Origin of the sequence: Chromobacterium sp. (assembly GCF_041912965.1) — a bacterium.
In the GTDB taxonomy this organism is placed as follows: domain Bacteria; phylum Pseudomonadota; class Gammaproteobacteria; order Burkholderiales; family Chromobacteriaceae; genus Chromobacterium; species Chromobacterium aquaticum.
In genome coordinates this window covers 1-55,935 of sequence record NZ_JAYSGF010000016.1, presented here as the reverse complement: position 1 = coordinate 55,935, position 55,935 = coordinate 1, and the positions used below count along the sequence as shown (strand labels likewise).

Genomic DNA, 55,935 nt, shown 5'->3' with positions numbered 1-55,935 from the left:
TGGTTGAATGTGGCGATCGCGAAGCTGCCAAGCCGGTAGCCGAAGCTCCGAAGCCGGTGCTGGTTTCCGAAAAAGAAAAAGTCACCCTGTCCGCTAAAGTACTGTTCGACTTCGACAAAGCCAAGCTGCGCGGCGATGCCAAGAACGAACTGGACCCGCTGGTTGAAAAGCTGAAAGCCAACGCTGGCAAAGGCTACCTGAAGTCTGTTGAAGTTGCTGGCTACACCGACTTCATGGGCTCCGCTGCCTACAACAACCGTCTGTCGCAAGAACGCGCTGACGCGGTTAAGAACTACTTCGTAGCCGCTGGCGTTCCGGCCGACAAAGTGTCCTCCGTTGGTCGTGGCTCCGCTGAAGCCAAGATGACCGCCGAGTGCAAGGCCAAATTCCCGAAATTCCAGAAGAAAGGTTCCAAGCAGAACCTGGCTATCAAGGAATGCATCGAGTCTGATCGTCGCGTTGAGCTGACCATCGACGCGGTTAAAGAATCGCTGGTTGAGAAGAAGTAATCTTACTCAAACAATCGGTTTGAAAAGCCCCGCTAATAGCGGGGCTTTTTATTTTGCTGCATGGCGGAAAAGCATTGGCCCGCCGCTGGAGTCCAATTGTGTTCCATGTCTGGACGCTTTCCATGGCGGGCAGATACAATCGAAGGTTTTCAGGACGCAATAAGACCAGCACATGCAGGTATTCTTTGGAGATCCGCAGCGTTACCGGCTGTCAGCCTGCGCCTTGACCATCGGTAATTTTGACGGCGTGCATCTTGGCCATCAGAAAATGCTGCAACGGCTGCGGCTGGAGGCCGATGCGCGCGGCTTGCCGACGGCCCTGTTGACCTTCGAGCCGCACCCACGCGAATTCTTCACGCGAGACAATCCTCCTGGGCGCTTGTCCACGCTGCGCGACAAGTTGGCGTTTCTGCAGCGGCTGGGCTTGGTCGACTATGTGTTTGTCTACCGCTTCAATCGCGGCTTCGCCGGCATGTCGGCGCCGGACTTCATCGACAAAGTGCTGGTGCGGGGTTTGCAGACCAAGTATTTGCTGATTGGCGACGATTTCCAGTTCGGCGCCAAGCGTCAGGGCAATTTCGAAATGCTGAGCTCCTGTAGCCACTTCGTTACAGAGGCGATGCCCACGGTGCTGGCCATGGGCGAGCGGGCATCCAGCACCCTGGTGCGCGAACGGCTGGCCGCCGGCGACCTAGGGGGCGCGGAACACTTGCTGGGCCGTGAGTACCAGATTTCCGGCCGTGTGGTGCATGGCAAGAAACTGGGGCGTACCATAGGCTTCCCCACCGCCAACATCCATTTGCCGCATCTGCGGCCGGCGCTGCAAGGCGTGTTCGTGGTGCAGGCGGAAACCGCCGATGGCGTGCTGGGGGGCGTGGCCAGCCTGGGGCTGAACCCGACGGTCAGCGACACGCCGGACTACAAGCTGGAAGTGCACCTGTTCGATTTCGCTGGCGATCTCTACGGCCAGCGGCTGACGGTGCGATTCTTGAAGAAACTGCGCGATGAGGCGCGGTATGATGATTTATCGGCGCTGATCGCTCAGATCGAAAAAGACGCGGCCAGCGCCAAGACCTATTTGACAAGTTTGCAGCGAGAGCAGGCATGAGCATCGATTATCGTAAAACCGTAAACCTGCTGGATACCCCCTTCGCCATGCGCGGGGATCTGGCCAAACGCGAACCGGCCTGGGTCAAGCGCTGGCAAGAGGAGAAGCGCTATGAAAAGCTGCGCAAGCTCTCCGCCGGCCGACCCAAATTCATCCTGCACGATGGCCCGCCGTACGCCAACAACGATATCCACCTGGGCCACGCGGTCAACAAGGTGCTGAAGGACATCATCGTCCGCTCCAAGACGCTGGCGGGTTTCGACGCGCCTTATGTGCCGGGCTGGGACTGTCATGGCCTGCCCATCGAGCTGATGGTGGAGAAGCTGCACGGCAAGGACATTCCCGCCGCCAAATTCCGCGAACTGTGCCGCGAATACGCGAAAGAGCAAGTGGCGCGTCAGAAGAAGGGCTTCATCCGCCTGGGCGTGTTGGGCGATTGGGACAATCCCTATCTGACCATGGATTTCAAGACCGAGGCCGACATCGTGCGCACCCTCGGCAAGATCTTCGAGAATGGCTATCTGAGCAAGGGCGAGAAGCCGGTGCACTGGTGCATCGAGTGCGGCTCCTCGCTGGCCGAGGCCGAAGTCGAATACGAAGACAAGGTATCGCCGGCGATCGACGTCGGTTTCAAGCTGGTGGACACGGCCAAGGCGGGTGAAATCTTCGGCGCGGACGCCTCCGGCGCGATGGCGGTGATCTGGACCACCACGCCGTGGACCCTGCCGGCCAACCAGGCCGTCGCCGTCGGCGCGGAACTGGTTTATCAATTGCTGGATACCCCCAAGGGCAAGCTGGTCCTGGCCAAGGACCTGGCCGAGGCAGCGATGAAACGCTATGGCGTTGAATCTTGCCAAGTATTGGGCGAGGCCAAGGGCCGGGCGCTGGAGTTGTTGCAGCTGCAACACCCGTTCTACGCGCGTCAGGTGCCGGTGATCCTGGGCGATCACGTCACCACCGACGCGGGTACTGGTCTGGTGCACACCGCGCCGGCGCATGGCCTGGAAGACTTCCAGGCCGGCCTGCATTACAAGTTGCCGGTGGCCAACCCGGTGGCCGACAACGGCTGCTACAAGTCCGGCACCGAGCTGTTCGCCGGCTTGCTGGTATGGGACGCCAATCCGCGCATCATCGAAACGCTGGAAGAGCACGGCGCGTTGGTGCACAAGGCCAAGCTGGAGCACAGCTACCCGCATTGCTGGCGCCACAAGACCCCAATCATCTTCCGCGCTACGCCGCAGTGGTTTATCGGCATGGACAAGGCCGGCCACGGCGGCGAGACCCTGCGCTCCATCAGCCAACGCGCGGTGGATGCCACCGAGTTCTTCCCGGCTTGGGGTCGCGCGCGTCTGGACGCGATGATCAAGAACAGCCCGGACTGGTGCGTGTCGCGCCAGCGTAATTGGGGCGTGCCGATGACCTTCTTCATCCACAAGGACAGCGGGGAATTGCATCCGCGCTCGGCGCAATTGCTGGAAGAAGTGGCGCTGCGCATCGAGCAGCAGGGCATCGAAGCCTGGTTCAGCCTGGATGCCAAGGAGTTGTTGGGCGAGGAGGCCGAGCACTACCGCAAGCTGTCCGATACTCTGGATGTGTGGTTCGACTCCGGCTCCACCCATTTCGCCGTGCTCAAGCAGCGCGCCGAACTGGCCTGGCCGGCGGACCTGTACCTGGAGGGCTCGGACCAGCACCGCGGCTGGTTCCAGTCCTCGCTGAAAACCGGTTGCGCCACCATAGGCCGCGCGCCGTACAAGCAGTTGCTGACCCACGGTTTCACCGTGGACGACAAGGGCTACAAGATGTCCAAGTCGCGCGGCAACGGCATTGCGCCGGAAGAGATCTGCGGCACCCTGGGCGCCGACATCCTGCGCCTGTGGGTGGCCAGCGCCGACTACTCCGGCGATATGTCGCTGTCGCAGGAAATCCTGAAGCGCACGACGGAAAGCTATCGCCGCTTGCGTAATACCATCCGCTTCCTGCTGTCCAATCTGTCGGACTTCGATCCGCTGGAACACACCGTGCCCTTGGCCAATATGGTGGAACTGGACCAGTACGCGCTGCTGCGCGCGCGCGAAGTGCAGGAAAAGGTGGTGGGCGAGTTGTACTCGCGTTATGCCTTCCATCACGTGGTGCAGGAAGTGGTGGGCTATTGCTCCGAGGACCTGGGCGCTTTCTACCTGGACGTGATCAAGGACCGGCTGTACACCACCAAGGCCGACAGCCACGCGCGCCGCAGCGCGCAGACCGCGCTGTACCATATCACCCGCAGCCTGCTGCTGATGGTGGCGCCCATCCTGTGCTTCACCGCCGACGAGGCGTGGAATGTGTTGGTGGACAGCGAGGAAGAATCGACCCTCTATCACATCTGGCACGAATTCCCGGCCCAGGCCGCCGAACGCGAAGCGGCCTTGGCCGCCAAGTGGCAGGCCATCCGCGAACTGCGCGCTCAAGTGAACAAGCAGATCGAAGAACTGCGCAGCGCCGAGCAACTGGGCTCCTCGTTGCAGGCGGAAATCGAGATTGAAGCCGACGACGTCTTGCTGCCGTGGCTGCACAGCCTGGGCGATGAACTCAAGTTCGTGCTGATTGTCTCTAAAGCCAGCGTCAAGCAAGGTGAACACACTCGCGTCAGCGTGGTGTCGTCCACGCAGCAGAAGTGCGAGCGCTGCTGGCACTACCGCGCCGACATCGGCAGTCATGCCGGCCATGGCGCGGTGTGCGGTCGTTGCGTGGATAACATCGACGGCAAGGGCGAGTTCCGCAAGTTCGCCTAAGTTTGGCGGGCCGTTAGCCATCGCTTGACGAGGCTGGGCCGGAGGCAGTGGAGCGCAAGCTCCGCGCTTCCGGCGCTTTGATATCTAGAGTGCGCGGCGCTTCGCTTAAGCGCAATGGAAGGTCTGATGGATTCTGCAATGACTATGCCCAAGGCTAGGCAATGGCCGAAGTGGTTTGCGCTGGCCGCGGTGATCGTGCTGCTGGATCAATTGTCCAAGATCTATTTCAACGGCAATTACCAGTACGGCGAAGTCCGGGAAGTCATTCCCGGCTTTTTCGGATTTACCTTGTTGTACAATCCGGGCGCGGCGTTCAGCTTCCTGCACGACGCTGGCGGCTGGCAGAAGTATCTGTTTTCCGGCCTGGCGTTCGCCGTGTCCGGCTGGCTGGGCTGGAACATCTTCAAGAACCGCTTCAGCGGGCTGATGAGCCTGGCCGCGGCCTTCATCATGGGCGGCGCGCTCGGCAATGTGATAGACCGCATCGTCCACGGCCATGTGATCGATTTCATCCAGGTGCACTACTACAGCAGCTGGTCGTACCCGGCTTTCAATCTGGCGGACTCCTTCATCTGCGTCGGAGCCGCCTTGATGGTGCTGGACAGTTTCAGAAAGCCGCGCGCCTGAGCGCCGCGGCTTGAGCAAGGATTTGTGATGACGAAGACCATCATGCTGGCCAATCCGCGCGGCTTCTGCGCCGGAGTGGACCGGGCCATCGCCATCGTCGAGCGGGCGATCGAACTCTACGGCGCGCCGATCTACGTGCGCCACGAAGTGGTGCATAACCGCTTCGTCGTCGAGAACCTGCGCGCCAAGGGCGCGGTGTTCATCGAAGAACTGAAGGACGTACCCAGCGGCAGCACCCTGGTGTATTCCGCCCATGGCGTGCCGCTGTCGGTGCGCGAGGAGGCCGCCGCTTTGGGCCTGCAGGTATTCGATGCCACCTGTCCCTTGGTGACCAAGGTGCATGTCGAAGTCAAGCGCATGCACAAGGCGGGCATGGAAATCATCATGATAGGCCATGCCGGCCATCCCGAGGTGGAAGGCACCATGGGCCAGGTGGATGGCAATATGTATCTGGTGGAAAACGTGGCCGATGTCGCCAAGCTGCGGGTGCGCAATCCGGCGGCGCTGTCCTATGTCAGCCAGACCACGCTGTCGGTGGACGAGACCCGCGACATCATCGCCGAACTGAAGGCGCGCTTTCCCGAGATCTCCAGCCCGAAGAAGGACGATATCTGCTACGCCACGCAAAACCGCCAGGACGCGGTGAAGGTGTTGGCCGACGAGTGCGACATCGTGGTGGTGGTGGGCTCGCCTAATAGCTCCAACTCCAATCGCCTGCGCGAAGTGGCCGCGCTCAAGGGCGTGGACGCCTATATGGTGGACAACGCCGGTCAGCTGGAGGAGGCGTGGTTCGCCGGCAAGCAGCGCGTTGGCGTCACCGCCGGCGCCAGCGCGCCGGAAGTGCTGGTGCAGGCGGTGATAGACCAGATCAAGGCGTTTGGCGCCGACAGCGTCAGCGAACTGGCTGGCGTGGAGGAGAGCACCGTGTTCGCGCTACCGCCGGCCTTGCGCGAAGACAAGCGCGCCTGAGTCCATCAAGTCCTGAGCCAAACCGCCCCGCGATTTCGTCGCGGGGCTTTTTCATGTCCGCGCGGCGACGATCCTGGGTTGCGGGCAGGGGTATTGAAAACCCCGGGACAGCCCTTATCTGATGCGCATCGTTGACCAACTTTCGACCAAGTCACCATGAGCGCATTGAAAGAAACCCTGGGTTTTCAGACCGAAGTCAAGCAGCTGCTGCAGCTGATGATCCACTCCTTGTACTCCAACAAGGAAATTTTCCTGCGTGAATTGATTTCCAACGCCTCCGATGCCGCCGACAAGCTGCGTTTCGAAGGCCTGGCCAAGCCGGAGCTGTTCGAGAACGAGCCGGAGCTGAAGATCACCATCGGCTACGACGCCGAGGCGCGCACGCTGACCATCGCCGACAACGGCATCGGCATGAGCCGCGACGAAGTCATCGCCAATATCGGTACCATCGCCAAGTCCGGCACCAAGGCCTTTTTCGAGCAACTGTCCGGCGACGCCAAGAAAGACGCCAATCTGATCGGCCAGTTCGGCGTCGGCTTCTACTCAGCCTTCATCGTGGCGGACAAGGTCACGCTGACCACCCGCCGCGCCGGCGATGCCGCCGCCACCCGCTGGGAATCCCATGGCGCCGGCGAATACACGCTGGAGCAAGTGGAAAAAGCCGGCCGCGGCACCGAGATCGTGCTGCACCTGAAAGAGGGCGAGGACGAGCTGCTGAACGACTGGAAGCTGAAAGGCATCGTCCGCAAGTACTCCGACCACATCTCCATCCCGATCGAGATGAAAAAGGGCAATAGCTACGGCGAAAACGGCGAAGTCATCGTCAGCGACGAAATGGAAGCGGTGAACTCCGCCTCCGCGCTGTGGACCCGCGGCAAGAGCGAGATCAGCGAAGAGCAGTACAAGGAGTTCTACAAACACGTCGCCCACGATTTCACCGACCCGCTGGCCTGGAGCCACGCTCGCGTCGAGGGACGCCAGGAATACACCGAGCTGCTCTACATCCCGTCGCGCGCGCCCTTCGATCTGTTCGACCGCGAGCGCAAGCAGGGCGTCAAGCTCTATGTGCGCCGCGTCTTCATCATGGAAGACACCGAGAAGCTGATGCCGCACTACCTGCGTTTCGTGCGCGGGGTGATTGACAGCAACGACCTGCCGCTGAACGTATCGCGCGAGATCCTGCAGGAAAGCAAGGACATCGATGCCATCCGCAATGGCTGCGTGAAGAAGGTGCTGGGGCTGCTGGAAGACCTGTCCGCCAATCAGCCGGAAAAATACGCCGAGTTCTGGCAAGAGTTCGGCCAAGTGTTGAAAGAAGGTGTCGGCGAGGACATGGCCAACAAGGAACGTATCGCCAAGCTGCTGCGCTTCGTTTCCACCACTTCCGAAGGCGTCGAACCGACGGTGACGTTGGGCGACTACATCGGCCGGATGAAGGAAGGTCAGGACAAGATCTACTACATCACCGCGGACACCCTGGCCGCGGCCAAGAACAGCCCGCACCTGGAAGTGTTCAAGAAGAAGGGCGTCGAGGTGCTGCTGCTGACCGACCGCGTCGACGAGTGGGTGGTGGGTTCGTTGTTCGAATTCGACGGCAAGGCGTTGCAGTCCGTGGCCAAGGGCGCGTTGGACCTGGGCGCGTTGGAAGACGAGGCCGACAAGGAAGCGCAAAAGCAGGTGGAGGAAAGCGCCAAGCCGGTGGTGGAAAAAGTGCAGAAAGCCTTGGCCGACCGTGTCAAGGAAGTGCGCGCCACCGCTCGCCTGACCGAGAGCCCGGCCTGCTTGGTGGCTGGCGAGCACGATATGAGCGCCCACCTGGAGCGCATGCTGAAGGCGGCGGGCCAGCAAGTGGAGGCCAGCAAGCCCACGCTGGAGATCAACCCTGAGCATGTGCTGGTGAAACGACTGGCCGAGGAGGCCGACGAGGCGCGCGCCGGTGATCTGGCCCAGGTGCTGTACGACCAGGCGCTGCTGGCCGAAGGCGGCAAGCTGGAAGACCCGGCGGCCTTCGTCAAGCGCATCAACAAGCTGATGCTGGAGCTGTCGGCTTAAGCCGAACACAGTCTCCCACAGCAATGCCCTGCCTCGGCGGGGCATTTTTTTGCGGCTGGCAATAATGCCGCGCTAAAAACCATGGCTGGGGGTATCATCGGCGGCGTCTCACTCGCTATGACTCGGTCATGATCGAACTGTCGCTGATTCACGCATTGCCGGAGCCGCCCTGGCAAGCCCTGGACTTGAAAGCGGCGCGCGCCCAGCTAGCCAGCCTGGCGACGCTGCCGGCGCAACTGGCCGCGAACCAGGTCGGTCAATGGCTGGCTCAATGGCAGCGGACGGCCTTGGCGCCGGCCGAGCGCCTGGCGCTGCTGCAAACGCTGCAAGCCCCGGTGACGGCGCTGGCGGCGCGGCTGGAGAGCGGCGCGGCGCGCCAGGAGCTGTCCTGCACGCCGGAAGCGCGCGCCGGTCTGCATTCTGCTCGCCAATTGCTGCGGCAATGGCATGAACAGTGCAAGCTGCTGGCGCAGGCGTTCAGTGCTCAGGAAGCCAGCCGTTTTGCTAGTTCGCGCCCACGGCAGGAGGCCTTGCAACTGGCGCTGGCCAGCGGCTACGACTTGCTGGCGTTGCACGCGCGCAGCTATGCGCCGCTGTACAAGGGCTTCTGGCGCGACTGCCACCACCTGTACGCTCATGCGCTATCCCAGGGTTGGGAAGGGCGGCAAGCCGGCAGCGGCACGGCAGCGCCGGGGCTCAGCTATCGCCGCCTGATGCTGCTGGGCCTGACCGCCAGCAATCGGCTGGAGCCGGCCAAGATCGCGCTGCTGCTGCAATGGCTGGAACAGCATGCCGGCCTGCTGCGCGTGGAACAACTGGATCAACCGCTGGGAGACGAGGGCGCGCTGGCGTTTCGCGCCGATGTCGATCGTCCGGCGCGCTTCTGCGCCGAACTGGACCTGGACGGCGACGGTGTGTGGTGGCGGCTGGACGCCGGCCGCCTGCTGCAGCGCATGGATGAACTGGGCCGCCAGCGCCAGCGTCAGGGCCTGGACGACAGTCACGAAGCCTGGCTGCTGGCGCGTTTGCGCCAAGAATGGAGCGCGCCGCGCCGGCGGCGCCATGTCCGGCTGCGCCGGCTCAGTGTTGAAACCGTAGAATTGGTCAGCCTGTTGCCGCGCTGCTGGCGGCTGGCCGCCGGCGCGCCGGCCGACGGCGAATTGGAGCCTTGCCACTTGCAGATCAGCAATCTCAGCGCTTCCGGCCTGCTGTTGCAGGGCGAGTCCTTGCAGCAGCCGCTGCGCGCCGGCGAGGTGGTGATGCTGCGCCGCCGCGGTTTCGGCTGGCAGCTGGGCCTGGTGCGCTGGGTCAGTTTCGGCGGCGAGGACATGCAGACCGAGTGCGGGATCGAATTCATCGGCAAGCGTCCGCAAGCGGTGGAAGTGGCGGCGGTCACCAGCCATGCTAGCGGCGGTTTCGAGCCGGCGCTGCGCATGCAGGCGGAGCGGCATTTTCGTCTTTCCGGCATTCTGGTGCTGCCGGGGCGTTTATATCAGGCGATGCGTCCCTTTCTGTTGCGCGGCGCGGATGGCGAGAGCCGGGTGCGCGCGGTGCGCCTGCTGCAGCAAACCGCGCATTACCAGTTTGTCGAGATCAAGATCGACGAAGCGCTGCCGGCGGAGGCGCCGGCCTGAATCCACGCCCGGCGCGCGCGGGCAAGTTCCGTCACCCGTCGGGCCGCTAGCTGGTATCCTTGCCGCCATGAGCACCGCCCCATCTCCCGACACCCAGCCTGCGACCGACGATTTTCAGTTGACCGCGCCGGAATTGCCGCCCAGCGTGCCGATCGCGCACGTGTTCGGTCAGCCGGTGCTGGAAGTGCCGCAAGATCTGTTCATCCCGCCGGATGCGCTGCAGGTGATCCTGGACAGTTTCGAAGGGCCGCTGGATTTGCTGCTCTACTTGATCCGCAAGCAGAACCTGGACGTGCTGAACATCCCGATGGCGGAGATCACCGTCCAGTACATGGCCTATATCGACGCGATGAGCGACGGGCGTTTGGAACTGGCCGCCGAATACCTGCTGATGGCGGCGCTGCTGATCGAGATCAAGTCGCGGCTGCTGCTGCCGCGTCCGCAACTGGACGAAGAGGGCGAGCCGGACGATCCGCGCGCCGAACTGGTGCGCCGTCTGCTGGAATACGAGCAGATGAAGCTGGCGGGGCTGGAACTGGACAAGCTGCCGCAGGCCGACCGCGATTTCGCCTGGCTGGCGGTGCTGATCGAGCAGTCAGCGGAACAGCGACTGCCCGAGGTTTTCCCCGCCGACCTGCGCCAGGCCTGGATGGCGATTTTGTCGCGCGCGCGCCACCACCGTCATCACAAGGTGGAAAAGGACGAATTGTCGGTGCGCGAGCAGATGAGCTGGATTCTGCGTTATCTGGACGGCCGCGAATACGTGCCCTTCGAAGAACTGTTCGACGTGGACAAGGGCGTCGCCCACCTGGTGGTCAACTTCATCGCGGTGCTGGAACTGGTGAAGGAAGGCCTGGTCAAGGTCAGCCAAGAGGCCCCGTACCAGCCTATTTATGTGCGCATCGCACTGGTCTGATCGCCATCGGCTGCGATTTGCACTTGATGTTGGCTCGCCAGCGATTAGGATAGAGGTATTCATCGCGAGAGCATGCCATGCACATTGAAGCGGCCGATCCGAAACATCAATCCGCCTACCGTTCCTTTTTCCTGGCCTGTCACGAAGAGGGGCTGGAATATTATCGCCGCGCCGGCGACGATCCAGACGCCTGGCTGGCGCAATTGCTGCGGCATGCCGCCGGGCAGGACCTGCCAGAAGGCTGGGTGCCGTGCCGCACCTGGTTCCTGATCAATGGCCAATCCGAAATCATAGGCGCGGTGCGCCAGCGGCTGGGGGACAGCGCGTTGATCGTGGAGCGCATCGGCCACATCGCTTTTGAAGTGCTGCCAGCCTGGCGCGGCCATGGCTATGGCCGCGTGCTGCTGCAATACGTGCAGACTCTGGGCGAGAAGCCGGCGCACGGCAACTGGGTGCTGGTCTGCCCGGCGGACCGGCCGGCGGCGGTGCGCACGGTGGAAGCCTGCGGCGGCCAACTGCTGGCGACGATGGAACTGGGCGACCGCACGCTGCGCCGCTACAGCCTGACCGCGCTGGCGGCATGGGACGATATGGCCGCAGGATTAATTTAGCCCCGGTCGGCAAGTTCATGTACAATAACCGGTTTACTGCGCATACGTGTTACGGCTTCACGGCTCAATGTCCACCATCACCGACCTAAAATATCTGAAGATCGTGCTGGAGACGGCCCTGCTGACCGCGCAGGAACCTCTGTCGGTTGCAATGCTCAAAAAGCTGTTCACCGAAGAGGTGAAAGCCGCATTGATCAATGACATCCTCGACGACATCCAGGGCGACTGGAGAGGGCGGGGCGTCGAACTGGTCAAGCTGGCATCGGGATGGCGCTTTCGCGCCCGGGCCGAGTTCACGCCATACCTGAACCGCCTGAACCCGGAAAAGCCGCCGCGCTACTCGCGCGCGGTAATGGAAACCTTGGCGATCATCGCCTACAAACAACCTGTGACCCGTGGCGATATCGAAGCGATACGCGGCGTATCGGTGTCCACCGGCGTGATGCAGACTCTGCTGGAACGCGGCTGGATCGAAGTCATCGGCCACAAGGACGTACCCGGCAGGCCGGGCTTGTATGCCACGACCCGAAAATTCCTGGACGACTTGAGCTTTGTCTCGCTCAAGGATCTGCCGCCGCTGGCGGAACTGGGAAGTCTGGTGGTGCCCGAGGCGGAGCCTCGGGAACAAGGCCCGGCAGCGGCCACAGACGACATCCCCCTCGACGATGAGGCGGATAATTTCGAGCCCATCGCAGAATAACTCCACATTCTGCCGGTTGCTCGCACGGAAAGAGCAAAGCACATATGTCTAAAGGACAACGCAATCACGCCCGCCAGCCGGTGGCGCGTGTCAAAGGTCGCGAAACTTCCCAAGCACGCCAGCCGGGCACCGGCGGCGTTCAGCCGCGCGGCAAGACCCAGGGCGGCATGATCAAGAACCGCAACGGCCAGCCGGCCGAGGCCAGCGCCCGCCAGGGTCAAGCTCGCGCCAACGGCGGCAAGGGCCGCGCGCCGCAGAATGGTCGCGCCTCGCGCGACGCCTACGGCAATCCGCTGATGCACGAAGGCACGCCGCTGTTCAAACTGAGCCGCCGCGAGCAGGAACAGCAACAGATGCAGCAGGCGCAAGGCCGCAACAAGCCGGTCTACCAGCGCGACAGCAATGGCGACGTCAACGGCAATGTGGCCTTGGATCATGAGCGCCGCTTCGGCAACAAGAACGCCGCGACGCCGGCTGGCCAGCCGGCCGCCGGCAAGAACGGCGGGCAGCCGCGTCAGGGCAAGCCCGACGGCGGCAAGCCGCAATTGGTGCAGAAGGCCAAGAAGCTGCGTCTGCGCAGCCCGAACCAGGACATCAAGGACAAGGCCAAACGCCTGCGCGAAGTCCGCGTCGACCTGGACGATATCGAGCCGGTGCGGCTGCAGAAAGCGCTGGCGGCGTCCGGCGTCGGTTCGCGCCGCGAAATGGAAGAATGGATCGAGGCCGGCCAGGTCACGGTCAACGGCAAGAAAGCCAGCCTGGGCGACCGCGTCGGCCCGCGCGACCGCGTGATGGTCAAGGGCGACCAGATCAAGCTGAAATGGCCGGACCGCCTGCCGCGCGTGATCATGTATCACAAGGAAGAGGGCGAAATCGTCAGCCGCGACGATCCGGAAGGCCGCGTTACCGTATTCGACCGCCTGCCGCAGGCCAAATCCAGCCGCTGGGTGGCCATCGGCCGCCTGGACGTCAACACTTCTGGCCTGCTGCTGATCACCACCAGCGGCGAACTGGCCAACCGCATGATGCACCCCAGCTTCGAAGTGGAGCGCGAGTACTCGGTGCGGGTGCTGGGCGAGTTGACTCCGGAAATCATGAAGCAGATGGTGGCCGGCGTGGAGCTGGAAGACGGCGAAGCGCGTTTCGATCGCATTTTCCAGAAAGGCGGCCCGGAAGAGGCGGCCAACCAGTGGTTCAACGTGGTGATCAAGGAAGGCCGCAACCGTGAAGTGCGTCGCATGTTCGAGCACTTCGGCCTGACCGTCAGCCGCCTGATCCGCGTGCGTTTCGGCAATATCGGCCTGCCGCCGCGGCTGAAGCGCGGCCAGTTCTACGAACTCAACTCCGCGGAAGTGGCGGCGGTGATGAAGTGGTCCAATCTGACCGTCACCGGCGGCAAGAAGGCGGCGCCGGTCAAGAAGGCTTCGGCCAAGGCGCATCGCTGAGCCTGCGCGCCATGCTGTGGAGCCTGGCCGTACGCATGATGTCCCGCCTGCGCGGCGCGGCGCCCGAGACGCCGCCGTTGCCGGCGGCGGCGGGCAAGCGTCAGCGCGCCGCCATCGCCATTGTCGAGGGTGGTCGCATTCTGCTGATACATCGCATCAAGCCGGGCAAGGACTACTATGTGCTGCCCGGCGGCGGCATCAAGCGGCGGGAAACCGCCGCGATTGCCTGTGTGCGCGAGACGCGCGAGGAAACCGGGCTCAACGTCCATCTGGGCGGCATCCTGTGCGTGCTGGACGCCAAGGATCGGGTCGAGCATGTGTTCCTGGCGCGCAGCTATGCCGGGGAGCTGCGCCTGGGCGGGCCGGAATTGGCCAAGATGGGGCCGGACAATCAATACCGACTGGAATGGCTGGACCGCGAGCAATTGCAGCGGATCAAGCTCAAGCCCAAAGGCCTGCTGCCGCATTGCCTGGCGTTGTTGGAACATGCCGCCGGCCGTTGAGGCCGGCGTTTTCATTGATGGATGGGTGATATGAGCAAAGCGTTTACCAAGGAAAACGACGAGGCGGAAGAGGATCTCCCGGCCGAGCGGCGTTTGCCCGCGTCCAGCAAGAATTACATCACGCCCGGCGGCTGGCAGCGCTTGAAGGACGAGCTCTACCACCTGGTCAACCGCGAACGGCCCGAAGTGGTGCAGATCGTGAACTGGGCGGCCAGCAATGGCGACCGTTCGGAAAACGGCGACTACCTCTACGGCACGCGCCGCCTGCGCGAAATCGACCGCCGCATCCGTTTTTTGACCAAGCGTCTGGAAATCGCGGAAGTGGTGGACCCGGAAACCCGGGAAGCGACCGACCAGGTGTTTTTTTCCGCCACCGTGCTGATCGAGCGCGGCGACGGCAGCGAGCAATTGCTGCGCATCGTCGGCGTCGACGAAATCGATCTGGCGCGCGGTCACATCAGCTGGATTTCGCCAATCGCGCGGACCCTGCTGAAGGCGCGCGAGGGCGATTCCGTGTTGTTCCGCGGTCCGGAGGGCGATGAGGACATCGAAGTGCTGGAAGTGCGCTACGAGCGCATAGACTGAAGCCGCGCGGCTCTATGGCCAAAAAACAGGCCCGGACCGATGTCCGGGCCATTTTTTTGCCCGGCCGGGTTCAGTCCAGCAGCTTGCGCAGCCAGCCGCCGTGCTTGCCGCCATGGCGGCCGCCGGAGCGATGCGACTCGCCATGGCCATGCGCGGGCGCGGCCGGCGTGCAGCCGGCGGCGGCTTGGGGCGCTGCGGGCAGGGTTGGCGCCTGGGTTTGCAGCAGCCGCTCCAGCTGGCCGGGCGCTAGCCAGACGCCGCGGCACTGCGGGCAGTAATCGATGGCGACGGACAAACGCTCGCCCATCAGCAGGGTGACTTGGCAAGTGGGACAGTTCATGGCGTGCTCCTTGGCGCGGTGGCTGAGTGGATGCGATGACTCGCCAGCGCATTGCAAACCATGAAGCGGCTACAGGGTCAAGCCTTGTCCTGGGGCTCCTGTGCACCGAGGCGGGTATGCGCCGCCAGGCTGTGATTCACCGCCATCCAGCCGGCGGTGGCCGGCTTGCCGGTCAGATCGAAGGCTGTCTGCAGCAATTTCAACTGCTCGCGGTGCAGGGTCTCTTCCAGCCTGCGTCCCTCCGTGGTCAGCGACAACTGCTTGACCCGTTTGTCGTGATGCGCGGCGACGCTTTGCACCAAATCCATTTCCAGCAACTGACGCAAGGGCATATTGATGGCCTGCTTGGTCACGCCCAGCGCGCCGAGCAAGTCCTTGACCGACAGGCCGGGGTAGCGCGCGACGAAGAACAGGATGCGGTGGTGCACGCGCGCCAGGCCGCGCTTGGCCAGCATTTCATCCGGTTTGTCGGTGAAAGCCTTGTAGGCATGGAAGAAGGCTTCCATCGCGGCGCGCATGTCATCGGGTGCAGATAGGTCAGCCATGTTGACGGAGCCCGTTGTGATCGGTAGATTGAGTCAATATTATTGACATTAGTAAGAAAGCTGCGGACAAGCTTATGCAGAGTACCATGTTTTCAGAGCGCATCGAACGGCTCAGCGGATCGCTGATCCGGGAAATCCTGGCGGCGGCGCAACAGCCGCAAATGATCTCGTTCGCCGGCGGCCTGCCGGCCGGTCAATGCCTGCCGCAACTGGATTTCGCCGACATGCCGGCGGGCTTGGCGCAGTACGGCGCCAGCGAGGGCGAACCGGAGTTGCGAGAACTGATCGCTGAGCAGGCGCGACGGATGGGCATAGCTTGCGAGGCGGAGCAGGTATTGGTGCTGTCCGGCTCACAGCAAAGCATAGATTTGTGCGCCAAGCTGTTCGTTGATCCCGGCACCCCGGTGCTGACCGAGGGGCCGACCTATCTGGCGGCCTTGCAAGCCTTCAAATTGTTCGGCGCCCGCATCCATGCGGTGGCGCAGCAGGATGGACGGCTGCCGCCGCAGGCCTTGGCCGCCGCGCTGGAGCAGGCGCGGCCACGCTGCTGTTATCTGATTCCCAGCTTCCAGAACCCGGCGGGCAGCTGTTACAGCGCCGAAGACCGCCTGGCGCTGGCCGCGGCGATAGACGCCGCCGGCGTGCCCTTGATCGAGGATGATCCTTACCGCGCGCTGAGCTATGACGGCGACGCGCCGGCACCGCTGGTCAGTCATTTGAAAACCGCGCCGTGGATTTACTCCGGCTCCTTTTCCAAGACGCTGGCGCCGGGACTGCGCATCGGCTTCCTGATCGCCTCCCCGGATTTGTTCCCTTATCTGATGCGGCTGAAGCAGGCCACCGACTTGCACAGCAACCGGCCGGCGCAGTGGTTCATTGCCCGCCAGCTGCGCGACCCCGGCCATGAGCAACGCCTGCTGGGCCTGCGCGAGGTATACCGCGCCGGCCGCGACGCGATGCAAGCATCGTTGCAGCGCCATTTCAGCGATCTGGCCGATTGGCAATTGCCACAGGGCGGGCTGTTCTTCTGGCTCAAATTGAAGCAGCCGCGGGATACCCGCCAAGTGTTGCCGCTGGCCTTGCAGCAAAACGTCGCCTTCATGCCGGGCGAGGCGTTTTTCCCGGATCCGGAGCGGAACTTGGGCTATCTGCGCCTGAATTTCAGCCATGCCTCGCCGGAGCGCATCGAGACCGGCATCGCGCGGCTGGCGGCCTTGCTGCGCGAGCAGGCCGCGATAGTCTAGGGAACAGCCGGCGGACTGGGGGCCGCCGGCCGCTGGGGGCGGTCACGCGCCGAGTAGGCCGCGCTTGCGCAACATGGCGGCGGCATCGGGATCGCGGCCGCGGAAGGCGCGGAAAGCCTGGCTTTGCTCGCGGCTGTCGCCGGCGCTGTAAATATAGCGGCGCAGCTTGTCCGCCAACTCGGGATCGAAGGCGTCGCCGCGTTCCTTGAAGGCGGCGAAGGCCTCCGCTTCCAGCACCTCGGCCCAGATGTAGACATAGTAGCCGGCGGCATAACCGTCGCTGGCGAAGATGTGCTGGAAGTGAGGTGGACGATGGTTCATGCCGACGGCGTCGGGCACGCCCAGGCTTTGGCGCTGCTCGGCCTCGAAGGCGGCGATGTCCACGCCGTCAACGTCGTTGCGCAGATGCAGCGCAAGGTCTATCAGCGTTGAGGCGGCGTAGCGCACGGTTTCAAAGCCTTGATTGAAGCTGCGCGCCGCCAGGATCTTGGCAATCAGCGCTTGAGGGATGGCCTCCCCGCTATCGGCGTGGCGCGCGTGCTTGGCCAGCACCGCCGGTTCCAGCGCCCAGTTTTCGAATAGCTGCGATGGCAGCTCCACATAATCCCTGGGCGTGTTGGGGCCGGACAAGCTGCGGTATTCGACATCGGACAGCAAGCCATGCATGCCATGGCCGAATTCGTGGAACAAGGTGCGCACATCGTCGAAGCTGAGCAGAGTGGGGCCGTGGCTGGACTTGACGAAGTTGTTGTTGTTGATCACCACCGGCAGGGTCTTGCCGCCGTTGCGCGCCTGCTGGCGGAACAAATGCATCCAGGCGCCGCTGCGCTTGCCCTGACGCGCGAAGTTGTCGCCATAGAACACGCCGATCAACTCCACGCCGCGATAGACCTCCCAAACCCGCACATCCGGATGGTAGCGCGGCAGTCCGGCGCGTTCGACGAAGCTGAGATCGAACAGACGGCCGGCGACATCGAACATCGCGGCTATCATATTGTCCAGGCTGAAATAGGGCTTGGTTTCGGCATCATCCAGCGCGTACTGGCTTTGTCTGACCTTTTCCGCCAGGTAATACCAATCCCAGGGCTGGATGTCCTCCGGCTCTCCCAGCCGCCGCGCCTCGGCGCGCAATAGCTCCAGCTCGCGCGCGCAGCTTTGCTTGGCCGGCTCCCACACTTGCCGCATCAGCTGCTCCACCGCTTGCGGCGTGCCGGCCATGCGATTGGCGAGCGCGTAGTCGGCGAAATTGGCATAACCGAGCAGGCCGGCCAGTTCGGCGCGCAGCGCCAGGATGCGGCGCGCCAGCGGACGATTGTCGCGTTCCGCGTGTTCGCCGCGGCTGGTCCATGCGCGCCACAGCTGTTCGCGCAGCCCGCGTTGGCTGGAAAAGCCGAGAAAGGCCAGTACCGACGCGCGCGACAAGGTGAACACATGGCCGGGCAGTTTGCGTTCCGCCGCGGCGGCGCGGGCACCGTCCAGGGCGAAACCGGGCAAGCCGTCCAGTTGATCGTCACCCACGGATAGCGCGTATTCCGCCTCGTCCGCCAGCAGGTTTTGACGGAAGCTGGTTTGCAGTTCAGCCAGCTGCGTCTGCAGCTCGGCGAAACGCTGCCGCTGCTCGCCCTGCAGCTTGGCGCCGGCGCGGACGAAGTCGGTGTGGATGCGCTCCAGCAAGCGGCGCTGCTCTTCGCTCAGCTCCAGCGCCAGCCGCTGCTGATGAAGCTGATCCAGGCGCTGGAAAAAGCCCGCGTGCATCAGGACTTGATTCTGATGCCGCGCCAGCAGCGGCGCGGTGTCGCGCTCCACCGCCTGCAACGCCGGGGTGCTGGCCGAGGCGACCAGGTTGCTCAGCAGCAGGGTGGCGCGTTCCAGCCGCAGGCCGCTGGCGTCGAAGGCGGCGGCGGTGTTGGCGAAACTGGGCGCGTCGGTCCGCTGGGCCAGCGCGTCGATTTCCGCCAGATGCTGTGTGAACAGGACTTCAAGGGCGGGGATAAAGTGCTCGGCGCGGATCGCGTCGAACGGAGGTAGTTGTTGCGGGGTGTTCCAGTCTTGCAATAAAGGATTGTCAGCTATGTTCATCGCTCATGACTCCTGGGGTGGGTGGCAGGAAAAATCAGGATGAATGTCAATCTATCATGTTTTGTCTGCATGGCTACCATCTTGATGACAAAATCATGTCGTGGATTTGGCGGCTGTTTGTTATTCGCCACGCGAAGGCTAGGCGGCCGGGCTTACCGGTTCTGGCCGATGCACCACAGCACGCCGCAGGGGTCGTACAGGCAGAAGTCGAGCATGCCCCAAGCTTGCTCGGTCAGTGGGCCAAGCTGGACGGCGTAGCGCTGGGCGACGCCTTGCGCCAGCAAGTGCCAGGCGGCGGCATCGCTGACCAGTAGATGCAGCATCAGGTTTTCCGCCAGTTGCGGATGATAGAAGTCCTGCAGCAGGAAGCTGCATTGGCCGTGGACGAAGTAGCTGACGCCGTGGCTGTCGGATTTTTGTTCGAAGCCCAGATCGGCATAGAAGCGCTGCGACAGCGCGTAGTCGCGGGCGGGGACGAAGGCTTTGATTTCAATGCTGTGCAGCGTGGTCATGATGGAGCTCCTGGCAGCAGATGGGCGGAAAAAAACCGCTGCGATGCGCAGCGGTTTGTCCGAGTGGTGTGGCGCTTATTGCAGCGGCGCTTCGCCTTCCAGCATCGCCACGCCTTCCAGGCCGGAGCGGAACACCGCCTGCTGCAGGGTGTCGATCGCCTTCTTGCGGAAGAACTGCTTGCGGGTCACCAGCAGCACGCGGCGTTGCGGCGCCGGCGCCTTGAACGGTACCACCGACAACAGCGATTCGTCGGTAGGACCTATCGAGGTCGATGGCATCACGGTGACGCCCATGCCGCTGGCCACCATGTGGCGGATGGTGTTCAGCGAGCTGCCCTGCAGATTGGCGGCCAGCGTGCCGCCGTGGCTCTGCCGGCTGGCCAGGTCGCTGCAGGCCTGCAGCACCTGATCGCGGAAGCAGTTGCCCTGGGTCAGCAGCAAGACGCTTTCATCGGCCAACTGGCCGGCGGAAATGCCCGCCAGTTTTTCCCAGGGATGACCCTTGGGCGTGGCGACGACGAAGGGCTCGTCATACAAGGGGCAGGCCACGGTGCCGGCTTCTTCGAACGGATCGGCGACGATGATGGCGTCCACTTCGCCGCGCTTGAGCATTTCCGAGAGCCGGGAGGTGTAGTTCTCCTCCAGGATCAGCGGCATGTCCGGCGCCAGGATGCGCAGCGCCGGAATCAGCCGCGGCAGCAGATAGGGGCTGATGGTGAAGATCACCCCCAGCTTCAGCGGGCCCACCAGTTCGTTCTGGTGCTCGCCGGCCAGGCGCTTGACGGTCTCGGCCTCTTCCAGCACGCGCTGCGATTGCTCGATGATGCGTTCGCCGATCTCGGTGACGCTGACTTCCTGACCGCCGCGCTCAAACAGCGTGACGCCCAGTTCATCCTCCAGCTTCTTGATGGCGATGGACAGCGTCGGCTGGCTGACGAAGCAGCTTTGCGCGGCGCGGCCGAAGTGGCGTTCCCGCGCCACCGCGACGATGTAACGGAGTTCGGTCAGCGTCATGGCTCAGCGCTGGTGCTCCGGCAGCACGATATTGACTTCCAGCACTTCGAAGTCGTCCTGGCGCTCCACTTGCACCTTGATGTCGTCCAGATTGACCGCCACGTATTTGGAAATGACTTCCATCAATTCGCGCTGCAGCGCCGGCAGATAGTCGGGCGCGCTGCGGCCGTTGCGTTCGTGGGCCAGGATGATTTGCAGGCGTTCTCTGGCAATGGCCGCGGTTTTCTGGCGCTTGCCAAAGATCATTTCGATCAGGGACATGACTTAACCTCCAAAGAGGCGCTTCAGAATGCCCACTTTGGGAGCATCGAGGAAACGCATCGGGCGCTCTTCGCCCAGGAAACGGGCCACCACGTCGGAATAGGCGTCGGCAACGTCCGAGCCTTTCAGGTGGATGGCCGGGGTGCCGGAGTTGGAGGCTTGCAGAACGGTCTGCGACTCCGGAATCACGCCCAGCAGCGGCACGCGCAGAATTTCCTTCACATCGTCCACCGACAGCATTTCGCCCTTGTCGACGCGGCCGGCGGAGTAGCGGGTGATCAGCAGGTGTTCCTTGACCGGCTCGCGGCTTTCTTCCGCGCGCTTGGACTTGGAGGACAGAATGCCCAGGATGCGGTCGGAGTCGCGCACCGAGGAAACTTCCGGATTGGTGACGATCAGCGCTTCGTCGGCGAAGTACAGCGCCATCAGCGCGCCTTTTTCAATGCCGGCCGGCGAGTCGCAGACGATGTATTCGAAGCCGGCTTCGGCCAGGTCGTTCAACACCTTTTCCACGCCGTCCAGCGTCAACGCGTCTTTGTCGCGGGTTTGCGAGGCGGGGATGATGTAGAGGTTGTCGCAGTTCTTGTCCTTGATCAGCGCCTGGTTCAGGCTGGCTTCGCCGTTGACGACATTGATCAGGTCATAGACCACGCGGCGTTCGCAACCCATGATCAGGTCCAGGTTGCGCAGGCCGACGTCGAAGTCGATGACGACGGTTTTGTGACCGCGCAACGCCAGGCCGGAGGAGAAGCTGGCACTGGTAGTGGTTTTACCGACGCCACCCTTGCCGGACGTCACAACGATGATTTTTGCCACAGTCGATCCCTTTGAATAATGGCTTGTTACTCGCCGAGCGCGGTCATGACCAGGCGCTCGTTCTCGAGATAGATTTGAGTTGGCTTGCCCAGAATGCTGTCGGGCAAGGCTTGTTCGATAGTTCGATAGACTCCGGCGATGGATACCAGTTCGGCCTCCATGCTGCGAGCGAAAATGCGGGCGCCGGCGTTGCCGCGCGCGCCGGCGAGCGCGCGGCCGCGCAAGGGCGCGTAGATGTGGATATTGCCGTCGGCGATCACTTCCGCGCCGGCGCTGACCATGGCCAGCACGATCAGATCGCAGCCCTTGGCGTAGATTTGCTGGCCGGCGCGCACGGGACGGTCGACGATCATGGCGCCGGTGGCCGGGGCTGGTTCCGGCGCGGCGGGTTTGTCGGCGGGTTCCGGCGCGTTTTGCGCCGAGCGCGCCGGCGTGGCGCTGCTGGTGTAGGCCAGGCCGAACTGGCTGGCGATGCCGGCCAGCGCGGTACTGGGGTGGCGCAGCGCCACCGCGCGGATGCCGCGACGGCTGAGCATGGGCAAGAGGCGGCCGTAGTCCAGTTCCGCCGGGGCGGGCAGGGCTTCCACGTCGAGGACGAAGGCTTCGGCCGGCGCGTCGTGGCCGGTGCCGAAGCGGGCGTCCAGCGCCTGGCTCAATTCTTCCAGGTCGTCAGTGCGCAGAAGGAGCGCCAGCAGATCCAGGCTGGCGGATTTTATGTCGAATGCGTTGGCCGCAGGGCTCATTGTACTTGGCTTTATGTAGATAGATTTATTCTATGGGGCGAGTGTACTGGGTTGCAGACAGGCTTTCAATGGCGTTGCTCAGTTCTGGCGGCAAAGGCCGTAATCGTCCGGTGTGGCGGGCTTTGGCGGTGGCGAGTGTTGCAATTGAGGGAATCGTCGGTGCGGTGCGGAAAAACGGGTTGTCTTGTAATGCTTTTGGAATGTTTGTGTTGCAAAAATTCATGAAAAATAGCAGCTTAGTGGTTTGTGCGCCGCAACATTTTTCTTGACGGGGGCAGTGGCAGCAGCCACAATGGTAATTGTTGCGATGCAACATCATGAGCGCAGGTTAAGTTCGCTGTCGTTGCTGAGCTGTCAATTTTGGATATTTTTAGGAGTTGTCATGTTTACCACTACTCAAGAATTCTCCGCTCTCGGCCAGTCGCAGTTCGACAAGGCCGTGCGTTTCTCCTCCATCGTGCTGGCCGGTGCCGAGCGTCTGGCCGCGCTGCAACTGGAACTGTCGCGCAAGCTGCTGGCCGACAATGCCCAGGCCATCAAGGCCTTGAGCGAAGCCAAGGACCCGAAGGCTTTTGCCGAGGTGCAGAGCAACCTGGCTCAGCCGTCCATCGATCAGGCTTTCTCCGTGGCGCGCAATGTCTACGACGCCGCGCTGGCTACCCAGAATGAGCTGGCCGCTTTTGTCGAAGAGCAGATCGCCGAGGGCAATCAGACCCTGCTGAGCAATCTGGACCGCCTGTCCAAGAACGCACCGGCCGGCTCGGATGCCGCGGTGTCGGCGTTGAAAAGCCTGGTGAACACCTCCAACGCCGCTTTCGAAAGCGTGTCCAAGACCGCCAAGAAAGTCAGCGCGGAAATCGCCGAAGCCAGCGTGGAAGCCGCCACCAATTCGGCCAAGGCCGCCAGCGCCGCCGTTGCCCGTGGCAAGAAGGCGACCAGCGCCGCTTGATGCCTGAGCGTTACCCAATCAAAAAGCCCGCAGCAATGCGGGCTTTTTCAATTTGGCGCCGCGGGGGCATGGGCCGCCAGCGTACTCCATAATTGCTGCCAGGCTTGTTGGCAGCCGCCGGCGGCGACTATCAGGCGTGCCAGGCTGGCCGCGTAATGATGCTGCCGCCACGGCGCTTCCGCGAAGGCCTGGCGCGCAGACGCGGCGTCGGCGTCAAGGCCGTGTCGCTCGAGGTAGCGCAGGGATAGCTGGAGCAGTTTTTCCCATAGTTGCCATTGCCGACGCAGCGCGTTTTCCCAGTCCAGGGCGATCGGTGTGTCCGGTGTCGGCGGCGCATGCTGGCGCAGCATGAACAGCAAGCCTTCCCAGACTTGGCGCGTGTAGCGCGCGCTGCCCACCGGGCCGCAGCGCAGCCAGGCGGCGGGCAGCGGCGCCAGTGCGTCCAGCAGTGCCGCCGCGGCGGCGGATGGCGTCTGTTCCGCGCCCAGCAGCAGCATGAAGCCGAAGTCCCGGCCCAGGGCTTGCCAAGCGCCGTCCAATTCCAGCAACTGCGCGCCATGGTCCTGGCAATGCCGTTGGCGGGGCTGCAGCGCGGCCTGGTGATCGGTGTCGATATTGATCCAGCTGCCGGATGGCAGATAAAAGCCCTGCCAATCGGCGGGCAGCCAGGGCGGAGCGCCGCCGGCGTCGGCAAGCGCAGGCAGCCCCCGGCGAGCCAGCCGTTGCTGGAGCCAGTGCAGTTGCGTTGCTGAGCCTTGGGCGATGTAGGTCACAGTGTTTCCGATTGGGCGACCGGCCGCGTCAAGCGTCGGACGGGTGTGAGTTGCCTTGTTGAAACGATACCCGCAATGCGATGGCGGGTAAAAGTATTATTTATCGTATTTAATAACCATCACTTGCTTTTCTGGAGGCGTCCAGCGGCATCGGACAGCTGCCGACGATTGTAGCAAATCTTGTCGGCATATTGCGCTGCAATATCAGTATTGGCGAATGTGTGGGCGCGGTGGCGGATGGGCATGAAAAAACCGGCGCGGGGCGCCGGTTTGCATTGGGCTCAATGGCCTTATTTTTCGAAGCGGGCGATGCCGTCAACCAGCTCGGCCTTGGCGTCGTCCAGCGTGCCCCAGCCTTGTACCTTGACCCACTTGCCTTTTTCCAGGTCCTTGTAGTGCTCGAAGAAGTGCACCATCTGGTTGCGCAGCAGTTCCGGCAGGTCTTCCAGCTTCTGGATGGACTTGTACATCGGGCACAGTTTTTCCACCGGGACAGCCACCAGCTTGGCGTCAACGCCGGACTCGTCTTCCATCTTGATCATGCCCAGCGCGCGGCAGCGCACTACCACGCCCGGCGGCAGCGGGAACGGAGTCACCACCAGCACGTCAACCGGGTCGCCGTCGCCGGCCAGGGTTTGTGGCACGAAACCGTAGTTGGCCGGGTACATCATGGAGGTGCCCATGAAACGGTCAACCACCAGCGCATTCCAGTCCTTGTCGAATTCGTACTTGATCGGAGCGGCGTTGGCGGAGATTTCGATTACGACGTTGAAGTCGCCCGGCATGTCTTTGCCAGGACCGATGCTTGCGAGATCCATCAGCGGGAATCCTTGTAGAGCGTTAAACACAGAGTTTCGATAAACCCGGCGATTATAGCAGCAGCTGCCGCGCTGCGTATCGGCCGGGTATAATCGCCGGCGATTGTGTCAGCGCGAGAAAGAACGGATAGATGTTGGACAAATGGATAGTCGAGTTCGACAAGGGCCTGCGCACCCTGTTTGCGCCCGCGCAGAGCCTGCGCCCGCACCCGGACGCGGAACTGGAAGAGACTGAGCTGGAGGCGCAGGAAAAGCAGCATGCCTTGGGCTTGATGCGGGTAAACCACTGCGGCGAAGTGTGCGCTCAGGCCTTGTACCAGGGACAGGCCTTGACCGCGCGCACGCCGCAGGCGCGCGACGCCCTGCGCCTGGCGGCGCAGGAGGAGGTGGAGCATCTGGCCTGGACCGAGCGGCGCATACGCGAGCTGGGCGGGCGCCCCAGTCTGTTCAACCCGCTGTGGTATACCGGCTCGCTGGCGATAGGCGTGGCAGCCGGGGTCTTGGGCGACAAGTGGAATCTCGGCTTCCTGGAGGAAACCGAGCAGCAGGTGGGCGCGCATCTGGACAGCCACCTGGCCTTGTTGCCGGAAGGGGATGCCAAGAGCCGCGCCATCGTCACGCAGATGCGCGACGATGAGCTCAAGCACGCCGACATGGCCCATGAGTTGGGCGCGGCCACGCTGCCGGCTCCAGTCAAGGGCGCGATGAAGTTGTCCGCCAAATTGATGACCGGAGCCAGTTACCGTTGCTAGCGCTTCAGCGAAAACCCTGGTTTAACATATATTTACATCTTTCCGCTGCGACTGGGACGATGGCTGCCGATATTGGAAAGCGAGGCTGAGGCCGGGGTTGACCCCAGCCATCCTTTATCAGGGAGAGCGCCATGTCACTCGGATCGATCAATAGCAGCTCCAGTTCGTTTTACGCCCAGTTTTCCTTGCAGGAGAGTGTGTCCCTGTCCAGCGGCCCGTCAAGTGAGGGTGGCGGGCAGGTGCAAGGCCATGGCGGCCATCACCACCATGGCGGTGGCGGTTTTGAACAGAGCGTGCTGCAGGCCTTGCAGCAGGCGGGCATCAATGTGCCGGGCGCTTCCTCGGCCACGTCCTCCTCGGCCGCCGCTGCCAGTAGCGGCTCGGATGCCGGCGCCGACGGCTCCAGTTCCGCTGGCGGGGTGCGTCAAGCGCTTCACTCCTTCATGCATGCCTTGTTTCAAGCGGTGGGCCAGCAAGGCTCAGGGTCTGAATCGGCATCCACGGACCAGGATGGCTCGGGAGGCGATGCCTCCGGTCCCAGTTCGCCATTCGGCAACTTCCAGACCAATTTGCAGCAACTGCTGCAAGATATGGCGAATGGCACGCAGAGCGATGCCACCAGCGCGCTGAGCAGCGCGTTCCAGAACTTGCAGCAAGCGCTGGGCAACTCAGGCTCTGGTCAGAGCCAGTCCTCCTTGCAGTCCTTCTTGCAGAATCTAAGCCAGGATTTATCGCAGAATGCAGCGAATGCGGGGATAGGCGCGGTGGTGAACACCTCGGCTTGAGCGGGAAAACGTTTGTCGACGGGCCCGCATGCGGGCCCGTTTGCTTTAAACCTGTTTTAGCGGCGGCGATGTTTGGACGGCAGGCTGGTGACAATGCCCAGGCCGATGATGACGACACTGATCAGACCTGTGGTCACTTCACCCAGCTCGATGTGGAGAGCGGCGGCGAACATGATGGCGACCAGGGCGGCGATTGCCCAGAACGCCGAGGTTTCCAGGTATTTGAACTGGCCGATGATATTGCGCTCCACCAGCAGTATGGTCATTGAGCGCACGAACATCGCGCCGATGCCAAGGCCGGCGGCGATCAGCCAGAAATTATTGGTGATGGCGAAGGCGGCGATGACGCCATCCATGGAAAAGCTGGCATCCAGTGTTTCCAGGTAGACGAAGCCGATCAGGCCGTTCTTGGCCGCTGCGGTCTGAATGTCCATGCCGCCGAACAGCTGCTTGAACGCATGCAGCGCCATGAATACCACATAGCCCCAGAAGCAACTGCTGAGGAACTCCAGTTTCTGGTCTTCGGGGATTGCCGCCGTCACCAGCGCGATCAGCAGGATGGCGAGCAGCGACTGTGCGTTCTCCACCGAACCCAGCCGCGCCAGCAGCGGCTCGATGGCCGGCAGCCAGTGTTCGTCTTTTTCCTTCTTGACGAAATATTCCACCACCACCATCAACAGGAAGGTGGCGCCGAAGCCCATGATCATCAGGTGGGAGTCATGCATGATCTGCTGGTAGCGCAGCGGTTCGCGGGTGGCGATGGCAAAGGCTTCCAACAGCGGCGTGTCGCCGGCTACGGACACGATCAGCAGCGGAAACAGAATGCGCATGCCGAACACCGCCACCGCGATGCCCAGGGTCATGAAGATATTGCGCCACAGCGGGCTCATCGCCTGCAGCACCGTGGCGTTGACCACGGCATTGTCGAAGGACACGCTGGTTTCCAATATCGCCAGCACCAGGGCGGTGACGAGAAAAGAGCCGGCCACGGCGGGGCCGCCGACTTGAAAACCGTACCAGCCGGTGGCGGCCAGCACGATGGCGCTGAACAGCAGCGATCCGGTGAAGTAAGAGAGCGTGGTGCGCATGATGATTTCTAGCTGTTGTCAGGCCGGGCCAAGGCGCCCGGCATCCCCGCCGCAAAGCGGGGTTTGCGGCGATTATAGCAGCCCGGCTGTCAACGCTCAGGCCGCGCGGAGGTGTCAGCGCGCGCGTTCCAGGCAGCGCTGATAGCGGCCATCGACGCGTTTGGCGAACCATTCCGTGGTCAGCTTGCGGGTGATCTTGGGGCTTTTCAGATCGATCTGCGGCAGTTGCTCGCGCGCCGCGGGCTTGCCGAAGCGCTGGTCCGCCAGCGCATAGGTTTTGCGGTAGAGCTCGCTTTGGCCAAAGGCGGCGCTTTTTTCCAGTTTAAGGTCGCGCATAATCTCGCCCTGCCCCATGCCCAGCTTGCCGCCCAGGCTGATGACCGCGCTCTGGGTGGCGCTGGCATAGACCCTGCCGTCCTTGTAGCTAAGCAGATCGCCGTCCAGCGTCAGATCCTTGCCGCTGAGTTTTTCCATCACGGCTTGGAAGGCCGCGTTGCGGCTGCTGTAGCGGCCGGCGTTGAAATCGGCGAAACGGTACAGCATCTGGCTATACGGCGCCGGGTATTGCAGCAGGATGGCGGCACCGAAATAAACGCCGCCACGGCGGGTGAACACTTCTTGGCGCACGCTGCCGCTACGCGGATAGGGGTAGGGCCAGACTTTGACGTGGCCATCGGCGAATTCGACGCTGACCTGCATCGGGCCGCCGGTGCGGATCGGGTTCTTCATATTCATCGGCAGGCCCAGCTTGCTGGCCTCGCGCGCCATGTCCTCGAACAAATCGTTCATTTCCCGCTCGGTGCGCAGGCTGTCGATGCGCGCTTTGTAACTCTTGCCGTTGGGCGAGGTTTTCAGCAAGGCCGCTTTCACCACCGGTAGCGGAATCAGATAACCGTGGGCACGCTCGGCTATCTTGTCCCAGACAATGGCGGGCAGATTGGGCACGGTGGGGTCGGCCTGCCAACTGGACTCTTGTTCGATCACCGCCGCCAGTGCGCAGAAATTCTCCGCGGTGTAGGGGATTTTCAGGTGGGTGAAGGCCGAGAGCATGTCGTTGCTCCAGCCCTGACGGTCGCGGATCTTGGGCGGCAGCACGCGATTGAGCAAGAGCCGCCCGGCCTGAGGGTCGCTGTAGGCGGGGCGGGGAGGCTGCACCGCCACTGGTGGGGTGGCTGTCGGCGTTTCAAGCGGTGGCAGCGCATCCGGCTCCGGTGGGGGCGCGGACGGCGCCACAATGATGGGGGCGGTGGGGGCAGCAGGCTGAGCGGGCCGACTCACATTGGCGCAGGCGCTCAGCAGGGCCGGCAGCAGGGCGAACAGCAGCAAGGATGGTTTCACGGTAGCGGGGCGGAACGAAATCAAACCGTGAAGGTTAGGCCATCTCGCCGTCATCGGCAATCGCGGCTAGGGATTCTGGTAACGATTCACAATCTGCTTGTAAACACCGTTCTTTTGAATCGCGCGCAGGCCGTGGTTGAACTCATCCTTCAGTGTCGCGCTACGGAAGGCCATCCGGTACAGGGTGGGCGCGAACAGGCGATGAATGTCCACCGGCGCGGTTTTTTCCTTGAATTGGCTGCTCAGTTTGTGATTCATCCAGGCGAAGATATTGCGATCGGCCACCACCACGTCCACCGAGCCTCTGAATAGCAGCCGGTTCTGATCCACCTGGTTGGCGGTCTCGGCATAATTGGGATTGGCCTTGGCCATCTCTTTGTAGGCGGGACCCAGGTATTGCTTGGCTAGGGAGAAGGCCAGCACGCGATAGGCGCCCAGTTCCTTGGGGTTGTGCAGCTGGATATGCCTGCTGGCCAGAGTGATGGCCACATCTTCGTAGCTGATGTAAACGTCGGAATACTCGGCCTGCAAGCCAGCCTGTTCGCCCACGGTCGCCACCGCGTCGATGTCTTTGCTCTTCATCGCCATCGGCAGGCGTGGTTGGGAGAAGAATACCGGTTCGATCAGATAGCCGCGCTCTTGCAGCGCGGCGCGCACGATTTCGAGTTCCAGGCCGGTCTTGCCGCCCTCCATCACATAAGGCTCCAGGGATTCGCCGAACGCCACCTTGATGGTCTTCTGAGCCCAGGCTTGGGCGGCGAGGGCCAGCAATATGCCGCCAAGTATCAGTATCCGCCGCATTGGCTTGCCTTCTTGCGTCCGCTTTGCGCCGCCGCAGTGTGCGGCGCCGGCGGCTTGGGTTGTTGCGTCTATTGTACAGAGTGGCTAAGAACCTGTTCAAAGTCTGCCGCGCTTCGTGAAGCGTTGAACGGTGAATACAAGCTCAAAATGCTCATGTACCACGTGTACATTCCGCTTTTTCGCTCGTTTTCGCCTCGTCTCGCTCTTGCTCGCGAGACTTTGAACAGGTTCTAACAAAAATCAGTTCTACGGCAGAGGCAATGCGCCGACACAGACTACACCGTGGCAGCTTGTTGGCAACTCTAAAGTATTGTGAGCGCCGGACGGCGAGCAGACAAGCGCCGCGTCTCCGGTGGTGTCAGTCGGCCAGATAGGGCATGGGGTCGACCGCCGCCGCGCGGACGCGCAATTCAAAATGCAGTTTGACCCGGTTGGCCCCGGAGTTGCCCATGGTGGCGATGGCATCGCCGGTCTTGACTGTCTGCCCTTCCTTGACCAGCAGGGATTGATTGTGAGCATAGACGGTGAGGTGGGCGTTGTCATGCTGGATGATCAGCAGATTCCCGTAGCTGCGGATGCCTTTGCCGGAGTAGGTGACCTTGCCGGATGCTGCTGCGCGTATGGTGGCGCCGGCGTCGCCGGCGATGTCTATGCCCTTGCTGCCCTGGCCGTTGAATTTGGCGATGACGGGTCCTTTGACCGGCCAGGCCAGTTTGATGCTGGCCACCGGCTTGGGGGCCGGTTTGCTGGGTTCGGAGGCCGCGGGCTTGCTTGCTGGCCGGCCAGGCGGCTGGTGTCCTGGTTTGCCCGACGCCTGCGTGGCTCCGGCGGGGGGCGATACGCGAAGCAACTGCCCGGCATTGATGCTGGAAGGGTCCTTGAGGTTGTTCCAGCGCACCAGATTGGCCACGCTGACCCGGTTATTTTGGGCGATGCGGAACAGGGTGTCTCCAGGCTTGACCCGGTAAAAACCGGCGGATTCGACCGCCGCGGGCTGCGAGGTGCTGGCGCAGGCGGCGAGCAGTAAGGTCAGAGAACTGGAGATGAGGAGGGCGCGCAAGGACATGGCGCGGATTTTAGCATCGCGAGCGGTGGCTGCGCGCTTTCCGCGCGCAAATGCCGCTGGCTGAACTAAAAATCATGTTAAGGACTGCTAAGAACCTGTTCAAAGTCTCGCGAGCAAGGGCGAGACAAGGCGAAAACCGCTGAGAAGGCGGAATGTACTCGTGGTGCATGAGCATTTCGAAGCGGTACTCACCGTGCCACGTCTCACGAAGCGCAGCAGATTTTGAACAGGTTCTAACAGGTGTGATGTCTGGCGGTGGCTGGGGACATGGGTTGCGGAGGGAGAGGAATGAGGCTGGGGTGCTTGCTGGGCTTGTGGAGCATGACGGTTTTGGCGGCGGAAGCGCCTGTACTGTCGGTTTATAGCGTGGAATACCCGCCGCTGGTGATGAAGGGCGACGCCGGCAGGTCAAGTGGCATCGCCGTCGAGGTCATCGCTCAGGCGGCGCTGCTGGCCGGGCTTGGCGTGCGCATGCCGGAAATGCCGTGGAAGCGCGCCCAACTGCAAGTGCAACAGGATGCGGACAGCTGTCTGATTCCGTTCACCCGCTCCCCGGAGCGGGAAAAACTCTATCGCTGGGTAGGCTTGGTGTTGGAAAGCAACCAGTCCTTCTTCATCAATACTCATCGTTCGCTGGTGTTGAATACCCTTGATGACGTCAGAGGCAAGCGCGTGGTGGCGCTGCTGGGCTCGTCGGTGGCGGATTATTTAAGAAAAAACAATATCCCGTTCTCGGTGCTGCCAACGCCGGAAGAGGCGGAGCGTGAACTGGCGGCGGGGGTGGCGGATATCTGGGCAGTGCATGATGTGGTGGCCGCTTACACCATCAAGCAAGTGGGAGCGCCGGCTGGAAACTTCCGCGAAGGGCTGCGGATGCAGTCTACCGGCATTTACCTGGCTTGCAGTCTCAAAATGCCGGATGCTACGGCGCTGAAGCTGAGTCGGGCATTTCAGCAACTGCGCGAAAATGGAAAGCTGGAAAAGATTGTCGCCAAGTATTTGAAGTGAAGATTGTCCAAACGCGGTATCGATGGTGACAGTGCTGGTTTGGATTAAGCTTGGCTGGGTACAGTATCTGGGAAAATCGCCAGTAACTGTCACTGATCGCTGTTAAATGACTGGGCTAGAATGGTGCCAGTTTTGAGTTGTCATGAATTTGGCGGCTCGATTGGGATTCTTTTGTCATCACAGGACAAGGACAGTCATGAACCGAACCTACTTAGCCCACCTAGAAGCCACGCTGGCGCAGATTCGCGCCGACGGTTTTGAAAAGCCCGAGCGCGTGATCGCCACGCCGCAGCGCGCGGACATCGCGTTGAGCAACGGCAGCAATGTGCTGAATTTCTGCGCCAACAACTACCTGGGCCTGGCCGACGATCCACGCCTGGTGGCAGCGGCCAAGCAGGGCATGGACGACTACGGCTACGGCTGCGCCTCCGTCCGTTTCATCTGCGGCACCCAGCAAGTGCACAAGGATCTGGAGCAGGCGATTTCCGGCTTCCTGGGCACCGATGACACCATCCTGTACTCCAGTTGCTTCGATGCTAACGGCGGTGTGTTCGAAACCCTGCTGGGCGAAGAAGACGCGGTGATTTCCGATGAGCTCAATCACGCGTCCATCATCGACGGCGTGCGCTTGTCCAAGGCCAAGCGCTTCCGTTACAAGAACAACGACATGGCCGATCTGGAGGCGCAGCTGGTCGCCGCTGAGCAGGCCGGCGCGCGCTTCAAGCTGATCGTTACGGACGGCGTGTTTTCCATGGACGGCATCATCGCCGATCTGAAAACCTTGTGCGAAGTGGCCGAACGCCATGGCGCGCTGGTGATGGTGGACGATTCCCACGCCGTCGGCTTCATCGGCGACAGCGGTGCTGGCACTCCGGAACTGTGCGGCGTCGCCGATCGCATCGATATCTATACCGGCACCCTGGGCAAGGCCCTGGGCGGTGCGTCCGGCGGCTATGTGTCCGGCCGCAAGGCCATCATCGACTTGCTGCGCCAGCGCTCGCGTCCCTACCTGTTCTCCAATACCCTGGCGCCAGCCATTGCCGCCGCCAGCCTGGAGGTACTGAACATTCTCAAGGGGGGCGAGGGCGCCGAGCTACGCGCCAAGGTGCGCCGCAACGCTGAAGTGTTCCGCCAGGAAATGAGCGCGGCGGGCTTTACTCTGGTGCCGGGTCAGCACCCCATCGTGCCGGTGATGCTGGGCGATGCGCGGCTGGCCGGCGAGATGGCGGCCAAGCTGTTGGAGGAAGGGGTGTACGTGATCGGCTTCTCCTTCCCGGTGGTGCCCAAGGGCAAGGCGCGCATCCGTACCCAAATGTCGGCTCGCCACAGTGAAGAACAGGTTAGGCTGGCTGTGGCGGCTTTCATCAAAGTCGGCCGTGAACTGGGCGTGATCTGAGGCGTTGCGCCGCGCGCCCGGGCGGGCGCAGCGGCGGATAGGAATAGAAATGAAAGCATTATCCAAACTCAAGTCCGAACGCGGCCTGTGGATGACCGATGTGGCCAAGCCGGAAATCGGCCATAACGATCTACTGATCCGTATTCGCAAGACCGCGATCTGCGGAACGGACATCCATATCTGGAACTGGGATGACTGGGCGCAGAAAACCATTCCGGTGCCGATGCATGTAGGCCATGAATACGTTGGTGTGATCGAGGAAATCGGCTCGGAAGTGCAGGGCTTCAGCATAGGTCAGCGCGTGTCTGGCGAAGGGCACATCACCTGTGGCCATTGCCGCAACTGTCGCGCCGGCCGCCGCCACCTGTGCCGCAACACCTTTGGCGTGGGCGTCAATCGCGAGGGCGCGTTCGCCGAATACCTGGTGATTCCAGCCTTCAACGCCTTCCCGATTCCGGATGACATTTCCGACGATCTGGCGTCCATCTTCGACCCCTTCGGCAATGCGGTGCACACCGCGCTGAGCTTCAACCTGGTGGGAGAGGACGTGCTGATCACCGGAGCGGGTCCGATCGGCATCATGGCGGTGGCGATTGCGCGCCATGTCGGCGCGCGCCATGTGGTGATCACCGATGTGAACGAATACCGCTTGGAACTGGCGCGCAAAATGGGCGCGACGCGGGCGGTGAACGTGGCCAAGCAGGACCTGAAACAGGTGATGGCCGAGTTGCACATGACCGAGGGCTTCGACGTCGGCCTGGAGATGTCCGGTAACCCGCAGGCCTTCCGCCAGATGCTGGACACCATGAACCACGGCGGCAAGGTCGCGCTGCTGGGCATTCCGCCGGCGGACACCGCCATCGACTGGAATCATGTGATCTTCAAGGGTCTGGAAATCAAGGGCATCTACGGTCGCGAGATGTTTGAAACCTGGTACAAGATGGTGGCCCTGATCCAGTCCGGTCTGGACATCACTCCCATCATCACCCATCACTTCCCGGTGGATGCGTTTGAACAGGGTTTCGAAGCGATGCTGTCCGGGCAGAGCGGCAAGGTGATTCTGGACTGGAGTTGATGTCCTTACCGGTTGGCAAGCCCTCTCCGCGGCGCGGGGAGGGCTTTTTTGTTTGGGTCGTGGCGTCTTGATGAATTCTTGAGACTGTTTGGGCTTGGCGCTGCCGTCGCGGGAGAATGGCCGGGCAAGGGGAGAAGGGCGGCTGCCTACGGGAGGCCGGTCTTGTTCCAATTGTCTGAGTGAGCCAGAGCTTTCCCCCGCGCCTTGGGCGCGGGGGATTTTTTTTGCCCGCGTTCTTGTCAGCGCCTATTCATGATTGGGCGGTTCGAAATCGACGCTCATCGCGCAATGTGTCGACCAACGCAATCGTGGGCTGCTGTTACTGGTTGGCCGGCGCCAGCAGCGGCGCGTATCCCAGGCCGCGCAGTTTCTCCATGGTCTCGTCGGCCTCGGCCCGGCTCTTGAACGGGCCAACCTGAACCCGGGTCACCGTGTGCGCGGGGATGCCGTGTTGCTTGAGTTCCTTGACCAGCTTCTCGGCGTTGCCGATGCTGGAAAACAGGCCCAACTGTACTTGGTAGCCGATGGAAGTACCGGCGGGGCGCGCCTTGTTTGGGCTTTCCTTGGCTGGGGGCGCGGCCGGCGTTGCGGCTTTGTCGCTTGGAGCGGCGGCGCTTTTCGCCATGGGCGCCGGCTGCGGAGCGGCGACCGGCGTCGCGGTCCGCTCGCTCGGTGCCGCTGCGTTTTTGGCTGCGGGCGCCTGTGCATGGGGCGCTGCGGCACCGTGGGCATGCTCCTGCGCGCGCGGGGCCGGGCGGTTGTTGACCACGGCCGGCGTTTTATCCAGGTCCGGCGCGCTTGGGCTGGCCGCGCTGGGAGAGCGCGGCGCGCCCGCCGCTTCTGCCGCGGGGGCGCTGCTGTCCGGTGTCGGCGCGCTGGCGACGGCCGGGGTCGCCGCCGGGGTTTCCGCCGGAGCGGAACTGGCCGGCTTGATGATCTTGCCCGAGCTGGGGCTCTGGCTGCTGGCGGTCATTTCCACCTTGGGCTTGTTGAAACTGTCGGTCAGCGGAATGGCGGCCAGCGCCACGGCGACCAGGCCGCCGGCGATCAGCAGGCGCTTTTTCAGCTTGCCGTTGAGATCGGTGTCGGCGTCGGCTTTGTCGGGGTTTTGTTGATCTTGTTCGCGCATGGTCCGTGGGGCTAGAGAAATGTGCAGCACATGGTTGAAAACACTGCTAAAATGTCGGGTTCGTCAAAATTGGGTAACCCGAGTGGCTGCATAATACTCAAGTTTAGCCACTTGTCTTGATGTTTGGGAGAATTTATATGGCAATTGAACGCACCTTGTCCATCGTTAAGCCGGACGCCGTTGGTAAAAACGTCATCGGCAAAATCTACGATCGTTTCGAATCCGCCGGCCTGAAAATCGTGGCCGCCAAGATGAAGCAACTGTCGCGCGCCGAAGCCGAAGGCTTCTACGCCGTGCACAAAGAGCGTCCGTTTTTCAAGGACCTGGTTGACTTCATGGTATCCGGCCCGGTGATGATCCAGGCGCTGGAAGGCGAAAACGCCGTGCTGAAGAACCGTGAACTGATGGGCGCGACCGATCCGAAGAAAGCTGAAGCCGGCACCATCCGCGCCGATTTCGCCGACTCCATCGACGCTAACGCCGTGCATGGTTCCGACAGCGTGGAAAACGCCGCGATCGAAGTGGCTTATTTCTTTGCTGCATCCGAGATCAGCGCCCGCTAATCTCAAATAGTACCCAGTTGTTGCGCAGCCCGCCGCTAGCGGCGGGCTGCTGCGCGAGGCGGTCGTCCACGCCGCCTCTGCTTTTCCCGAGGAATGCATGAAAACCAACCTGCTCGACTTCAACCTGGATCAACTCACCCGGCACTTCGCCGAAATGGGCGAGAAGCCGTTTCGCGCCAAGCAAGTGATGCGCTGGATGCACCAGATGGCGGAAGACGATTTCGACGCGATGACCGACCTGGCCAAGAGCCTGCGCGCCAAGCTGCACGAACGCGCGGAAGTGAAGGTCCCCTCGCTGATGACCGGGCAGGCGTCCAGTGATGGCACCCGCAAGTGGCTGCTCGACGTCGGCACCGGCAATGGCGTCGAAACCGTATTCATCCCCGAGGATGAACGCGGCACCTTGTGCGTGTCATCCCAGGTAGGCTGTGCGCTGGAGTGCACGTTTTGCTCCACCGGCCGCCAGGGTTTCAACCGCAACCTGTCCACCGCCGAAATCATCGGCCAGCTATGGTGGGCCAACAAGGCGATGGGCGTCACGCCCAAGAACGAGCGCGTGGTGTCCAATGTGGTGATGATGGGCATGGGCGAGCCGCTGGCCAACTTCGACAATGTGGTCAGCGCGATGCAGATCATGCTGGATGACCATGGCTATGGCCTGTCGCGCCGGCGGGTGACGTTGTCCACTTCCGGCCTGGTGCCGCAGATGGACCGCTTGCGCGAAGAGTGCCCGGTGGCGCTGGCGGTGTCCCTGCACGCGCCCAACGACGCCATCCGCGACGTGATCGTGCCGATCAACAAGAAATACCCGCTGGCGCAACTGATGGCCGCATGCCAGCGTTATCTGGAAAAAGCGCCACGCGACTTCATCACTTTCGAGTATGTGATGCTTGACGGTGTCAACGATAGGCCGGAACATGCTCGCCAACTGCTGGAGCTGGTGCGGGACGTGCCGTGCAAGTTCAATCTGATTCCGTTCAATCCGTTTACGAACTCCGGTTACGAGCGCTCCAGCAATAACGCGATTCGCGCGTTCCGCGAAATCTTGCAGGAACGCGGTTATGTGGTGACGGTGCGGAAAACCCGTGGCGACGACATCGACGCCGCCTGTGGCCAGTTGGCCGGCCAGGTGATGGACAAGACCCGCCGTCAGGCCAAGTGGATGCAGATCGTAGAGGACAACAAGCAATGACGATACGGCAAATGGGGTTGATGGCCTGCTTATGGATGGCTGCAAGTTCAACCGCATTTGCCGCCGATCCCGGCACCTCGCGCGAACTGGCGACGATACGCAGCCAGCTGGCCGTCGAATACGCCAAGATCGGCAATTACAAAGTGGCGCTCGAAACGGCGGATCAGGCCGTGGCCGCGGATGCGGCCTATGTGCCCGCCTATGTGTCGCGGGCCTATGTGCTGACCCTGTTGCGCGAGGATGGGCCGGCGGAGGCCAATTACCTCAAGGCCCTGCAACTGGATCCCAGCAGTCCCGAGGCCAATAATAATTACGGTTTGTTCCTGTGTGATCGAAACCGGCCCCAAGATTCCTTGTCCTATTTTCAGAAAGCGCTGGCCAACCCGCTGTATGATTCGCCGCAAACCGCTTATTTGAATTTGGGGCACTGCAGCGCCAAGATGGGCAATAAGGAACAAGCCAATGATTATTTGCTGGCGGCACTGCGCGCCGTGCCCAATTTCGCGCCGGCGTTGCGGGAATTAGCACAGTTGCATCTTGGGCTGGGTAATGCCAAATTGGCTGCTTTCTATTTCGAACGGATGGGCAAGGGAGCTGCGCTGCAAGCCGACGACTTATGGCTTGGGGTGCAGATTGGGCGTGCCAGCGGCAACAGGGTTTTGGAAAGTGAAAGTTCCGCCGCGCTCAAGAACCGCTATCCGGATTCCAAAGAAACACAACTGCTGTTGAGTGGAAGCTGAGGATGGAGCAACAATTCGAACAACAGGGACAGCCGGCGGACGCGCGCGTCGGCGCTCGGCTGAAAGCCGCTCGCGAAGCGGCTGGCATGGGTTTGGGGGAGGTCGCGGATCGCTTGAAATTGTCGATGCGGCAATTGGAGGCGATTGAACGCGACGATTTTGCGATTTTGCCGGGCGCAACCTTTGTGCGCGGCTTCGTGCGCAACTATGCCCGCTTTCTGCAGATCGACCCCGAGCCGTTGATGCACGCGCTGGATAGGCAATTTCCTTCCGCGGTCAACGACGTCGCCAACCTGGTGCGTGATGGTGGTCACGATAGTCAGCCGCAACCGACGGAAACGCTGGAGTCTTCGGGTGGTGGCGGATCGTCTGGGAAATGGATCATCGCTTTGCTGGTGCTGGCGGCTTTGGGCGGCGGCGTGGCCTGGCTGGCCAGCAATCACGAAAGCGACAGCCGACAAGCGGGAGGCGAGTCCTCTGTCCCGTTGGCTAGCGAACTGGCCTCCGCGCCATCCGGCGAGGCCTCCGCTCCGATGTTGGCGATCGACGCGCCGGCGTCCACGCCGGTAGTCGCGCCAGTAGCGGTTCCGGCCTCAGCGCCGCAGGCGGTGAAAATCGTCAACGCGGCCAGCGCGCCCGTCCAGTCGGCGCCGCCGGCGGCCAAGCCACAGGCCAGCGCCGCGGCGGCGGCCAGCGGCAAGCTGGTGCTGACGGTCAAGGACGCCGAGGCCTGGGTGTCGGTAGTGGATGCCACCGGCAAAAAGCTGGTGTTCCAGACGCTGCAGCCGGGCAGCACCCAGGAAGCGGTCGGCACGCCACCGTTCAAGCTGGTGATCGGCAATGCCGCGCAAGTGGCGGTGAATTTCAATGGCCAAGCGGTGGACCTCTCGGACAAGATCCGCGGCACCACGGCAAAGCTGGAACTCAAGTAATTCAAGGTAGCGAATGGATAGCGTGAACATCGCGCGACGCCCCACTCTGCAGGCTAGGGTGGGGCATGTCATTGTAGGTTCGGACGCGCCGGTGGTGGTGCAGTCGATGACCAATACCGATACCGCCGATGTGGCGGCCACGGTGCGGCAGGTGATGGAACTGGCCGAGGCCGGTTCGGAGCTGGTGCGCATTACCGTCAATTCGCCGGAGGCGGCGGCCAAGGTGGCGGAAATCCGTCAGCGCCTGGACGACGCCGGCTGTGCGGTTCCCTTGGTCGGCGATTTCCATTTCAATGGCGATCGCCTGCTGAGAGAGTATCCGGATTGCGCGCGCGCGCTGGCCAAGTACCGGATCAATCCGGGCAATGTCGGCAAGGGCGCCAAGGGCGACGACAAATTCGCCTTCATGATCCGCACCGCCATCGAGCACGGCAAACCGGTGCGCATCGGCGTTAACTGGGGCAGCCTGGACCAGGCCTTGCTGGCGCGGATGATGGACGCCAACAATCGCGTCGCCCAGCCCTTGCCCCTGGAGCAACTGATGCGCGAGGCCTTGATCGTTTCCGCGCTGGAGTCCGCCGACAAGGCGATGGAGTTGGGCCTGCCGGCCGAGCAGATCCTGCTGTCCTGCAAGGTCAGCAATGTGCAGGATCTGATTACCGTATACCGCGACCTGGGCAGCCGCTGCAATTTCCCGCTACACCTGGGCCTGACTGAGGCCGGCATGGGCTCGAAAGGCATCGTCGCGTCCAGCGCCGCGCTGGCGATCTTGCTGCAGCAAGGCATAGGCGACACCATCCGCATCTCGCTGACGCCGCAGCCGGGCGAGGCGCGCACCAAGGAAGTGGTGGTGGCGCAGGAACTGCTGCAAACCATGGGCCTGCGCAGCTTTACCCCGCTGGTGACCGCTTGTCCGGGCTGCGGCCGTACCACCAGCACCTTCTTTCAGGAACTGGCGGATCAGATCCAGAACCATCTGCGCACGCAGATGCCGGTGTGGCGTTTGCAATATCCGGGCGTGGAGGACATGAAGGTGGCGGTGATGGGCTGCGTGGTCAACGGCCCGGGGGAAAGCAAGCTGGCCGATATCGGCATCTCGCTGCCCGGCACCGGCGAAGTGCCGGTGGCGCCGGTTTACGTCGACGGCCAAAAGGATGTTACCCTCAAGGGCGACAACATCGCCGCCGAGTTCACGGCCCTGGTTGATCGCTATGTGGAAAGCCGCTACGGCGAGGGCGGCGCCAAGCGTCGCGAGGGCGGCAGCCGTACCATCCCGATTCGTCCGGTAGGCGTTTGAGCGCGTTTGGCGCAATGACCGGGCACTGATTCAAGCGATATACAAGAAAACAAGCAATGGCACAAAAATATCAAGCGGTCAAAGGCATGAATGACGTGCTGCCGGCCGAGTCCTATCAGTGGGAGTTCTTTGAAGGCAAGCTGCGCGAGCTGCTGGCCGACTACGGCTACCAGAACATCCGCACTCCCATTGTCGAAACCACCCCGCTCTTCGTCCGCGCCATCGGCGAAGTCACCGATGTGGTGGAGAAGGAGATGTACACCTTTATCGACAGCCTGAACGGCGACAGCCTGACCTTGCGCCCCGAAGGCACCGCCGGCACCCTGCGCGCGGTGGTCGAGCACAACCTTCTGTACAATGCCACCCAGAAACTATGGTATATGGGGCCGATGTTCCGCCATGAGCGTCCGCAGAAGGGCCGCTATCGTCAGTTCCATCAAATGGGCGTGGAAGCGCTGGGTTTCGCCGGTCCGGACATCGACGCCGAAATCATCGCGATGACCGCGGACTTGTGGCGTCGTCTGGGCCTGTCCCAGTATGTGCGTCTGGAAATCAACTCGCTGGGCAATCAGGAAGAACGCGCAGCTCATCGCCAGGCGCTGATCACCTATCTTGAGCAGCATGTGGACATCCTGGACGAAGACGGCAAGCGCCGCATGTACAGCAACCCGCTGCGGGTGTTGGACACCAAGAACCCGGCGCTGCAACAGATGGCCGATGGAGCGCCCAAGTTGTCCGACTACCTGGGCGAAGCGTCGCGCGCGCATTACGAAGGTTGGAAGGCGATGATCCGCGAACTGGGCGTCGACTTCGTCGAGAACCCGCGGCTGGTGCGCGGGCTCGACTACTACAATCAGTCGGTGTTCGAATGGGTGACCAATGAGCTGGGCGCGCAAGGCACCGTTTGCGCCGGCGGTCGTTACGATGGTCTGATCGAGCAACTGGGCGGCAAGCCCGCTGCCGGCATCGGTTTTGGCATGGGCTTGGAGCGCGTGGTGCTGTTGCTGCAGGACAAGCAACTGCTGCCGGCGCAGCGCAGTGTCGATGTCTACCTGGTGAACCAGGGCGAAGGCGCGGCCTTGTATGCGATGAAGCTGGCGCAAAGCCTGCGCGCCGCTGGCCTATCCGTGGTGCAGCACTTGGGCGAGGGCAGTTTCAAGTCGCAAATGAAAAAAGCCGATGGCTGCGGCGCGCAGTTCGCCGTCATCGTCGGCGAGAATGAAATCAAAACTGGTCAGGCGGTGATCAAGGCGCTGCGCGCCGAGATCGAGCAACAAACCGTGGCGGCGGATGCGGTAGCCGCCGTGTTGACCTCGCTGAAAGCTTAAGGGAGAGGGGCGCAATGGCGTTCGACTTGCAGGAACAAGAACAGATTGATTCGATCAAGGCCTTCTGGCAGCAGTGGGGCAAGCTGATTGCCGGCGTGCTGGCCGCGTCTGCGATCGCCTACCTGGGTTTCAAGGGTTATCGCTACTACCAGGAAGACCAGGCGCAAAAAGCCGCCGCCGCTTACGAGAACGTGGATGCGGCGGTGACGGCCAAGGACATCGCCAAACTGAAGTCGGCGGTCACTCTGCTGCAGAACGACTTCGGCTCCACGGCATACGCCGCCCGCGGTTCGCTGATCCTGGCCAAGGCCGCTTTCGACAAAAGCGATCTCGTGCTGGCCAAGAGCCAGCTGGAATGGGTGCTGGCCAATAGCAAGGATGTATCGGTGAGCGCCATCGCCCGCCTGCGTCTGGCCTCGTTGCTGCTGGATCAGAAAACCTACGACGCGGCGATTGCGGAACTGAACAAGGAGCATCCGGCTGGTTTTGACGCGCTGTTCCTGGATTTGAAGGGCGATGTGCTGGTCGCCAAGGGCGATGCCGCCGCCGCGCGCGACGCCTATAAATCTGCTTTGGCCAAACTGGTGGGCGACTCTCCGAACCGCCAGTTCATCCAGACCAAACTCGACGCGCTGGGAGGCTGATCGCATGCGCCGCCAATTGTTGCTTACCGCTGTGCTGTCCACTTCCTTGCTGGCCGGCTGCGCCAGCTGGTTTGAGAGCAATAGCCAGTTCAAGCCCACGCCGCTGGTCACGATCAAGCCCTTGCAGGGGCTGGAGGTCAAATGGACCGCGGGCCAGGCTGCGCCGGCCGCAGGTTTCCTGCCGGTCTACGCCAACGGCCTGGTGGTGAGCGCCGACGCCGACGGCCGCGTGCGCAGCATAGACGCGCTCAGCGGTCGCGTCAGCGCCGATGTGGATCTCAAGCGCAAGTTGAGCGCCGGTGTGGCCGTGGCCGGCGACACGGTACTGGTGGGTACCCAGGACGCCAAGCTGCTGGCCGTGGAGCGTGCCAGCGGCAAGGTATTGTGGCAACAGCCGCTGACCAGTTTGATGTTGGAAGCTCCGCAAGTGGCCGGCGACATGGTGCTGGTGCGTACCAACGACGCGCGGCTGACCGGCTTCTCCCTGGCCGAAGGCGGCAAGCAACTGTGGTCCAGCGGCAATGTGCTGCCACAGCTGACCGTGCGCAATAATGGTTCGATGCAGGCGGTGGGCAAGGAAGCGGTGATGGTGGGGCAGGCCGGCGGCCGTCTCGACATCATCAATCCGCAAACCGGCAATCCGCTGTGGCAGGGCGCGGTGGCCAATCCGCGCGGCGCCACCGAGTTGGAGCGCATGACCGATGTGACCTCGCGGCCGGTGTTCGACGGCGGCCAGGTATGCGCCGTCGCCTACCAGGGGCGCGTGGCTTGCTTCGAGGCGCGTTCCGGCAATCTGCTGTGGGCGCGTGAGATTTCTTCCAGCCGCGGCCTGGCCGTGGATGGCCGCAATGTCTACGTGACCGCGGAAGATGGTTCGGTGTGGGCGTTTGATCGCGGCACCGGCCGCAATCTCTGGAAAACCGACGACCTGAAATATCGGGACGTCACCGGACCCGCGCTGTTGGGCCGCTTCGTGCTGGTTGGAGATGGCGAAGGTTACGCCCATCTGCTATCCAATGAGAGCGGCAGCATCGTGGGCCGAGTCAAGGTCGGGTCCGGCCTGGCCAATCAACCGGTATCGCTGGGTTCGTCCGCCTTGATGCAAGGCAAGGACGGCCGCCTGGCGCTGCTGACTTTGGGATAATAAAGCAGTATTCATGAAACCTACCGTAGCTCTGGTCGGCCGCCCCAATGTGGGCAAGTCGACCTTATTCAACCGGCTGACCCGCAGCCGTGACGCCCTGGTCGCCGACCAGCCGGGCCTGACGCGCGACCGCCATTATGGCCAAGGCCGCGTCGGCGAAAAACCGTACCTGGTGGTGGATACCGGCGGCTTCGAGCCGGTGGTGGACGAAGGCATTCTGTTCGAAATGGCCAAGCAGACCCTGCAGGCCGTGGATGAAGCCGACGCCGTGGTGTTCCTGGTGGATGGCCGCAATGGCCTGACCCCGCAAGACAAAATCATCGCCAATCGCCTGCGACAGCTGCAGCGGCCGGTCTTCCTCGCCGTCAACAAGGCGGAAGGCATGCGCCACGCGATCGCCGGCGCCGAGTTCCATGAACTGGCGCTGGGCGAGCCGCTGGTGATCTCCGCCGCTCATGGCGATGGCGTGCGCGAATTGATGGAACTGGTGCTGGCCGACTTTCCGGATGAAGTGGAAGAAGAAGCCTCGCGCCATCCCAAGTTCGCGGTGATCGGCCGTCCCAATGTCGGCAAGTCCACCCTGGTCAATGCCATCCTGGGCGAAGAGCGCGTGATCGCCTTCGACCAGGCCGGCACCACTCGCGACAGCATATATATTGATTTTGAGCGAGATGGCCATACTTACACCATCATTGATACCGCGGGCGTGCGTCGCCGGGCCAAGGTCAGCGAGATGCTGGAAAAGTTCTCGGTGATCAAGACCATGAAGGCGATCGAAGACGCCAATGTGGCGGTGCTGGTGCTGGACGCCCAATTGGATATTTCCGAGCAGGACGCCACCATCGCCGGTTTCGCGCTGGAAGCGGGTCGGGCTCTGGTGGTGGCGGTGAACAAATGGGAGAACCTGGATGGCGAGCAGAAGGAAACAGTGCGCCGCGAGATCGCGCGCAAGCTGAACTTCCTCGACTTTGCAAAGTTCCATTACATCTCCGCCATTGAAGGCCGCGGCGTGGCAGACTTGTTCAAGTCCATCGACGAGGCTTATCGGGCTGCGATGGCCAAGCTGGCGACGCCCAAGCTGACCCGGGTACTGCAAGTGGCGCTGGAACGTCAGCAACCGCCGCGCTCCGGGCTGATCCGCCCCAAGATGCGCTACGCGCACCAAGGTGGGCAGAACCCGCCCATCATCGTAGTGCACGGCAATGCCTTGGACGCGGTGCCGAACAGTTATACCCGCTATCTGGAACATACTTTCCGGAAAGTGTTCAAGCTGCAGGGCACGCCGCTGCGCGTGCAGTACAAGTCTTCGGACAATCCGTTCGACAACGACGACGGCAAGGAGAAGTCCCGCGCCAAGCCCAAGCCGATGTCCAAGATGCGCGGACGCGAAAAAGAAGTGCGTTACGGCAAGAGCGGCAAGGGCAGCAGCAGTAAAAAATAGTACGCCGGGATGTTTTCTGCTAATAATAAGCAGACAACCGGGCTGTAAGGTTCAGTTAATACAACAATCAACGATTCGGAGAATAACGAATGAGCTCTAAAGGGCAAATGTTACAAGACCCGTTCCTGAACATCCTGCGTAAGGAACATGTGCCGGTGTCCATCTACCTGGTCAACGGTATCAAACTTCAGGGTCAGGTAGAATCCTTTGACCAGTACGTGGTGTTGCTGAAAAACACGGTGACCCAGATGGTGTACAAACACGCCATTTCCACCGTCGTGCCTGCCCGTCCGGTCAATCTTCCCCATGAACACCCGGTGCAAAAACAGGAGCAGCAAGACGCCTAAAGCGTTGCTGTGTTTGTGACCGGGCCGATCGGCCGCGCCAAGTTGGCGCGGCTTGTCGGCCTTTTGTCTTTTGCGCCCCAACTATGGTTTTCAAATAGTGTTTGATCGTCCCGACTTAGGCGACCAGGCGGTGCTGGTCTGCCTGGATTTTGGAGATGCCGACTACCAGGAAAACATTGCCGAGTGCGCCGAGCTGGTCAAGAGCGCCGGCGTTGAAGTGATGGGCATCGTGCAGGGCAAGCGCCAGCGACCGGATGCCGCCTTGTTCGCCGGCAAGGGCAAGGTCGAGGAAGTCGGCCTGCTGGTGCGCGCCACTGATGCCAATGTAGTGATATTCAACCATGCGTTGGCGCCGGGTCAGGAGCGCAATCTGGAGCGTGCGCTGCAATGCCGCGTCATAGACCGCAACAGCCTGATCCTGGATATTTTCGCGCAGCGCGCGCGCAGCCACGAAGGCAAGCTGCAAGTCGAACTGGCGCAGCTGTCGCATATGTCCACCCGCCTAGTGCGCGGCTGGACCCACCTGGAGCGACAGAAGGGCGGTATCGGCCTGCGCGGTCCCGGCGAAACCCAGCTTGAAACCGACCGCCGCCTGCTCGGCATCCGCGTCAAGGCGTTGAAAGAGCGATTGGCGCAAGTGCAGAAGCAGCGCCATACCCAGCGCAAGGGGCGCGGGCGCGCCGGCATCGCCTCGGTGTCCATTGTCGGTTACACCAATGCCGGCAAGTCCACCCTGTTCAATGCCTTGACCAAGGCGCGCATCTATGCGGCGGACCAATTGTTCGCCACGCTGGACACCACCAGCCGCAAGCTGTTCCTGAATCACCAGACCTCCATCGTCATTTCTGATACCGTGGGCTTCATCCGTGATTTGCCGCATACCCTGGTGGCGGCCTTCCGCGCCACCCTGGAGGAAACGGTGCAGGCGGACTTGCTGCTGCACGTGGTGGATTGCTCCAGCGATATGCGCGATGTGCAGATCGAGGAGGTCAACAAGGTGCTGGCCGAGATCGGCGCCGACGGCATTCCGCAGCTGCTGGTTTGGAATAAGTGCGATCTACGCGCGATGGAGCCGGAAATTGAGCGCGACGCCGCCGGCCGTCCGGTTTCGGTGCGGGTTTCGGCTTTGACCGGCGCCGGCCTGGAACTCTTGCGAACCGCGGTTGCCGAATGCGTGCAACCTTCCCAAAACAACCATAAAGACTATTACGAGCATGTCGCAGAATGACCCTAACCGGGGCCGCCGAGGCAATGAAGGGCCGCCGGACCTCGACGAAGTATTCCGCAACCTCAACCAGAAGCTATCGCGACTGCTAGGCGCCAAAGGCAATGGCGGCGCCGGCGGATCCGGCTCGGCCAACGCCAAGCCGCCGTTCAAGGGCGGCGTCGTGGCCGTGGTCGGTGTGCTGGCGGCCTTGTGGCTGGCCAGCGGCTTCTACGTGGTGGACGCGCGCGAGCAGGGCGTGGTATTGCGCCTGGGCAGCTTCAACCGGGTGACCGAACCGGGCCTGCAATGGCACGCGCCGTTCCCGTTTGAAAAGGTCGAGATCGTCAACCTGACCGAAGTGCGCAGCGTGGAAGTGGGCTACCGCAATACCGCCCAAACGCGGGTGGCGGAGGAGTCGCTGATGCTGACCTCCGATCAGAACATCATCGATGTGCAGCTGTCGGTGCAATACGACATCAAGGATGCGCGCGCCTTCCTGTTCAACAACGCCTCGCGCGAGCGAGACGCCAAGGACATCGTCAAGCAGGCGACCGAAACCGCGATCCGCGAAGTAGTGGGCCGCAACAAGGTCGATTTCGTGCTGAACGAAGGCCGCGCTCAGATCGCGGTGGAAACCCAGAAGCTGATCCAGGAGGTGCTGGATCGTTATTCGTTGGGCATACGTATCGCCAAGGTCAACATCAATGCGGTGCAGCCGCCCGAGCAGGTGCTGGCGGCGTTCGACGACGCGGTGAAGGCCGGTCAGGATAAGGACAAGCTGCGCAACGAAGGCCTGGCCTACGCCAATGAGGTCTTGCCCAAGGCGCAAGGCTTGGCCGCGCGCCTGCAGCAGGAAGCAGAAGCCTATGAGCAGAAAGTCGTCTCCCGCGCCGAAGGCGATGCGTCGCGTTTCAAACAAGTGTTGTCCGAATACAACAAAGCGCCCAAGGTCATGCGTGACCGCCTCTACCTGGACATGATGCAGCAAATCATGAGCAGCACCACCAAGGTGGTGGTGGATCAGAAGGGCGGTAACAACCTGCTGTACCTGCCGCTGGACAAGTTGATTCAGCAGAGCAACCCGGGTGCGTCCGCAGCAGCGCCCGCCGCCAGTGCCGCGCCGCAAGCCGCGGAACAGGCGGCGCCGGCTGCACCGGCCGGTGCCGGCAAAGGAGGGCGGGACGTAACTCGCGGACGTGATTTTTTTGGGGCGGAGCGATAAGCAATGGATAGACTGATTCCGACTGTTGTAGCCATAGCCGGTGTGCTATTTGTTGCCAGCCTGTCGCTGTTCACCGTGGATCAGCGCCAGTACGCGCTGGTTTTCCAGTTTGGCGAAGTGGTGCGCATCATCAAGGAGCCGGGCATACAGTTCAAGGTGCCGCTGCTGCAGAACGTGCGTTATTTCGATCGCCGGGTACAGACCATAGACGCTGAAGCGCCGGAACTGTTCAATACCCGCGAGAAGAAGAACGTGCTGGTGGACAGCTTCGTCAAGTGGCGCGTGGTGGACGTTGAGCAGTTTTACAAGAGCGTGGGTTCCGAGGCCGCCGCTGTGGCGCGATTGAAACAAACCATCAACGACGGTTTGCGCGCTGAATTCGGCCAAAAGATGGTTGCCGACGTCATTTCCGGCAAGCGCGACCAGGTCATGGACACGGTTCGCAAGCGCGCGGACGCGGATGCGCGTAAAATAGGGGTAGAAATTCTCGACGTACGCTTAAAACGAGTCGATTTTCCGGATAAAATAAGCAGTTCGGTCTTTGATCGCATGCAGTCCGAGCGTCGCACCGTCGCCAGCCAGTTGCGCAGCGAAGGCGCCGCCGACGCGGAACGCATCCGCGCCGAAGCGGACAAGCAGCGCGAAGTGATCCTGGCTGAAGCGTATCGCCAGGCCCAGGACCTGAAGGGCAAGGGCGATGCCAAGGCGGCGGCGATTTACGCCGAGGCCTATGGCAAGAACCCGGACTTCTATGCGTTCTGGCGCAGCATGGATGCCTACAAGGAGTCGTTCAAGAACAAGAGCGACGTGCTGGTGCTGGAGCCGAGCAGCGAGTTCTTCAAGTACTTCAAGAACCCGCAGTCCGGAGCAGGCAAGAGCAAGTAAGCGGCGGCGGAAGCCGCGCAGGACAATCGAGTAATGGAACACTGGCCGGGGCGACCTGGCCAGTTTGCTGATAACAAGGCGGGATGCTTCCCGCCTTTTATTCTGTTGAAAAGAATCATGCGCAATTGGCTGTTACCGGAGTATATCGCGGATATCCTGCCCGCCACCGCGCGCCAGGTGGAGTCCGCCAAGGCGGCGATGCTGGAAGGCTTTCGCGTGGCGGGTTACGAGCTGGTGCTGCCGCCTATGGTCGAATACATCGACTCGCTGGTGAGCGAGGAGGATGCCTCCTTGGGGTTGAAAACCTTCAAGTTGGACGATTATCTGTCCGGCCGGCAGATGGGCCTGCGCGCCGACATCACGCCGCAGGTGTCGCGCATCGACGCGCATCTGCTGGGCGAGCGTACCGGAGTGACCCGGCTGTGCTATGCCGGCAGCGTGGTGCACACCCGTCCGGATGGCGCCACCGGTTCCCGCGAGCCGATGCAGGTGGGGGCGGAGCTTTACGGTTATGCCGGCATCGAGGCGGATCTGGAAGTCATAGAATTGATGCTGGCGACGCTGGAGCGCGCCGGGGTGAGTGGGGTACGACTGGATATCGGTCATATGGCCATTTATCGCGGGCTTTCTGCCGCGGCGGGCCTGTCCAGCGAGACTAGCCGCGCCTTGTTCGCCAAGTTGCAGAGCAAGGACGTGGCCAGCATCCGCGAGCTGGTGCGCGATGTCGCCGAGCCGTATCGCAGCGCTTTCCTGGCGCTGCCTGAATTATATGGCCCGATAGCTGGCCTGGAGCGCGCGCGCTCCTGCCTGCCATCGCTGCCGGAAGTGGAGCTGGGCCTGATGCAGTTGTCCGCGGTGGCCAAGGCGCTGGAGGGTCGCGTGGCCCTGAGCTTTGATCTGACCGAGCTGCGTGGCACCCAGTATCACAATGGCCTGCTGTTCGCGGCCTACGCCGAAGGCTGGGCCGAGGAATTGGCGCGAGGCGGCCGTTACGACAATGTCGGCCGGCGTTTCGGCCGCGCTCGTCCGGCCACCGGTTTCAGCCTGGATTTGCGCGATCTGATCCGCATCCTGCCGGAGCAAGGCTCGGTCAGGGGCATTCGCCTGGCCGCCAAGCACTGGCCGCAGGCGCGGGCCGAGGTGGTGCGCTTGCGCGCCGCCGGCGAAATGGTGGTGATTGATTACCTGGGCGAGTCGGCCCAGGCACTGAATTGCGATCGCGAGCTGACTCCGGATGGCTCGGGTTGGCAAGTGGTTTCATTTAACTGATTTTTGAATCTGACTGAAGAAGAGGTTTTTTCCAATGTCCAAGAACGTTGTCGTGATCGGTACCCAGTGGGGTGATGAAGGCAAGGGCAAGATCGTTGACTGGCTGACCGACCACGCGCGTGCGGTGGTTCGCTTCCAGGGCGGCCACAACGCGGGTCACACTCTGGTGGTCGGCGGCAAGAAAACCGTGCTGCGTCTGATCCCGTCCGGCATTCTGCGCGATGATGTCGAGTGCTTCATCGGCAATGGTGTGGTGCTGTCCCCGGAGGCCTTGCTCAAAGAGATCGACGAGCTGGAAACCGCAGGCGTGAACGTTGCCGCTCGCCTGAAGATTTCCGAAGGCTGCCCGCTGATCCTGCCTTACCACGTTGCTCTGGACCAGGCGCGCGAAGCGGCCAAGGGCGCCGGCAAGATCGGCACCACCGGTCGCGGCATCGGCCCTTGCTACGAAGACAAGGTAGCGCGTCGCGCGCTGAAGGTGATCGATCTGTTCGACACTGCCCGCTTTGCCGAGAAGCTGAAGGAAAACGTCGAGTACTACAACTTCATGCTGACCAAGCTGTTCCAGGCTGAGCCGGTAAGCTTTGACGTGATCCTGGCCGACACCCTGAAACTGGCCGAGCGCATCAAGCCGATGGTGGCCGATGTGTCCCGCACTCTGTACGACATGAACCAGGCGGACATTCCGCTGCTGTTCGAGGGCGCGCAAGGCACTTTGCTGGACATCGACCACGGTACTTATCCGTACGTGACTTCGTCCAACTGCGTGGCCGGCGCGGCCGCTCCGGGCGCCGGCGTGGCGCCGCAGATGCTTAACTACGTGCTGGGCATCGTCAAGGGTTACACCACTCGCGTGGGTTCCGGCCCGTTCCCGACCGAGCAGGAAAACGAAATCGGCATGTTCCTGGCCAAGCGCGGCAACGAGTTCGGCTCGGTGACCGGCCGTCCGCGCCGCTGTGGTTGGTTTGACGCCGCCGCGCTCAAGCGCTCCATTCAGATCAACGGCGTGTCCGGCCTGTGCGTGACCAAGCTGGACGTGATGGATGGTCTGGAAGAAATCAAGCTGTGCGTGGGCTATACCCTGGACGGCGAGAAAGTGGACATCCTGCCCTTCGGTTCCGACGCGGTCAGCAAGTGCGTGCCGGTGTACGAAACCATGCCGGGCTGGACTGAAAGCACTTTCGGCGCCAAGCGCTGGGAAGATCTGCCTGCCAATGCCCAGGCCTATCTGACCCGCATCGCCGAAGTGTGCGGCGCTCCGGTGGACATCATCTCCACCGGTCCGGATCGCGAAGAAACCATCGTGATGCGTCACCCCTACGGTCTGTAAGCCTGCTTGCAGTCCTGGAGGAAAACCCGCCTTAACCGGCGGGTTTTTTCATGTCCGCGGCCAGCGTAGACTGTTTGCGAAATCGTTACGGAAAGCGAAAACATGCAACCTTTGAATGTCGCCCTGGTTGGTTATGGCTATGCCGGCAAGACTTTTCACGCGCCTTTGATTGCCGCCGTCCCCGAGCTGAGACTGGCCGCCGTGGTCAGCAGCCGGCCGGACGCGGTTCAGGCCGACTGGCCACAACTGCCGGTGTTGGCCAGCTTGGAGCAGGCCTTGACCGATCCGGCGATTGATATGGTCGTTATCGCCAGTCCCAACCAGCAGCATTATCCGCAGGCGCGCGCGGCTTTGCTCGCTGGCAAGCACGTGGTGGTGGACAAGCCGTTCACGGTTGCGTCGGAGCAGGCGCGTGAACTGTGCTTGTTGGCCGAGCGGACGGGTAGTCCATTGTTGTCGGTATTTCATAACAGGCGCTGGGACTCAGACTTTCTGGCGCTGCAAGCCTTGCTGGCCAGTGGCGAATTGGGTGCTCTCAGTCATTTCGAGTCCCATTTCGACCGCTATCGGCCAGAAGTGCGCGCGCGCTGGCGCGAGCAGGATGAGCCTGGAGCGGGGCTGTGGTATGACCTGGGGCCGCATCTGCTGGACCAGGCCTTGCTGCTGCTGGGCTGGCCGCAGACGATTTATGCGCACTTATCCCGGCAGAGAGCCGGCGCGCAGGCGACGGATTACTTTCATGTGCAGCTGGGGTACGGAAAATACCAGGCAATATTGCATGGTTCCTGCCTGGTGAGCGGCGGGGCACCGCGTTTCAGCCTGCATGGCGCCAGTGCCAGTTATGTGAAGTTTGGTCTGGATACTCAGGAAGAGCTCTTGAAAGCCGGGGGGCGTCCCGGGTCAAGCGGCTGGGGCCATGATTCCGAACCCGGCATCGTGTACCGCCCGCCGCCGGCTGTCGGCGAGCGTCGGCCGGCACCGGATGGGGACTATCTCGAGTATTACCGCGCGGTGGCCGGCGCCGCGCGCGGTCAGCGCGCCAATCCGGTGACGGCGCGGGAGGCGTGGCGAGTGATTTCCTTGCTGGAACTGGCGGAGCGTAGCGCGGCGGATGGCCGGCGCCTGTTTTGCCATCCGCTGGCTTGATCCTTGGCGGGTCGAGGCCGCTTTACGTTTAGACATCATTTGCGCCGCTCCGCCTGCTCGTCGCGGCGGAGGCGGGTGCTACACTGATTGTGTTTTTCCGAAATTCTATCATCATGCAGCTCAAGCTTGCCGCCGGCATGGTCACGCCCCTGATCGTGGCCACCGCCTTGTTCATGGAGAACATGGACGCCACCGTGATTGCCACGTCCTTGCCGGCGATTGCACATGATCTTCACGTCGATCCCATTGGTCTGAAACTGGCCTTGACCTCTTACCTGGTGAGTCTGGCGGTCTTCATTCCCATTAGCGGCTGGATGGCCGATCGCTTTGGCGCGCGCCGTATTTTCCGCTCAGCCATCGTGGTGTTTGTGTTGGGTTCTTTATTGTGCGTCGTCAGTGCTTCCTTGAGCAGCTTCGTGTTGGCGCGCTTCGTACAAGGCATGGGCGGCGCGATGATGGTGCCGGTGGGGCGGCTAGTCATTCTGCGCACCACGGACAAGGCGGATCTGGTGCGCGCGCTCAGCTATCTGACCGTGCCGGCTTTGCTGGGGCCGGTGATAGGTCCACCGCTGGGCGGGTTCATCAGTACCTATTTTCATTGGCGCTGGATCTTTCTGATCAATATTCCCATCGGGGTATTGGGCTGGTGGCTGGCTCGCCGGCATATAGAAGACTTGAGGGACGAGGCGGTGCCGCCGCTGGATTGGGCGGGCTTTGCGTTGACCGGAGTGGGCTTGTCGCTGCTGATGTTGGGTCTGGCCTCGGAGGGCAAGCATCTGGTGTCGACCGGGTGGTCGCTCGCGCTGGGAGGCATGGGCATGGCCTTGCTATTGCTGTATCTGGCGCACTACCGCAAGGCGGTCCATCCCTTGCTGGATTTGTCCTTATTGCGTCTGCCGACGTTTCATGCCGGTGTGGTTGGCGGCTTCATGTTCCGGGTCGGCATCGGAGCGACGCCGTTTCTGCTGCCCTTGATGCTGCAACTGGGCTTGGGCTTTAGTCCCTTCGTATCTGGTTTGCTGACCTGCGCCACCGCCGTTGGCGCCATTTTCATGAAAACCATAGTGGCTCGCATCTTGCGGCGCTTTGGTTTCCGTCGGGTGCTGATCGTCAATAGCGTGCTGGCAGGGCTGTCCATTGCGGCCTATGCGCTGTTCTACGAAGCGCCAAGCTATGTCTGGATGCTGGCGGTGTTTATCTTCGGCGGTTGCCTGCGTTCCCTGCAGTTCACCAGCCTCAATGCGATTTCTTTTGCCGACGTTACGCCGGCCAGCATGAGCCATGCCACCAGCCTCTCCGGTGTGGCGCAGCAACTGGCCGCTGGCTTCGGGGTGACGGTGGGTGCTTTCGTGGTGCAAGGGGTGGCGACGCTGCGTGGTCATGAACAACTGGGGGTTGGCGACTTTGCCTGGGCCTTCGTCGTAATGGGTGTGCTGACCATGTTGTCTGGGTTGATGTTCGTGCGGCTGGATCGGCGTTCCGGCGAGGCGCTGGCGGGGTAGGGGAAAAGCAAAAACCCCGATGATCATTGATCATCGGGGTTTTATTGGTGCCCAAGAGAAGACTCGAACTTCCACACCCTTGCGGGCGCTAGGACCTGAACCTAGTGCGTCTACCAATTCCGCCACCTGGGCATAAACCTGGATTGTATTACTGCTGGGTATTAGTCCAAAAAGACTAAAAACCTGAAAACTGTTGGTGCCCAAGAGAAGACTCGAACTTCCACACCCTTGCGGGCGCTAGGACCTGAACCTAGTGCGTCTACCAATTCCGCCACCTGGGCTTCGCTTTGCTGTATTATTCGCTGCATCTCTGCAACGAGATGCGAATTATAGACATATTCTTGAGGGTGTCAATGGCTAGAATACAAAAAAAACAAAAATCCCTGTCCCTGCGCGAACAGGACCCCCATCTGGAACGGGAAAAACTCAAATATTCCAATCCCTTGCCGAGCAGAGAATTCGTTTTGCAGATTTTGGCAGAGCAAGGGATTCCGCTGTTTCCTGACGAATTAGCGCGCATGTTATCGATTAAACGCGCCGAATCGGTTTACTTCGAGCGCCGTTTACGCGCAATGGAACGCGATGGTGAAATCATCATCAATCGCAAAGGCGCGGTTTGCGTTGCGCAAAAACTCGATCTGATCAAGTGCAAGGTATCGGGCCATCGTGATGGCTATGGCTTTGCCATTCCAGATGAGGGCGAAGGGCAGGGTGGAGATATCTTCCTGCCCGAGCGGGAAATGAAAAAGGCGATGCATGGCGATCGCGTCATGGTTCGGCCATCCGGCGTCGACCGCCGCGGTCGCCAGGAGGGCAAGATCGTCGAGGTGCTCGACCATGTGGTGAGCAAACTGGTCGGCCGCATCAACCGTGTGCGCGGTGTTTGGGTGGTAACGCCCGAGGACCGGAAGCTGAATCACGATATCTTGATCGAACCGGGCGGCGAAGCCGGCGCCAGGGACGGCCAAGTGGTGATGGTGGAAATCCTCCAATACCCGGACGCTTATCGCCAGCCGATCGGCAAAGTGATTGAAGTGCTCGGCAACTATGCCGATCCGGGCATGGAAATCGAAATCGCGCTGCGCAAGCACGATCTGCCGCACCAGTTCCCCGAAGATGCGTTGGCCCAGGCCAAGGCAACGCCGAAGAAAGTGCGCAAGAAGGATTGGTCCAAGGATCGCGTCGATCTGAGAGAGCTGCCGCTGGTGACCATAGATGGCGAGACCGCGCGTGATTTCGACGATGCCGTCTATGCGGAAAAGCAAGGCAAGGGCTTCCGCCTGGTGGTGGCCATTGCCGATGTCAGCTTCTATGTCCAACCGGGCGATGCGCTGGATCAGGAAGCGATCAATCGCGGTACCTCGGTTTATTTTCCGCGCCGGGTGATTCCGATGTTGCCGGAGGCGCTGTCCAATGGCATCTGCTCCTTGAACCCGGATGTGGAACGGATGTGCATGGTCTGCGATATGCAGATCAACGCCAAGGGCGTGGTCAAGCGTTACCAGTTCTATCCCGCGGTGATGTTGTCCAAGGCCAGGCTGACGTATACCCAAGTATGGGACTGGATTCAGAATGGCAGCGACAATCCCTTGTTGCCGCAGATCCAGACCTTGTATGCCTTGTTCAAGGTCTTGCTGGGCGCGCGCAGCCAGCGCGGCGCCATTGAGTTCGACTCCACCGAAACTCAGATGATCTTTAACGATGTGGGCAAGATCGAACGCATCGTGCCGGTGGTGCGCAACGACGCGCACCGCCTGATCGAGGAATGCATGCTGGCGGCCAATGTCTGCGCGGCCGACTTCCTGGAACAGAACGGACACAAGGCGCTGTATCGGGTGCACGAAGGACCGACCGAGGAAAAGCTGGAAAATCTGCGCAACTACCTACGCCTGGTTGGCTTGAGCTTGGGCGGCGGAGACAAGCCCACCGCCAAGGACTACGCCAAACTGGCTGAGCAGATCCATGGACGGCCGGATGCGCCGGTATTGCAAACCATGCTGCTGCGTTCCATGCAGCAGGCGGTTTACACGCCGGACAACAACGGCCACTTTGGCCTGGCTTACGAAGCTTATGCGCACTTCACCTCGCCGATCCGCCGTTACCCCGATTTGTTGGTGCATCGTTCGATCAAGGCGGTACTCAATGGCGGCAAGTACAAGCCTGGCAAGTGGGCCGCTTTGGGGGTGCATTGCTCGATGACGGAGCGGCGCGCCGACGATGCCAGCCGAGACGTGGAGTCCTGGCTGAAGACCTACTATATGCGCGACAAGATCGGCGAGGTCTTCAAGGGCAAGATCAGCGCTGTCACCAGCTTTGGCGTTTTTGTACTGCTGGATGATGTGTATGTGGAAGGGCTGGTGCACATTTCCGAGCTTGGCAAGGACTATTTCCACTTCAAGAAAGACATTCAGGCGATAGTCGGCGAGAAGAGCGGCATGCAATACCGCTTGGGCGACACTTTGACGGTCAAGGTGATGAGCGCCAACCTGGAAAGCGCGCAAGTCGACTTCGCGCTGATCAAAGAGGGTGATGTTCGTTCTACGGCGTCGTCGATTCCCGCCCGCAGTGCTGGAGCACGTCCTGGTAGTTCGCCTCGTGGGGCTGCTCCCAAGGTTGTGGAGGCAAAGCCCGCGGCCTTGCCGGCTGCGCCCAAGGGACGAAGCCGGAGTGCTGTTCAAGGTCAGCCGGTAGCGGCTAAGCCTGTGGCGAGTAAACCGGTAGCAGCCAAACCGGTAGCAGCCAAACCGGTAGCAGCCAAACCGGTAGCAGCCAAACCGGTAG

At 61.9% G+C, this 55,935-nt stretch carries 54 protein-coding genes and 2 tRNA genes (1 of these 56 only partly in view); 39 read left to right on the top strand and 17 right to left on the bottom strand.

Translation table 11 applies throughout. From position 1 onward, the window contains the following. The 13 genes from ACE3QM_RS10860 to greB form a co-directional block, all read left to right on the top strand. Positions 1 to 509: the 3' portion of an OmpA family protein gene (locus ACE3QM_RS10860; RefSeq protein ID WP_048409077.1), read on the top strand. Its footprint begins 169 nt before the window's first position; only the last 509 of its 678 coding nucleotides appear in the window; its start codon lies beyond the left edge, outside the window; the stop codon is at positions 507 to 509. Positions 510 to 681: 172 nt separating this feature from the next. Then, a complete protein-coding gene (locus tag ACE3QM_RS10855) occupies positions 682 to 1,617 on the top strand; it encodes a bifunctional riboflavin kinase/FAD synthetase (protein ID WP_048409076.1) in 936 nt (311 codons plus the stop codon). Then, positions 1,614 to 4,391: an isoleucine--tRNA ligase gene (gene ileS / locus ACE3QM_RS10850; RefSeq protein ID WP_374421789.1), complete on the top strand. Its 2,778-nt coding sequence runs from the start codon at positions 1,614 to 1,616 to the stop codon at positions 4,389 to 4,391. Before ACE3QM_RS10855 ends, ileS begins: the two co-directional genes overlap by 4 nt. Positions 4,392 to 4,529: 138 nt before the next feature. Beyond that, a complete protein-coding gene (gene lspA, locus ACE3QM_RS10845) occupies positions 4,530 to 5,018 on the top strand; it encodes a signal peptidase II (RefSeq protein ID WP_048409074.1) in 489 nt (162 codons plus the stop codon). 27 nt (positions 5,019 to 5,045) lie between these two features. Beyond that, the gene (gene ispH / locus ACE3QM_RS10840) at positions 5,046 to 5,987 is read left to right on the top strand and encodes a 4-hydroxy-3-methylbut-2-enyl diphosphate reductase (protein ID WP_048409073.1); all 942 of its coding nucleotides are present in this window, start codon (positions 5,046 to 5,048) and stop codon (positions 5,985 to 5,987) included. A gap of 156 nt (positions 5,988 to 6,143) precedes the next feature. Next, positions 6,144 to 8,039, top strand: coding sequence for a molecular chaperone HtpG (gene htpG, locus ACE3QM_RS10835; protein ID WP_374421784.1), 1,896 nt, complete (start codon positions 6,144 to 6,146; stop codon positions 8,037 to 8,039). 128 nt (positions 8,040 to 8,167) lie between these two features. After that, the gene (locus tag ACE3QM_RS10830; RefSeq protein WP_374421782.1) at positions 8,168 to 9,673 is read left to right on the top strand and encodes a hypothetical protein; all 1,506 of its coding nucleotides are present in this window, start codon (positions 8,168 to 8,170) and stop codon (positions 9,671 to 9,673) included. Positions 9,674 to 9,740: 67 nt separating this feature from the next. After that, on the top strand, positions 9,741 to 10,589 hold the full coding sequence (locus tag ACE3QM_RS10825) for a ScpA family protein (protein ID WP_048409070.1): 849 nt from the start codon (positions 9,741 to 9,743) through the stop codon (positions 10,587 to 10,589). 77 nt (positions 10,590 to 10,666) lie between these two features. Further along, entirely contained in the window at positions 10,667 to 11,200 is a 534-nt protein-coding gene (locus ACE3QM_RS10820; RefSeq protein ID WP_374421780.1) for a GNAT family N-acetyltransferase, read from the top strand. Positions 11,201 to 11,267: 67 nt separating this feature from the next. Continuing rightward, a complete protein-coding gene (scpB, locus tag ACE3QM_RS10815; protein ID WP_048409068.1) occupies positions 11,268 to 11,900 on the top strand; it encodes an SMC-Scp complex subunit ScpB in 633 nt (210 codons plus the stop codon). Positions 11,901 to 11,944: 44 nt separating this feature from the next. Beyond that, on the top strand, positions 11,945 to 13,345 hold the full coding sequence (locus ACE3QM_RS10810; protein ID WP_374421777.1) for a pseudouridine synthase: 1,401 nt from the start codon (positions 11,945 to 11,947) through the stop codon (positions 13,343 to 13,345). Continuing rightward, entirely contained in the window at positions 13,270 to 13,848 is a 579-nt protein-coding gene (locus tag ACE3QM_RS10805; protein ID WP_374421775.1) for an NUDIX domain-containing protein, read from the top strand. The genes ACE3QM_RS10810 and ACE3QM_RS10805 overlap by 76 nt, the downstream gene beginning before the upstream one ends. A gap of 30 nt (positions 13,849 to 13,878) precedes the next feature. Beyond that, positions 13,879 to 14,433: a transcription elongation factor GreB gene (greB, locus tag ACE3QM_RS10800; protein ID WP_374421773.1), complete on the top strand. Its 555-nt coding sequence runs from the start codon at positions 13,879 to 13,881 to the stop codon at positions 14,431 to 14,433. 70 nt (positions 14,434 to 14,503) lie between these two features. On the opposite strand, the gene ACE3QM_RS10795 is transcribed toward greB, so the two are convergent. After that, entirely contained in the window at positions 14,504 to 14,773 is a 270-nt protein-coding gene (locus tag ACE3QM_RS10795; protein ID WP_374421770.1) for a zf-TFIIB domain-containing protein, read from the bottom strand. A 77-nt stretch (positions 14,774 to 14,850) separates the two neighbouring features. Next, entirely contained in the window at positions 14,851 to 15,318 is a 468-nt protein-coding gene (locus tag ACE3QM_RS10790) for a MarR family winged helix-turn-helix transcriptional regulator (protein ID WP_374421765.1), read from the bottom strand. Positions 15,319 to 15,392: 74 nt separating this feature from the next. Between ACE3QM_RS10790 and ACE3QM_RS10785 the strand changes: the two genes are divergently transcribed. After that, complete coding sequence (locus ACE3QM_RS10785; RefSeq protein WP_374421760.1) at positions 15,393 to 16,562, top strand: PLP-dependent aminotransferase family protein; 1,170 nt, start codon at positions 15,393 to 15,395, stop codon at positions 16,560 to 16,562. 42 nt (positions 16,563 to 16,604) lie between these two features. Here the strand turns inward: ACE3QM_RS10785 and ACE3QM_RS10780 are convergent, their stop codons facing one another. From ACE3QM_RS10780 to minC, 6 genes are all read right to left on the bottom strand, one after another. Then, positions 16,605 to 18,641, bottom strand: coding sequence for a M3 family metallopeptidase (locus ACE3QM_RS10780; RefSeq protein ID WP_374421755.1), 2,037 nt, complete (start codon positions 18,639 to 18,641; stop codon positions 16,605 to 16,607). 152 nt (positions 18,642 to 18,793) lie between these two features. Continuing rightward, complete coding sequence (locus ACE3QM_RS10775; RefSeq protein ID WP_374421751.1) at positions 18,794 to 19,153, bottom strand: VOC family protein; 360 nt, start codon at positions 19,151 to 19,153, stop codon at positions 18,794 to 18,796. Positions 19,154 to 19,228: 75 nt separating this feature from the next. Beyond that, on the bottom strand, positions 19,229 to 20,167 hold the full coding sequence (locus ACE3QM_RS10770; RefSeq protein WP_231463458.1) for a LysR substrate-binding domain-containing protein: 939 nt from the start codon (positions 20,165 to 20,167) through the stop codon (positions 19,229 to 19,231). A gap of 3 nt (positions 20,168 to 20,170) precedes the next feature. Further along, entirely contained in the window at positions 20,171 to 20,428 is a 258-nt protein-coding gene (gene minE / locus ACE3QM_RS10765; protein WP_019104116.1) for a cell division topological specificity factor MinE, read from the bottom strand. 3 nt (positions 20,429 to 20,431) lie between these two features. After that, complete coding sequence (gene minD, locus ACE3QM_RS10760; RefSeq protein WP_048409059.1) at positions 20,432 to 21,244, bottom strand: septum site-determining protein MinD; 813 nt, start codon at positions 21,242 to 21,244, stop codon at positions 20,432 to 20,434. 26 nt (positions 21,245 to 21,270) lie between these two features. Then, the gene (gene minC, locus ACE3QM_RS10755; RefSeq protein ID WP_231463460.1) at positions 21,271 to 21,987 is read right to left on the bottom strand and encodes a septum site-determining protein MinC; all 717 of its coding nucleotides are present in this window, start codon (positions 21,985 to 21,987) and stop codon (positions 21,271 to 21,273) included. A 32-nt stretch (positions 21,988 to 22,019) separates the two neighbouring features. Between minC and ACE3QM_RS10750 the strand changes: the two genes are divergently transcribed. Both ACE3QM_RS10750 and ACE3QM_RS10745 read left to right on the top strand, forming a co-directional pair. Further along, a complete protein-coding gene (locus ACE3QM_RS10750) occupies positions 22,020 to 22,256 on the top strand; it encodes a hypothetical protein (RefSeq protein WP_374421735.1) in 237 nt (78 codons plus the stop codon). Positions 22,257 to 22,369: 113 nt separating this feature from the next. Beyond that, entirely contained in the window at positions 22,370 to 22,936 is a 567-nt protein-coding gene (locus tag ACE3QM_RS10745; protein WP_048409057.1) for a phasin family protein, read from the top strand. 47 nt (positions 22,937 to 22,983) lie between these two features. Here ACE3QM_RS10745 and ACE3QM_RS10740 read toward each other — a convergent pair whose 3' ends face one another. Together ACE3QM_RS10740 and ppa are read right to left on the bottom strand one after the other, a co-directional pair. After that, the gene (locus ACE3QM_RS10740; protein ID WP_231463464.1) at positions 22,984 to 23,709 is read right to left on the bottom strand and encodes a hypothetical protein; all 726 of its coding nucleotides are present in this window, start codon (positions 23,707 to 23,709) and stop codon (positions 22,984 to 22,986) included. A 290-nt stretch (positions 23,710 to 23,999) separates the two neighbouring features. Continuing rightward, complete coding sequence (gene ppa, locus ACE3QM_RS10735; RefSeq protein ID WP_048409055.1) at positions 24,000 to 24,527, bottom strand: inorganic diphosphatase; 528 nt, start codon at positions 24,525 to 24,527, stop codon at positions 24,000 to 24,002. A gap of 131 nt (positions 24,528 to 24,658) precedes the next feature. Between ppa and coq7 the strand changes: the two genes are divergently transcribed. Together coq7 and ACE3QM_RS10725 are read left to right on the top strand one after the other, a co-directional pair. Further along, positions 24,659 to 25,279 (top strand): 2-polyprenyl-3-methyl-6-methoxy-1,4-benzoquinone monooxygenase, encoded by a 621-nt coding sequence (gene coq7, locus ACE3QM_RS10730; protein ID WP_374421725.1) that lies wholly within the window; start codon positions 24,659 to 24,661, stop codon positions 25,277 to 25,279. Between the two features lie 131 nt (positions 25,280 to 25,410). Continuing rightward, the gene (locus ACE3QM_RS10725) at positions 25,411 to 26,064 is read left to right on the top strand and encodes a hypothetical protein (RefSeq protein WP_374421721.1); all 654 of its coding nucleotides are present in this window, start codon (positions 25,411 to 25,413) and stop codon (positions 26,062 to 26,064) included. 56 nt (positions 26,065 to 26,120) lie between these two features. Here ACE3QM_RS10725 and ACE3QM_RS10720 read toward each other — a convergent pair whose 3' ends face one another. The 4 genes from ACE3QM_RS10720 to ACE3QM_RS10705 all read right to left on the bottom strand — a co-directional run bounded on the left by ACE3QM_RS10720 (position 26,121) and on the right by ACE3QM_RS10705 (position 30,357). Continuing rightward, a complete protein-coding gene (locus tag ACE3QM_RS10720) occupies positions 26,121 to 27,152 on the bottom strand; it encodes a DUF475 domain-containing protein (RefSeq protein WP_374421717.1) in 1,032 nt (343 codons plus the stop codon). A 114-nt stretch (positions 27,153 to 27,266) separates the two neighbouring features. Then, positions 27,267 to 28,490 (bottom strand): DUF1615 domain-containing protein, encoded by a 1,224-nt coding sequence (locus ACE3QM_RS10715; protein ID WP_374421714.1) that lies wholly within the window; start codon positions 28,488 to 28,490, stop codon positions 27,267 to 27,269. Between the two features lie 66 nt (positions 28,491 to 28,556). Further along, positions 28,557 to 29,291, bottom strand: a complete 735-nt coding sequence (locus ACE3QM_RS10710) for a substrate-binding periplasmic protein (RefSeq protein WP_374421710.1) — start codon at positions 29,289 to 29,291, stop codon at positions 28,557 to 28,559. A 358-nt stretch (positions 29,292 to 29,649) separates the two neighbouring features. Continuing rightward, entirely contained in the window at positions 29,650 to 30,357 is a 708-nt protein-coding gene (locus tag ACE3QM_RS10705) for a peptidoglycan DD-metalloendopeptidase family protein (RefSeq protein ID WP_374421705.1), read from the bottom strand. A gap of 288 nt (positions 30,358 to 30,645) precedes the next feature. Between ACE3QM_RS10705 and ACE3QM_RS10700 the strand changes: the two genes are divergently transcribed. The 3 genes from ACE3QM_RS10700 (at position 30,646) to tdh (ending at position 33,836) form a co-directional block, all read left to right on the top strand. After that, the gene (locus tag ACE3QM_RS10700; protein ID WP_197081410.1) at positions 30,646 to 31,365 is read left to right on the top strand and encodes an ABC transporter substrate-binding protein; all 720 of its coding nucleotides are present in this window, start codon (positions 30,646 to 30,648) and stop codon (positions 31,363 to 31,365) included. 196 nt (positions 31,366 to 31,561) lie between these two features. Further along, the gene (locus tag ACE3QM_RS10695) at positions 31,562 to 32,761 is read left to right on the top strand and encodes a glycine C-acetyltransferase (protein ID WP_374421699.1); all 1,200 of its coding nucleotides are present in this window, start codon (positions 31,562 to 31,564) and stop codon (positions 32,759 to 32,761) included. 49 nt (positions 32,762 to 32,810) lie between these two features. Beyond that, positions 32,811 to 33,836: an L-threonine 3-dehydrogenase gene (tdh, locus tag ACE3QM_RS10690; protein ID WP_374421697.1), complete on the top strand. Its 1,026-nt coding sequence runs from the start codon at positions 32,811 to 32,813 to the stop codon at positions 33,834 to 33,836. Between the two features lie 319 nt (positions 33,837 to 34,155). On the opposite strand, the gene ACE3QM_RS10685 is transcribed toward tdh, so the two are convergent. Next, positions 34,156 to 34,965, bottom strand: a complete 810-nt coding sequence (locus tag ACE3QM_RS10685; RefSeq protein WP_374421695.1) for an SPOR domain-containing protein — start codon at positions 34,963 to 34,965, stop codon at positions 34,156 to 34,158. A gap of 137 nt (positions 34,966 to 35,102) precedes the next feature. On the opposite strand from ACE3QM_RS10685, the gene ndk reads away from it, so the two are divergent. From ndk to ACE3QM_RS10600, 17 genes are all read left to right on the top strand, one after another. After that, positions 35,103 to 35,528 carry a nucleoside-diphosphate kinase gene (ndk, locus tag ACE3QM_RS10680; protein ID WP_048409044.1) on the top strand — a complete coding sequence of 142 codons (426 nt, stop codon included), beginning with the start codon at positions 35,103 to 35,105 and terminating at the stop codon, positions 35,526 to 35,528. Between the two features lie 97 nt (positions 35,529 to 35,625). After that, complete coding sequence (gene rlmN / locus ACE3QM_RS10675; protein WP_374421688.1) at positions 35,626 to 36,720, top strand: 23S rRNA (adenine(2503)-C(2))-methyltransferase RlmN; 1,095 nt, start codon at positions 35,626 to 35,628, stop codon at positions 36,718 to 36,720. Beyond that, positions 36,717 to 37,460 (top strand): type IV pilus biogenesis/stability protein PilW, encoded by a 744-nt coding sequence (pilW, locus tag ACE3QM_RS10670; RefSeq protein WP_374421684.1) that lies wholly within the window; start codon positions 36,717 to 36,719, stop codon positions 37,458 to 37,460. The genes rlmN and pilW overlap by 4 nt, the downstream gene beginning before the upstream one ends. 2 nt (positions 37,461 to 37,462) lie before the next feature. Further along, entirely contained in the window at positions 37,463 to 38,392 is a 930-nt protein-coding gene (locus ACE3QM_RS10665; protein WP_374421681.1) for a helix-turn-helix domain-containing protein, read from the top strand. 13 nt (positions 38,393 to 38,405) lie between these two features. Next, complete coding sequence (gene ispG, locus ACE3QM_RS10660) at positions 38,406 to 39,689, top strand: flavodoxin-dependent (E)-4-hydroxy-3-methylbut-2-enyl-diphosphate synthase (RefSeq protein ID WP_374421677.1); 1,284 nt, start codon at positions 38,406 to 38,408, stop codon at positions 39,687 to 39,689. A 56-nt stretch (positions 39,690 to 39,745) separates the two neighbouring features. Then, positions 39,746 to 41,017 (top strand): histidine--tRNA ligase, encoded by a 1,272-nt coding sequence (gene hisS / locus ACE3QM_RS10655; RefSeq protein ID WP_374421672.1) that lies wholly within the window; start codon positions 39,746 to 39,748, stop codon positions 41,015 to 41,017. Between the two features lie 14 nt (positions 41,018 to 41,031). Then, on the top strand, positions 41,032 to 41,661 hold the full coding sequence (locus ACE3QM_RS10650) for a YfgM family protein (protein WP_374421669.1): 630 nt from the start codon (positions 41,032 to 41,034) through the stop codon (positions 41,659 to 41,661). A 4-nt stretch (positions 41,662 to 41,665) separates the two neighbouring features. Continuing rightward, complete coding sequence (gene bamB / locus ACE3QM_RS10645; RefSeq protein ID WP_048409038.1) at positions 41,666 to 42,805, top strand: outer membrane protein assembly factor BamB; 1,140 nt, start codon at positions 41,666 to 41,668, stop codon at positions 42,803 to 42,805. Between the two features lie 13 nt (positions 42,806 to 42,818). Beyond that, entirely contained in the window at positions 42,819 to 44,246 is a 1,428-nt protein-coding gene (gene der / locus ACE3QM_RS10640; protein WP_374421664.1) for a ribosome biogenesis GTPase Der, read from the top strand. Positions 44,247 to 44,335: 89 nt separating this feature from the next. Then, positions 44,336 to 44,593 carry an RNA chaperone Hfq gene (hfq, locus tag ACE3QM_RS10635; RefSeq protein ID WP_039756760.1) on the top strand — a complete coding sequence of 86 codons (258 nt, stop codon included), beginning with the start codon at positions 44,336 to 44,338 and terminating at the stop codon, positions 44,591 to 44,593. 97 nt (positions 44,594 to 44,690) lie between these two features. After that, complete coding sequence (gene hflX, locus ACE3QM_RS10630) at positions 44,691 to 45,821, top strand: ribosome rescue GTPase HflX (protein ID WP_374421661.1); 1,131 nt, start codon at positions 44,691 to 44,693, stop codon at positions 45,819 to 45,821. Then, on the top strand, positions 45,808 to 47,022 hold the full coding sequence (gene hflK / locus ACE3QM_RS10625) for an FtsH protease activity modulator HflK (protein ID WP_374421659.1): 1,215 nt from the start codon (positions 45,808 to 45,810) through the stop codon (positions 47,020 to 47,022). Before hflX ends, hflK begins: the two co-directional genes overlap by 14 nt. A gap of 3 nt (positions 47,023 to 47,025) precedes the next feature. Then, on the top strand, positions 47,026 to 47,907 hold the full coding sequence (hflC, locus tag ACE3QM_RS10620; RefSeq protein WP_048409034.1) for a protease modulator HflC: 882 nt from the start codon (positions 47,026 to 47,028) through the stop codon (positions 47,905 to 47,907). Positions 47,908 to 48,024: 117 nt separating this feature from the next. After that, a complete protein-coding gene (locus ACE3QM_RS10615; RefSeq protein WP_231462149.1) occupies positions 48,025 to 49,176 on the top strand; it encodes an ATP phosphoribosyltransferase regulatory subunit in 1,152 nt (383 codons plus the stop codon). 34 nt (positions 49,177 to 49,210) lie between these two features. Then, positions 49,211 to 50,506, top strand: a complete 1,296-nt coding sequence (locus ACE3QM_RS10610) for an adenylosuccinate synthase (protein WP_048409032.1) — start codon at positions 49,211 to 49,213, stop codon at positions 50,504 to 50,506. Positions 50,507 to 50,608: 102 nt separating this feature from the next. After that, a complete protein-coding gene (locus tag ACE3QM_RS10605) occupies positions 50,609 to 51,652 on the top strand; it encodes an oxidoreductase (RefSeq protein WP_374421656.1) in 1,044 nt (347 codons plus the stop codon). A 113-nt stretch (positions 51,653 to 51,765) separates the two neighbouring features. Beyond that, complete coding sequence (locus ACE3QM_RS10600; protein WP_374421654.1) at positions 51,766 to 53,154, top strand: MFS transporter; 1,389 nt, start codon at positions 51,766 to 51,768, stop codon at positions 53,152 to 53,154. Positions 53,155 to 53,199: 45 nt separating this feature from the next. Here the strand turns inward: ACE3QM_RS10600 and ACE3QM_RS10595 are convergent. Both ACE3QM_RS10595 and ACE3QM_RS10590 read right to left on the bottom strand, forming a co-directional pair. After that, positions 53,200 to 53,286, bottom strand: a tRNA-Leu gene (locus ACE3QM_RS10595). A gap of 62 nt (positions 53,287 to 53,348) precedes the next feature. Continuing rightward, positions 53,349 to 53,435: transfer RNA gene (locus ACE3QM_RS10590), tRNA-Leu, on the bottom strand. Between the two features lie 81 nt (positions 53,436 to 53,516). Here ACE3QM_RS10590 and rnr point away from each other — a divergent pair. Further along, positions 53,517 to 55,935: ribonuclease R (rnr, locus tag ACE3QM_RS10585; RefSeq protein ID WP_374421834.1), on the top strand; the 2,419-nt coding region annotated here is incomplete at its 3' end.

What these genes read in the sequence shown, in the direction of transcription:
- hflK (WP_374421659.1), top strand. Translation starts at nt 45,808, where the DNA reads ATGTCGCAGAATGACCCTAACCGGGGCCGCCGAGGCAATGAAGGGCCG.
- ACE3QM_RS10825 (WP_048409070.1), top strand. Translation starts at nt 9,741, where the DNA reads ATGAGCACCGCCCCATCTCCCGACACCCAGCCTGCGACCGACGATTTT.
- ACE3QM_RS10710 (WP_374421710.1), bottom strand. Translation starts at nt 29,291, where the DNA reads ATGCGGCGGATACTGATACTTGGCGGCATATTGCTGGCCCTCGCCGCC.
- ACE3QM_RS10700 (WP_197081410.1), top strand. Translation starts at nt 30,646, where the DNA reads ATGAGGCTGGGGTGCTTGCTGGGCTTGTGGAGCATGACGGTTTTGGCG.
- ACE3QM_RS10820 (WP_374421780.1), top strand. Translation starts at nt 10,667, where the DNA reads ATGCACATTGAAGCGGCCGATCCGAAACATCAATCCGCCTACCGTTCC.
- coq7 (WP_374421725.1), top strand. Translation starts at nt 24,659, where the DNA reads ATGTTGGACAAATGGATAGTCGAGTTCGACAAGGGCCTGCGCACCCTG.
- ppa (WP_048409055.1), bottom strand. Translation starts at nt 24,527, where the DNA reads ATGGATCTCGCAAGCATCGGTCCTGGCAAAGACATGCCGGGCGACTTC.
- ACE3QM_RS10810 (WP_374421777.1), top strand. Translation starts at nt 11,945, where the DNA reads ATGTCTAAAGGACAACGCAATCACGCCCGCCAGCCGGTGGCGCGTGTC.
- ACE3QM_RS10830 (WP_374421782.1), top strand. Translation starts at nt 8,168, where the DNA reads ATGATCGAACTGTCGCTGATTCACGCATTGCCGGAGCCGCCCTGGCAA.
- ACE3QM_RS10795 (WP_374421770.1), bottom strand. Translation starts at nt 14,773, where the DNA reads ATGAACTGTCCCACTTGCCAAGTCACCCTGCTGATGGGCGAGCGTTTG.
- ileS (WP_374421789.1), top strand. Translation starts at nt 1,614, where the DNA reads ATGAGCATCGATTATCGTAAAACCGTAAACCTGCTGGATACCCCCTTC.
- hfq (WP_039756760.1), top strand. Translation starts at nt 44,336, where the DNA reads ATGAGCTCTAAAGGGCAAATGTTACAAGACCCGTTCCTGAACATCCTG.
- ACE3QM_RS10705 (WP_374421705.1), bottom strand. Translation starts at nt 30,357, where the DNA reads ATGTCCTTGCGCGCCCTCCTCATCTCCAGTTCTCTGACCTTACTGCTC.
- ispH (WP_048409073.1), top strand. Translation starts at nt 5,046, where the DNA reads ATGACGAAGACCATCATGCTGGCCAATCCGCGCGGCTTCTGCGCCGGA.
- der (WP_374421664.1), top strand. Translation starts at nt 42,819, where the DNA reads ATGAAACCTACCGTAGCTCTGGTCGGCCGCCCCAATGTGGGCAAGTCG.
- ACE3QM_RS10605 (WP_374421656.1), top strand. Translation starts at nt 50,609, where the DNA reads ATGCAACCTTTGAATGTCGCCCTGGTTGGTTATGGCTATGCCGGCAAG.
- ACE3QM_RS10615 (WP_231462149.1), top strand. Translation starts at nt 48,025, where the DNA reads ATGCGCAATTGGCTGTTACCGGAGTATATCGCGGATATCCTGCCCGCC.
- ACE3QM_RS10650 (WP_374421669.1), top strand. Translation starts at nt 41,032, where the DNA reads ATGGCGTTCGACTTGCAGGAACAAGAACAGATTGATTCGATCAAGGCC.
- ACE3QM_RS10665 (WP_374421681.1), top strand. Translation starts at nt 37,463, where the DNA reads ATGGAGCAACAATTCGAACAACAGGGACAGCCGGCGGACGCGCGCGTC.
- hflC (WP_048409034.1), top strand. Translation starts at nt 47,026, where the DNA reads ATGGATAGACTGATTCCGACTGTTGTAGCCATAGCCGGTGTGCTATTT.
- ACE3QM_RS10855 (WP_048409076.1), top strand. Translation starts at nt 682, where the DNA reads ATGCAGGTATTCTTTGGAGATCCGCAGCGTTACCGGCTGTCAGCCTGC.
- rlmN (WP_374421688.1), top strand. Translation starts at nt 35,626, where the DNA reads ATGAAAACCAACCTGCTCGACTTCAACCTGGATCAACTCACCCGGCAC.
- greB (WP_374421773.1), top strand. Translation starts at nt 13,879, where the DNA reads ATGAGCAAAGCGTTTACCAAGGAAAACGACGAGGCGGAAGAGGATCTC.
- ACE3QM_RS10775 (WP_374421751.1), bottom strand. Translation starts at nt 19,153, where the DNA reads ATGACCACGCTGCACAGCATTGAAATCAAAGCCTTCGTCCCCGCCCGC.
- ACE3QM_RS10790 (WP_374421765.1), bottom strand. Translation starts at nt 15,318, where the DNA reads ATGGCTGACCTATCTGCACCCGATGACATGCGCGCCGCGATGGAAGCC.
- minE (WP_019104116.1), bottom strand. Translation starts at nt 20,428, where the DNA reads ATGTCCCTGATCGAAATGATCTTTGGCAAGCGCCAGAAAACCGCGGCC.
- ACE3QM_RS10600 (WP_374421654.1), top strand. Translation starts at nt 51,766, where the DNA reads ATGCAGCTCAAGCTTGCCGCCGGCATGGTCACGCCCCTGATCGTGGCC.
- minC (WP_231463460.1), bottom strand. Translation starts at nt 21,987, where the DNA reads ATGAGCCCTGCGGCCAACGCATTCGACATAAAATCCGCCAGCCTGGAT.
- lspA (WP_048409074.1), top strand. Translation starts at nt 4,530, where the DNA reads ATGACTATGCCCAAGGCTAGGCAATGGCCGAAGTGGTTTGCGCTGGCC.
- ACE3QM_RS10785 (WP_374421760.1), top strand. Translation starts at nt 15,393, where the DNA reads ATGCAGAGTACCATGTTTTCAGAGCGCATCGAACGGCTCAGCGGATCG.
- ACE3QM_RS10750 (WP_374421735.1), top strand. Translation starts at nt 22,020, where the DNA reads ATGGGGCGAGTGTACTGGGTTGCAGACAGGCTTTCAATGGCGTTGCTC.
- scpB (WP_048409068.1), top strand. Translation starts at nt 11,268, where the DNA reads ATGTCCACCATCACCGACCTAAAATATCTGAAGATCGTGCTGGAGACG.
- ispG (WP_374421677.1), top strand. Translation starts at nt 38,406, where the DNA reads ATGGATAGCGTGAACATCGCGCGACGCCCCACTCTGCAGGCTAGGGTG.
- ACE3QM_RS10780 (WP_374421755.1), bottom strand. Translation starts at nt 18,641, where the DNA reads ATGAACATAGCTGACAATCCTTTATTGCAAGACTGGAACACCCCGCAA.
- htpG (WP_374421784.1), top strand. Translation starts at nt 6,144, where the DNA reads ATGAGCGCATTGAAAGAAACCCTGGGTTTTCAGACCGAAGTCAAGCAG.
- ACE3QM_RS10610 (WP_048409032.1), top strand. Translation starts at nt 49,211, where the DNA reads ATGTCCAAGAACGTTGTCGTGATCGGTACCCAGTGGGGTGATGAAGGC.
- ACE3QM_RS10695 (WP_374421699.1), top strand. Translation starts at nt 31,562, where the DNA reads ATGAACCGAACCTACTTAGCCCACCTAGAAGCCACGCTGGCGCAGATT.
- pilW (WP_374421684.1), top strand. Translation starts at nt 36,717, where the DNA reads ATGACGATACGGCAAATGGGGTTGATGGCCTGCTTATGGATGGCTGCA.
- ACE3QM_RS10685 (WP_374421695.1), bottom strand. Translation starts at nt 34,965, where the DNA reads ATGCGCGAACAAGATCAACAAAACCCCGACAAAGCCGACGCCGACACC.
- hisS (WP_374421672.1), top strand. Translation starts at nt 39,746, where the DNA reads ATGGCACAAAAATATCAAGCGGTCAAAGGCATGAATGACGTGCTGCCG.
- ndk (WP_048409044.1), top strand. Translation starts at nt 35,103, where the DNA reads ATGGCAATTGAACGCACCTTGTCCATCGTTAAGCCGGACGCCGTTGGT.
- ACE3QM_RS10770 (WP_231463458.1), bottom strand. Translation starts at nt 20,167, where the DNA reads ATGACGCTGACCGAACTCCGTTACATCGTCGCGGTGGCGCGGGAACGC.
- ACE3QM_RS10745 (WP_048409057.1), top strand. Translation starts at nt 22,370, where the DNA reads ATGTTTACCACTACTCAAGAATTCTCCGCTCTCGGCCAGTCGCAGTTC.
- bamB (WP_048409038.1), top strand. Translation starts at nt 41,666, where the DNA reads ATGCGCCGCCAATTGTTGCTTACCGCTGTGCTGTCCACTTCCTTGCTG.
- tdh (WP_374421697.1), top strand. Translation starts at nt 32,811, where the DNA reads ATGAAAGCATTATCCAAACTCAAGTCCGAACGCGGCCTGTGGATGACC.
- ACE3QM_RS10725 (WP_374421721.1), top strand. Translation starts at nt 25,411, where the DNA reads ATGTCACTCGGATCGATCAATAGCAGCTCCAGTTCGTTTTACGCCCAG.
- ACE3QM_RS10720 (WP_374421717.1), bottom strand. Translation starts at nt 27,152, where the DNA reads ATGCGCACCACGCTCTCTTACTTCACCGGATCGCTGCTGTTCAGCGCC.